Raw genomic sequence first — 45,782 nt, forward strand, 5'->3', positions numbered from 1 at the left:
CTGACGCGCGCCGATATCCGCCGCCGCCACGCCCGGAACCTCTGGCGCGAGCGAAAAGCCGGGGGCGAGGTGAAAGGCGATGAACCCCCCTATCCCCCAAAGGATGCCCCACCGGCCGTTGGCCATGCTCCCGCGCTCCTCGCCAAGGCTCATGGCCGCGACGAGCACCAGCGCATAGCCGGTGTAGATCAGCATGCTGAACACGATGCTCAATCCGTCCCGCACAGGATCGATGGCCGCCCAGCCGAGGTTCACCGGGGCAGGGTCGGACCCGAAATGGGACAAGGTTCCATTTTCGAACAGTTCGGCCTGCAAAAGAACCGGCTGCACAAACGCCAACTGCAGCAGACCCGCTATCAGGCCTGCCGCAGCGCCAGCGAACAACGCGCTGACGACAAATCTGGAAATCATATCAGTGGCAGGGGAAGCCGGTCGCGTGGCGCACGTCATGGGCCGCGTCGTGCAGCGCGGCGGCCTGTACGTGCCCGGTGAGCGTGATCAGCGTCACGCCCAGAACGGCAACGAAAGCCGCGGGAATGAAGCGCGTGCCGCTCACACCGAGGGTCTGGATCATGGTTGTCATATCGGTCTCCTTACCGTCACACCCGACGGCCAATTGCGTTTCTTCGCCTGGCAGGTCTCCTGGCTCGCGGGTCGTGGCCCCTGCCCGCCTTCCCCACCCTTCCGGGCAAGTGGCATCATTGGCATCGGCTCACCGCTTACAGTCGCGGGGGCGGCTCCGGCTTCCGGATCGATGGATCCCTTACCGAATTCCCTTTTCAGTTCCACGCAGATGCGCTTTTCGGAACACCAAGCTCGCTCAATTACGCATTTTGACCCATCTCTGGCAAGGTCTCTTTGCGACAATCCGCGCCCCGGGAGCGGAACGCAGATGGCAAAATCGCCCGTTGGCCGCCATAAGGGGCGGGCGGGCGAAGAGCTATCCGCGCTTTTTCGAGCCGGTGCAGGATGCCAACGAACCGAACGACACTTGCGATTCTCTACTCCCTGCTGGCGCTGGTCCTCTTTGACGGCATGGGGCTGATCATCAAGCGCCTGTCAGCGGACTACGGCGCGGCGGAACTGTCGGCCTATCGCAATCTCTGTGGCCTGATACCTGCGGCAATCGCGCTGTGGTCGTCGAAGGACTGGCACGCGAAGGGCCGTCAGCTTGGCATGCGGCAATGGCGGTTTGCCCTGATGCGGGGCGTCGTGCTGACCTTTGCGCAGTATTTCTTCTATCTTTCCCTCGGCTTGCTGAGCTTTGCGACCGCATCCACGATCACCTACGCCAGCGCGCCCTTCGCTGTCGCTTTGGCCGTGCCGCTGCTGCGTGAGCAGGTAGGCTGGATCCGCTGGGCCTCGGTGATCGTGGGATTCGTCGGGGTCGTGATGGTGGTGGGGCCGGGCCGCGACAGCTTTTCCCCCGCCGCCCTGCTGCCACTGGCCGCCGCGGCCTGTTACGCGCTGACAGGAGTTACCGCGCGGATGATGGACGACGAGGTGCCGACCGCGCTCATCAATCTCTATTCCTCAGGGGTGGCGGCATTGGGTTCGCTGCTACTCGCATTCGTCAGCACCGGGTTCAGTCCGCTGGCACAGCTCTCCGATCTGGGTTGGATCCTGGCGATGGGCACCTTCGGCGGGATCGCCGTTCTGCTTCTGATCGCGGCCTACCGGATGACGGAACAGAGCAACCTTGCCCCCTTCAGCTATTTCGGCATCCCGATCGCTTTCGTGCTGGGCTGGGCATTCTACGGCGAAACCCCTTGGGCAGAGTTGTTCCCGGGGGCGCTGCTGATTGCCGGGGGCGGCCTGCTGATCGTGTGGCGAGAGCGGCAGGCACGGCGTGCGGAACTAATGGCCCGCGGCGCACTTTCTTCAGACGACGACCTCTAGCGCGGGCTGGTCGCCCACGCCGAACACACGCTTGTAGCGCTCTATTTCCGCTTCGGGGCCCATCGCCTTGTTGGGGTTGTCCGATAGCTTGACCGTAGGCCGGCCATTCGCGCTGACCGCCTTGCACACAAGGCTGAAGGGCGCGAGCGCATCATCGGGCACCAGCCCACGGAAATCATTGGTCAACAGGGTGCCCCAGCCAAAAGATACCTTCACCCGTCCGGCGAATTTCGCGTGAAGCTCGTGTATCTTCGCCACGTCCAGACCGTCACTGAAGATCACGCGTTTCTCCGCCGGGTTCTCGCCGCGCGCCTTCCACCAGTCGATAGCTACATTCGCGGCCGTTTCGGGATCGCCGCTATCGACGCGGATGCCGGTCCAACCCGCCAGCCAGTCCGGTGCGTTGTCCAGAAACCCCTTGGTGCCGTAGGTGTCCGGCAGGATGATGCGCAGGTTACCCTCGTGTTCATCGTGCCAGTCCGACAGAACCGTATAAGGCGCGCGGGCCAGTTCGGCATCGCTTTCGGCCAGCGCGGCATAGACCATGGGCAATTCATGGGCATTGGTGCCGATTGCCTCCACCTCGCGGTGCATGGCGATCTTGCAGTTCGACGTGCCGGTGAAGGCACTGCCCAACCCTTCGCGCATGGCCTGCACGCACCAGTCCTGCCACAGGAAACTGTGCCTGCGGCGGGTGCCGAAATCGGCGATGGTCAGGCCTTCGATCTCGCGCAGGGCTTCGATCTTTTCCCACACCCGCGTCATCGCGCGGGCATAGAGCACCTGAAGCTCGAACTTGCCCATTCCGTCCAGAACCGACCGGCCCCGCAATTCCATCAGCACCGCAAGCGCCGGAATTTCCCACAGCATGACTTCGTGCCACTTGCCTTCGAAGGTCAGCTCGTATTGATCGCCGCGCCGCTCCAGATGATAGGGCGGCAGGCGCAGGCCCTCGAACCATTCCATGAAATCGGGCCGGAACATCTGCCGCTTGCCGTAAAAGGTATTCCCCCGCAGCCATGTCGATTCCCCCCGGCTGAGGGAGAGTGAGCGGATATGATCGAGCTGCTCGCGCAATTCGCCTTCGTCGATCAGTTTCGCCAGCGGGACATGCGTGGACCGGTTGATCAGGCTGAAAGTAACTTGCGTATCCGGCTTGTTGCGGAAGATCGACTGGCACATCAGCAGCTTGTAGAAATCGGTATCGATCAGCGAACGAACGATGGGGTCGATCTTCCACTTGTGATTCCAGACGCGCGTGGCGATGTCGACCATGGTTCAATCCCGAAAAAGCTGGTTATTTGTGGCGAGGTACCGGGCGAAGGGCAAGGGCCGCGCCCTCGGCCCGTCTGTTCAGGCCAGCACGACGCCCGCCTCACGCATGTGTGCCCTTGCCTGCGCCAGCGAACCGTCGAGGTCGATGGCCCGGCACAGATCCTCGCGCACTTCGACGTCGAAACCCAGCCGCGCCCCGTCCAGCGCGGAATAGGCGACACAGAAATCGGTCGCGAGACCGACCATCAGCAAACGGTCGATCCCGCGCGACCGCAGATATCCTTCGAGACCTGTGGGCGTTTCGTGATCGTTCTCGAAAAAGGCGGAATAGCTGTCGATGGCGGGGTTGTACCCTTTGCGCAGGATAAGATCGGCCCGCTCAGCCTGAAGCGTGCCGTGAAACTGCGCCCCAAGGCTGCCCTGAATGCAGTGATCCGGCCAGAGCACCTGCGGACCATAGGGCATTTCGATCACTTCATAGGGCGCGCGGCCCGGATGGCTTGACGCGAAGGAGGAATGGCCCGCCGGGTGCCAGTCCTGCGTGAGGATCACGGCATCCACTTCGGCCATCAGGCTGTTGATCCCCTGCACGATCGCTTCGCCGCCGGGCACTGCCAACGCGCCCTCGGGGCAGAAATCCTTCTGTACGTCGATCACGACCAATGCCTGCATTCCGTATCGTCCCTTGCGATGTTCGGCGGCAGCCTAGACGGAACAACCGCCGTATGTAAGGCCGGTTTTGGCCTGTGGCCTCTTGCGCGACCCCGGCACGGCGGCCTATCTGACCGGCCATGTATACCATCGCCGCCCTTTATCACTTCACCCGGTTCGACGATCCGGCCGCGCTGCGGCCCGACCTTCTGGCGCTGTGCGAAACCCAAGAGGTCAGAGGCACGCTTTTGCTGGCCCGCGAAGGGATCAACGGCACCATCGCCGGGCCCAGGGCGGGGATCGACGCGGTTCTGGCGCATCTGCGGGGCCTGCCCGGATGCGCTGATCTGGAGTGGAAGGAATCGACCGCCCGCAGCGCCCCCTTCGGCAAGCTCAAGGTGCGCCTGAAGCGGGAGATCGTCACGATGGGACAGCCCGATGTGGACCCGATGCAAGGCACGGGCCACTACGTCGCCCCGGCGGACTGGAACGCCCTGATCGGACAACCCGATGTTGTCGTGATCGACACCCGCAACGACTACGAGGTGGCCATCGGCACCTTCGACGGCGCCGTCGATCCCCGGACAGCCAGCTTCGGGGAATTTCCCGAATGGTGGGAAAAGAACCGGGATCGGTTCGCGGGCAAGAAGATTGCCATGTTCTGCACGGGGGGCATCCGCTGCGAAAAATCGACGAATTACCTTCTCGGCCAAGGGGTGGAGGAGGTCTTTCACCTCAAGGGCGGGATTTTGAAATACCTTGAGGACGTCCCACAGGAACAAAGCCGCTGGCAGGGTGACTGCTTCGTTTTCGACAACCGCGTCAGCGTCAGCCACGGGCTCGCAGAAGGGCCGCATATCCTCTGCCACGGGTGCCGGCGGCCCATCCTGCCCGAAGACCGGGAGCGCCCTGAATACGAGCCGGGCGTCTCCTGCCACCATTGCCATGCGGAAACCTCCGACGCGGACAAGGCGCGTTTCCGCGAACGGCAGCGCCAGTTGACCCTGCAGCGACAGCGGGCGGCAAAGGTCGATCCCGGACAACGCGAAGGGGGCGGGACTTAGCGGTCCGCCAGTGCGAAAGCTGCATAAGCCGGTGGCATGACGGCACGGCGGAACCTGCCGAGTTCGAACCGCGACAGCGGTGTTTTCATCGGCTGCGGATAGAGCCGGGAAGGCTTTCTGCCCTGAGCCAGTTCCGCGACGACAGCGCCCGAATAGCTGCCCATCGCCACCCCGTTTCCATGATAGCACAGCGAAGCAAACAGCCCCTCGCGCCCCGGAACCGGCCCAACGAAGGGCATCCGGTCGCGCGCGATGCAAACCATGCCGGACCAGCCATGGGGTGTTTCGACATGCTTCCAAGAGGGAAACATCGCTTCGAAATCCCGGCGCGCCCGTGCCAGCGCGCGTTTTTCGGAACGTGGGTTTGACAGCAGCCCGCCCCGCACGCCGAACAGCATCCGCCTGTCCGGCATCAGGCGAAAGTAATGCAGCAGACGGCGCGTGTCATAGCAGGCCTGTGCGCTGGTCCAGCCCTGCGCGTCCAGTTCCACCTGCGTCAGCGGGCGGGTGACGATGACGCTCGATTGCGTCGGCATGTAGCGCCCGCGCAGCCAGTCCGGCAGGTCCTCGGACGAATAGCCATTCGTCGCCACGATGACCCGCCCCGCCCGAACGCGTCCCTGCGGCGTATCCAGCGAAAATCCGGGGCGGTCGTCGTGTATGGCATGGGCTGGCGTGCCTTCGAAAAGGCGCGCCCCTGCGTCTTCCGCGGCCTTCGCCAGACCTGCGAGGTATTTGCGGGGATTGAGTGCGAAGCCCACCGGCGTGGTCAGCCCGCCATGAAAGCCCGCGTTCATACCCTCTTTGGGGAGGTCCGCGGCCTTGATCAGCCTTGGGGTAACGTCGTAATCCGCCTCGATCTCTTCCGCCTCGCGCTTCATCCCCTCGAAATCCGAAGGGCGATGGGCAAGGCGCGTTTCCCCCTCCGAATGGCGGTCGACGTCGATCCCCAGCTCCCGGATCAGATCCTGCACGAAACGAACCGAGGCCGCCTCCGTCGCGCGCCAATCCCGGCGGCCCTCTGCGCCGAAGCGGGCCTCCAATCCGGCGTTGTCCAGCATACCACCGCCGAGGCAACAGAAACCGCCGTTGCGGCCCGACGCGCCCCATCCGACCCGTTCCGCTTCGAGCACGGCAACCGACACGCCTTCTTTCGCAAGATGCATTGCCGCGGACAAGCCGGTGAACCCGGCCCCGATCACGGCGACGTCGCAAGTTAGATCACCCTGCAGCGTGGGGCGTTCCGGCAGGTCGCACGTCCGATCCCACCAGCAGTTTGCCCGGGGGGCGGCGCTATAGGCGAAACCGGAATAGATGCGCTTCATCCCGATGCCCGTTCCGCCGCCTGCGCCTCCTTCTGGGCGCGCAGGCTGGCCCGCTTGCTGATGAGCGATGCGGTGATCACCCCGGTGGCCACAATCGCGATCATGATGGTGGAGAGCGCGTTGATCTCGGGCGAAACGCCGAGCCGCACTGCGGAGAAGATCTTAATCGGCAGTGTCGTGGCCGAAGGTCCGGCGGTGAACGACGCGATCACGAGGTCATCGAGACTGAGGGTGAAAGCCAGCAGCCAGCCCGCGATGACGGCAGGCGCGATGATCGGCAGGGTCACGAGCCGGAAGGCATCCCACGCAGAACATCCCAGATCCAGCGCCGCTTCCTCCAGCGAGCGATCGAAGGAAACCAGCCGCGAGGATACGACGACAGAAACGTAGCACATGGAAAACGTCGTATGGGCCAGAACGATGGTCAGCACGCCCCTGTCCAGACCGATCCCGATAAAGAGCAGCAGCAGCGACAGGCCGGTAATGACCTCCGGCATGACGAGAGGGGCGTAGATCATTCCCGAGAACAACGTACGCCCCAGAAAGCGCCCCCCGCGTACCAGAACATAAGCTGCCATCGTTCCCAGCAATGTCGCCAAGGTGGAGGACATCAACGCCACCTTCAGCGTTACCCATGCGGCGCCGAGGAAGGCTTCGTTCTGGATCAATTCGCCGTACCACCGGGTGGAAAATCCCGCCCATACCGTTACCAGTTTGCTGGCGTTGAAGCTGTAGATCACGAGGATCAGCATCGGCAGGTACAGAAAGGCGAATCCGAGGGTCAGGGAGGTGACGTTGAACCATGAAAGACGTCTCATGCCTCGGCCTCCGCCTGTTTCTGCTGGTTGCGCTGGAACAGCACGATCGGCACGATGAGGATCAAGAGCAGGATCACCGCCACCGCAGAGGCCACCGGCCAGTCACGGTTGTTGAAGAACTCCTCCCACAGAACCTTGCCGATCATCAGCGTGCCCGAACCACCCAGCAGCGACGGGATCACGAATTCGCCCAAGGCCGGGATAAAGACGAGGAAGCAACCCGCAATGATTCCGTTGCGGCTGAGCGGCACGGTCACCAGCCAGAAGGCCTGCGTGCGCGAACAGCCCAGATCCTCCGCCGCTTCGATGAGCGATTCGTCCATCCGGTCGAGGGCGGCGTAGATGGGCAGGATCATAAAGGGCAGATAGGTATAGACGATCCCGATATAGACGGCGACATTGGTGTTCAGGATCGTCAGCGGCTCCCCAATCAGGCCAAGCCACATCAGGAACTGGTTCAGCAAACCTTCGCTGCTGAGAATCCCCATCCACGCGTAAACCCGGATGAGGAACGAGGTCCAGAAGGGCAGGATCACCAGCATCATCAGCGTCGGGCGCCATTCTTCGGGCGCGCGGGCCATCCCGTAGGCGATGGGATACCCGACCAGAAGCGTCATGAAGGTGGAGAGCGCTGCGATCTGCAGCGAACTAAGGTAGGCCTTCCAATACAGGTCGTCCGAGGCAAGGAAGACGAAATTCTCGAAATCGAGCTGGCTGATCAGCTCGGCAATTCCGTCCTTGAAGGTCGGGGTATAGGGCGGGATCGCCAGCGCGATATCCGACAGGGAAATCTTGAAGACGATCAGGAACGGGACGAGAAAGAGCAGCAGCAGCCAGAGATAGGGCACTGCGATCAGGAGGGCGCGACGCATCAGCATGTCCCGCTCCTTCCGGGTTGGATATCGAGGCGGCGCATCATTCGGCCAGCAGCACGCCTGCGGTGGCGCTCCAACTGATCCAGACCGGATCTTCCCATGTGATGTCCCGGCGGGCGATGCGACGTGTATTCGCGGTTTGCGCCTTGATGACCTGACCACCCGGCAGTCCGACATGATAGGTGCTGAGGTTGCCAAGATAGGCGATGTCCAGAACCTTCCCCTCCATCGCGTTGTCGGCATTGTCGGGGCGGTCGGTGCTGATCGCGATCTTTTCGGGCCGGATTGCCAGATGCGCCGTCTGCCCGTCGCTGAAGGGCGCGGAGGAGGTCGCGGTGACGGGGGCTACACCCTCGTGCCAGAGCACTTCGTACCGGTCTTCGCCGACCGGTTTCGCCCGCCCTTCGAGAATGTTCACATCACCGATGAAGTCGGCGACATAGACCGAATTGGGGTATTCGTAGATATTGGCCGGGGTCGCGACCTGTATGATCCGCCCCTCGTCCATGACGGCCACGCGGCTTGCAACTGTCATCGCCTCTTCCTGATCGTGGGTAACGATCACGAAGGTCGTGCCGGTGCTTTCCTGAATATCCATCAGCTCGAACTGGGTGTCCTGCCGCAATTTCTTGTCGAGCGCACCGAGCGGTTCGTCGAGCAGCAAAAGCTTGGGCGCCTTCGCAAGGCTGCGCGCCAGCGCCACGCGCTGCCGCTGCCCGCCGGAAATCTGATGCGGTTTGCGCTGGGCGAACTTTTCAAGCCGGGTAAGCTTCAGCATCTCGGCCACGCGGGCCTCTATCCGTTCCTTGTCCATCTTGTCGCGCTTGAGACCGAAGGCGATATTTTCCCGGACGCTCAGATGCGGGAAGAGCGCATAGGACTGGAACATCATGTTCACGGCCCGCTTGTTCGGCGGCACGGGCACGATGTTCTGGCCGGAAAGTTCGATGGTCCCGCGGGTCGGGTTTTCAAAACCCGCGAGCATGCGCATCATCGTCGTCTTGCCGCAGCCCGAGGGACCCAGCAGCGCGAAGAATTCCTGCGTGTAGATATCCAGCGACAGATCGTCGATGGCGACGAATTCACCGAATTTCTTGGTAACATTCTCAAACCGGATCAGCGGCTTTTCGTTCGGGTCGTCCCATGGAGCGAAGATGGTCTGGCTCAACGAAGAATTCCTTGCGTGACACTTGCGTGCTTCGTGAAAAAGGGGCGGGACCTTGCGGCCCCGCCCCCTGCGTATTGTCCCGATTCAGGTGCCCGACTTGACCTTGGTCCACATGCGGGTGACGACCCGCTGCAATTTGGGATCGTAGGGGCTGGTGGTGTAGAGGTTTTCCAGCGTCGCCTCGTCCGGGTAGATCGCCGGATCGCCGATCACGTCCTCTTCCAGGAATTCCTGGGACGCCTTGTTGCCGTTGGCGTAATAGACGTAGTTGGATGCCTTCGCCATGTTCTGCGCGTCCATGATGAAGTTCAGGAACTTGTGCGCGCCCTCGGGATTGGGGGCATCGACGGGGATCGCCATGTTGTCGAACCACATCAGGGCGCCTTCTTTCGGCGCGTAATATTCGATCTCTACCCCGTTGTCGGCTTCGGCGGCACGGTCGCGGGCCTGCAGGATGTCACCCGACCAGCCGAAGGCCACGCAGATGTCGCCGTTGGCCAGCGCGTTGATGTATTCCGAGCTGTGGAACTTCTGGACATAGGGCGCCACGGCGGCCAGGACGGGCTCCGCCTTTTCGATCGTGTCGACATCCTGGCTGTCGGGGTCCTCACCCAGATAGGCCAGAGCGGCGGGGATCATCTCGACCGGAGCGTCGAGGAAATGCACACCGCATTCCGACAGCTTTTCCATGTTGGCCGGATCGAAGATCAGGGACAGGGAACCAACGGGCGCATCCTCGCCCAGCACTTCCTTGACCTTGTTGATGTTCACACCGATGCCGGTGGTGCCCCACATGTAGTTGATGGCGTATTCGTTGTTCGGATCATATTTGCTGACCCGGTCTTCGATGACGTCCCAAAGGTTTTCCCGGTTCGGTAGCTTCGACTGGTCCAGCTTCTGGAAGGCACCGGCGCTGATCTGGCGCTGCAGGAACGTACCGGACGGCACCACGACGTCGTAACCGGACCCGCCGGCCAGCATCTTGGTTTCCAGAACCTCGTTGCTGTCAAATACATCGTAGACCAGATCGATGCCGGTTTCCTGCTCGAACTGGTCGAGCAGCGATTCGTCGATATAGTCGGACCAGTTGTAGACGCGCACCTCTTCGGCGACGGCCGTTGTTGCCATGAGCGTCGCAGCGGCGACACTGCTCATCAAACGGTAATTCATCTGTTACTCCCTTCATGTGGCCGGGTTGTCACCGGCTTTCGCCAATTTGATCAAGTTTTGCCTCTTGCGGCAAGATGATTTATGCTTTCACGCGTAATCCACCCGGTAAAGGATGTAGCATACGTGAAAAAATGGGCAGCACGATGAAGCAGGAACCGACCATGAAAATGCAGACCCTGCCTTCGGCCGAGGCGGCGAAGATGCCCGCCCATCAGCATGTCTACGAACGCCTGCGCCAGTTGATCCTGTTCGGAGATCTGGCGCCTGGTCAGGCTGTTACCATCCAAGGGCTGGTCGAGCGGCTGGATGCCGGGATGACCCCGGTACGCGAAGCTTTGCGCCGCCTGATTTCAGAAGGCGCGCTGACCCATCAGGGCAACCGCAGGGTCACGGTGCCCGTGCTGACCCCGCTGTGCATGGAAGAGCTGGGATTCATGCGCGAAGCGCTCGAACCGGAGCTTGCCCGGCGCGCGACGGGCTTGATCGAATCGCCCCAGATCAACGCTCTTACTGCCTGCGACGAGGCCTTGAACGCGGCAATCGACCGGGGCGACGTGAACGGCTACCTGACCCATAACTACCAGTTTCACAGCCTGATCAACGCTGCCGCAAACGCACCGATCATGGCCGCCACGGTTGACCAGCTCTGGCTCCGGTTCGGCCCTTCGCTGCGGGTGATTTGCGGTCGTTTCGGCACGAGCAACCTGCCCGACAAACATGCCGACCTTCTCGACGCCATCGCCCGCCGGGATGCCGACGGCGCCGCCCGCGCCATGGCAGAAGACGTGGCCCAGGGCATGCGGCAGATCGCGGCGGCATTCGAAAACTGATCTGCCAGTCGGTTATTCGATTTGACAGCGCGTAATTTGATCATATTCTGCAAGCCAAGCATTTACGCGCCCCAGACATAACCCGGAATACAAGGTGCCCCCCATGTCAGCCGTCACGAATCATCTGCCGACCTCCGAACTTCAGGCGCTGGACGCCGCACATCACATGCATCCCTTCACCACCAACGACGAACTGGCGGAAAAAGGCGCGCGCATCATCACTCGGGCCAAGGGCGTTTACCTGACCGACAGCGAAGGCCATCAGATCCTCGATGCGATGGCGGGCCTGTGGTGCGTCAACCTCGGCTACGGGCGGGAAGAGATGGGCCGCGTCGCGGCACGCCAGATGAACGAACTGCCGTTCTACAACACCTTCTTCCAGACAACCCACGTCCCCGCCATCGCTCTGGCAAAGGAACTTGCGGATCTGGCGCCGGATGACCTGAACCACGTCTTCTTTGCCGGGTCGGGGTCAGAGGCGAACGATACGAATATCCGGATGGTCCGCACCTATTGGGCTGAAAAGGGACAACCCGACAAGAGCCACATCATCAGCCGGAAGAACGCCTATCACGGCTCTTCCATGGGGTCCGGCAGCCTTGGCGGGATGGCGTTCATGCATGAACAGGGCGGCATGCCCATCCCCGGAATCCACCACATCAACCAACCCGACTGGTGGTCCGAAGGCGGAGATCAGAGCCCCGAAGACTTCGGCCTTGCCCGGGCGCAGGAACTGGAGGCGAAGATCCTCGAACTCGGCCCCGAAAAGGTCGCCGCCTTCATCGGGGAACCGGTGCAGGGTGCGGGCGGGGTCATCGTACCGCCCAAGACCTACTGGCCCGAAATCCAGCGCATCTGCGACAAGTACGACGTGCTTATCATCGCGGATGAGGTGATCTGCGGCTTCGGGCGCACCGGCAACTGGTTCGGCTCCCAGACCATGGGTATCAAGCCGCATATCATGACGATCGCGAAAGGGCTCAGCAGCGGCTACGCGCCCATCGGCGGCTCCATCGTCTGCGACGAGGTGGCCGAAGTGATCAACGCCTGCGAATTCAATCACGGCTACACCTATTCCGGTCACCCGGTCTGTGCCGCGGTGGCGCTGGAAAACCTGCGCATCATGCAGGAAGAGAACATCCTCGATCATATCAACAAGGTCGCGGCCCCCGCCCTGTCCCGTGCGCTGGACGGTCTGGCAGAGCATCCGCTGGTCGGCGGGGTCAACATTTCGGGGATGATGGCATCGCTGCCGCTGACCCCGGACAAGGAAACCCGCGCATCCTTTGCAGCAGACAAGGGCACCGTGGGCTACATCTGCCGGGAGCATTGCTTTGCCAACAATCTGGTGATGCGCCACGTCGGTGACCGGATGATCATTTCCCCGCCGCTCGTGATCACCCCCGAAGAGATCGACATTTTCGCAAAACGCGCAAAGGCGGCGCTGGACGCGACCTATACCGAGCTGCAGGAAAAGAGCTTGTTGAGCGCGGCGATACCCGAACACGACACCCCGTCACCCTTGGGCTGACGGGTTTCAGATCAACCGTTCGCCAAGGCGGTCGAGCATCCGCAGGCAGGCATCAAGCTGGTCGAGTTCGACATATTCGTCCGGCTTGTGCGCCTGCCGGATCGATCCCGGGCCGCAGACCACCACGTCGACGCCGTAGTTCTGGAACAGCCCCGCCTCGGTGCCGAAAGGCACCACATCCGCACCGTTGGCCCCCAATAGCCCGGCCACGAGGTCGCGCGCCGCGTTCAGCGGCACGGGCTGCAGCCCGGTGATTTCGCCCATGGTCTCGGTCGAAATGTCGGCATCGGGGCAGATGGCCCGCATGTGCGGCAGCAACTCTTCCTCGACATAGGCCTCCATCACCTGCCGGACATGGTGATAGTCCTCTGTCTGGACGGGGCGGAATTCCCAATCCACCTCGGCCCGACCGACAATAACGTTATGCGCATGCCCGCCCGCGATACGCCCGATGTTGAGCGTGGTTTGCGGCGGCTCGAACCGGCTGTCCGGCGGGGCGCGACCGCGCAGTTCCTCCCGCAGGCCTAGCAAACGCATGACGAAGCGCGCCGCGTATTCTGCGGCATTCACCCCCCTGTCGGGATCCGATCCGTGCCCCTCCAGCCCCGTGAAGCGGGTGGTATATTCGCAGCAGCCTTTGTGGCCTTCGATCACCCGCATTTCCGTGGGCTCCCCGACGATCGCGATATCAGGGCGCAGCCCGCGCTTGGCCAGTTCCGGGATCAGGGCCTGCGCCCCCAGACAACCGGTTTCCTCGTCATAGGTGAAGGCGAAGTGCACCGGGCGCTTCAGCGGCATTTCCGCGAACCGGCGCGCTTTTACCATGGCGGCGGCGATGAAACCCTTCATGTCGCAGGTCCCCCGCCCGAAGAGCCGCTCCCCCTCGCGGCGCAGCCGGAACGGATGGTCAGACCATTCCTGATCGGTCACCGGCACAACATCCGTATGCCCAGACAGCATCACACCGCCCGGCACATCCGGCCCGAGAGAGGCAAAGAGGTTCGCCTTTGCCCCGCCGTCGTCGATAAACAGGTGACACCGCGCGCCGAGAGCCGCCAGATCGTCGCGCAGCGATTCCGACATTTCCCGGTTACTGTCGGTGGAGACCGTGGGAAAGGCCACGAGCCGGTCAAGCTCGGCCACGGTATGTTCCAGATCGCTCACTTGACGAACATCCGGCGCGGACGGTTGCAGAGCGTCTCCACAGGGCCGCTTTCCCGGATGCGAATGCTTTCGGTGATTTCGATCCCCCAATCTTTCATCCAAAGGCCGGGCATGAAGTGGAAGGTCATATCGGGTTCCAGCACGGTTTCGTCCTCGGCGCGCAGTGAAATGGTCCGCTCGCCCCAATCCGGGGGGTAGCTGAGCCCGATGGGGTAGCCACAGCGCGCCCCGCGTTCGATCCCCGCCCGTTCCAACGGTGCGGCCAGTGCATTCGCCACATCGCAGGCACGGTTGCCTGCGCGCGCGGCCTCGAGCCCTGCTTCCAACCCCTCCACCAGTGCTGCCTCTGCCCTTTTGAGGTAATCCGGTGGCGTTCCCAGAAACAGCGTCCGGCAGAAGGGGGCGTGATATCGCCGGTAACAGCCGGAGATCTCGAAAAACGTCGCCTCGCCGGTGGCAAAGGGGCGGCCATCCCACGTCAGATGCGGCGCAGCGGCATCGGTCCCCGAGGGCAGCAGCGGCACGATGGCCGGATAGTCGCCCCATGCGCCGGGAACGCCGCGGATCGCGTCGCGATAGATCTCCGCCACCACCTCGTTCTTGGGCATCCCCGGCTCAACCCGTTCCAACAAACCATCCACGATCTTTTCGGAAATCGCCGCCGCCTTGCGCATATAATCCAGTTCCGGCGCGGATTTTATGGTGCGCTGGCGGTTCACAAGCGCCGTCGCATCCCGGATCTCCGCGCGGGGCAGTGATGCACAGAGGGTCCCATGCGCCTTGGCGGAGTAATAGTAATTGTCCATCTCCACCCCGATGCGCGCGCTTTCGAGGTCATGCGTCCGCAACGCCTCCGCGAGGGCCTGCATCGGGTGCCTTTCGGTGGACTGAACATAATTGTCGGCGTAGCCGCGGACCCGGTCGGCAGACATCCAGACCGTGCGTAACGCCCCGTTCGTATCCTGATTGCGGCCCCACCAGACAGGATCGTCATCCGGCAGAACGATGACCCCCTGATGCACGTAGAAGGACCAGCCGTCATAGCCGGTGATCCACGCCTGATTGCTGGGATCGGTGACGAAAAGCGCGTCCAGCCCCGCTGCCTCCATCGCATGTCGTACCAGAGTAAGCCGGCGGTCATATTCCGCGCGTTCGAACGGCAAATCGATGGCTGGCATATCGCACGATTCCCTGTGGTCCGGGAAAACGGTGAAACAGCGCTAAGCTCCATGCAAGTTATTTATTGGGCAGGTCAATCGACTGATTCCACCCTCTACGCCGCAAAATGGCCTGCAAATGACGCTTCCAGACCCAAAACTCGGTAAATCGGTTGCAAACTCGGGCTGGTATGGTTTTACATCGCTGCAACAAGCGCGGAAAACCGCCAAGTCCAATGGGGAGCCAGTTTTGGCCGACACACAGAAAAACGGCGCGTTCGTCGAATTCGATCGCGTTCAGAAAAGCTATGACGGCGAAACTCTTGTCGTGAAAGATCTCAACCTCAGCATGCCGAAGGGAGAGTTCCTGACGATGCTGGGGCCGTCCGGTTCGGGCAAGACGACCTGCCTGATGATGCTGGCCGGTTTCGAAACCGCCACCCACGGAGACATCCGGCTGGACGGCGTTTCGATCAACAACATCCCGCCGCACAAGCGCGGCATCGGCATGGTGTTCCAGAACTACGCCCTGTTTCCGCACATGACCGTGGCGGAAAACCTCTCGTTTCCGCTTGAGGTCCGCAGGATCAGCAAGTCGGAGCGCAAGGAAAAGGTGAACCGTGCGCTCAGCATGGTGCAGATGCAGGATTTCGCCGGTCGTCGCCCCACCCAGCTTTCGGGTGGCCAGCAGCAGCGGATCGCGCTCGCACGGGCGCTGGTGTTCGAACCCGAACTCGTGCTGATGGACGAACCGCTCGGCGCGCTGGACAAACAGCTGCGCGAGACGCTGCAGTTCGAGATCACGAACCTCGCCCATGAGTTGGGTATTACCGTGGTTTACGTGACCCATGACCAGACAGAAGCGCTGACGATGTCCGACCGGGTCGCCGTTTTCGACGATGGCCGCATCCAGCAGCTTGCCCCGCCGGACAAGCTCTATGAAGAGCCGGAAAACAGCTTCGTGGCCCAGTTCATCGGCGAGAACAATACGCTGGATGGCGTGGTGCAGGAAATTTCGGACGGCATCTGCGTCGTGAAACTGGACAGCGGCGAGGTGATCGACGCGAAGCCGGTGAACGTCAGCAAGGTGGGGGAGCGCACGCGCGTTTCCATCCGGCCCGAGCGGGTGGAGATCAACCCGCAGCTTGGCGAGAACGCGCATACGCTCAAGGCCGAGGTTCTGGAATTCATCTACATGGGCGACGTCTTCCGCACACGCCTGCGCGTCGCGGGCGTGGACGATTTCGTCGTCAAGACGCGGAACCGGGCGGATCAGGTTCGTCTGGAACCCGGCAGCCATGTGCAGATCGGCTGGCTGCCCGAAGATTGCCGCGCGTTGGACGCCTGACGCGCGCGCGACCCGTCGCTGCCCGCCCCAGGGCGTGGAGGCGATCGAGAGAGAGGCTGTGATCAAGCCCGATGTCACACCTTCAACACCCAAACGGGCGAAAAATGGGAGACTACCGAATGAAATTGACCAAGACACTACTGGCCACGTCGGCCCTGACCATCGCCGCGGGCATGGTGCACGCCGATGCACATATGGCCGATGAAATGACAATCGTCAGCTGGGGCGGAGCCTACTCCAACTCCCAGCAGAAGGCCTATCACGACCCCTACATGGAAAAGACCGGCGTCAAGATCATCAACGATGAATCTTCCGCCGAAGCGGTTTCCAAGCTGCGCGCCATGAAAGAAGCGGGCAACGTGACATGGGACGTCGTCGACGTTGTTGCATCCGACGCCCTGCGTCTGTGCGATGAAGGTCTGGCGATGGAAATCGACCCGGACGAAATGCTCGCCGAAGGTGACGACGGCTCCAGCGCGAGCGATGACTTCGGCGACCTGCTCGTCGGTGACTGCTTCATCCCGCAGATCGTCTATTCGACAACCGTGGGCTACCGCACCGACCTTGTCGGCGACACACCGCCCACAGACATCTGCGCGATCTTCGACACGGAAACATATCCGGGCAAGCGCGCGCTGGAAAAGCGCCCGATCGGCAACATGGAATGGGCCCTGCTCTGCGATGGCGTCGACAAGGAAGAAATCTATGACGTGCTGGAGACCGAAGAAGGTCAGCAGCAGGCACTCGACAAGCTGGCAACCATCAAGGACGACGTGATCTGGTGGTCCGCCGGTGCCGACACGCCCCAGCTTCTGGCTGACGGCGAAGTCATCATGGGCTCCACCTACAACGGTCGTCTGTTCAGCCTGATCGAAGAGCAGGATCAGCCCGTCGCGATGATGTGGGACGCGCAGGTCTTCGACCTTGACGGCTGGATCATCCCGACCGGCCTGTCCGAAGAGCGTCAGGCCCGTGCGCTCGACTACGTCCGTTTCGCGACAGACACCCAGCGTCTGGCGGATCAGGCGAAGTACATCTCCTACGGTCCGGCACGGAAATCCTCCGCACCGCTGGTGGGCAAGCACGCCGAACTGGGCATCGAGATGGCACCCCACATGCCGACCGATCCGGAAAACGCCAAGAACACGTTCCTCTACAACTACGAGTTCTGGGCTGACTACCGTGATGACATCGACGCCAAGTTCCAGGCTTGGCTGGCGCAATAAGCGCTTCGATACCGGAAGGGGCCACGCGGCCCCTTCCCCTTTCATCGGTTGATCCGATGACCCTATAGACAGCCCCACCCGCGAGGCCGCCATGACCGACGTCACCGACGCTACCACCGCAAAAAGCGCCCCTACCCCCGACGACGGCATTCGCATTGCCGACGCGGAAGCCTCGGGCCCGGTTCTTGCCGCCGATGGAACGCCGCTCAAGCGGTCCCTCAGCCGGGCACTGCGGATGCAGAAGCTTCGCGCCCTTGCCCTGATCGCCCCCCTTCTCATTTTCGTGCTGATCACGTTCATCGCACCGATCGCGGACATGCTGTTCCGCTCGGTCGAAAACGATGTCGTCGCCGAAACCCTGCCCCGCACAACGCCGATGCTCGCCGAATGGGATGCCGATAGCGGCACCCCACCCGATCCCGCCGTTTTCAAGGCACTTTATCAGGACATTTTCTTTGCCGCCGAACGCAAGCAGCACACGGTGCTGGGCGGACGGCTCAACTACGAGATGACCGGCATGTCGTCTCTTTTCCGCAAGTCCGGGCGCAAGGTCGAGGACATGGGAGAGGTCTATCAGGACCAGTTCGAGGACCTGAACGAATTCTGGGAAGAGGGTGAGAACTGGAATGCCCTCATGGGGTCGGACGAGTGGAACGCCGAAATGGCGGCCTGGGACCCCAAGGGGGACGCGCGTCAGCCCCGGTTCGAACTTCGCGACGGTATCGAAGAACTGCTCCCCCAGACCTCGGAGACCTTCAGCGCCTATGCGAAATTCATCCAGACCGTGGATGAAGACAACTTGGCCAAGGAAGACCCCTGGGCCATTGTCTATTCCGCGCTCTATGACGACCTGACAGGCCCCGCCGCCGCCAGGTTGAACGACTACTCAGGCCCCGCCGCAGAGGAACTGCGCGCAGCCGCCGCCGCGGTCGACACCTTCGAAACGGTGGATTACGTCGCCGCGTTTCAGGACATCGACAAGGACTGGACCGATCCGGAGGTCTGGCAAACGATCAAAACCTATTCACCGCGTTTCACGAACGGATACTTCCTGAACGCGATCGACATGCAGAAATCGCCCGACGGGCCAGAGATGCGGCCCGAGAACCAGCAGATCTATATCAAACTGTTCTGGCGTACGCTGGTGATGTCGCTAACAATCACGGCCTCCTGCATCCTGCTGGGCTATCCCGTGGCGTGGATCCTCGCCAACCTGCCCGCTCGCACCGCGAACCTGCTCATGATCCTCGTTTTGCTGCCTTTCTGGACCTCTCTGCTGGTACGGACGAGCGCGTGGAAGGTGATGTTGCAACAACAGGGTGTCATCAACGACACGCTGGTCTGGCTGGGGCTGGTGGACACGATGGACCGGCTGGTGCTGATCAACAATCAGACCGGCACGATCATCGCGATGACCCATATCCTGTTGCCGTTCATGATCCTGCCGCTCTATTCGGTGATGCAGACAATCCCGCCCAGCTACCTGCGCGCCGCCAAATCGCTTGGCGCCACGAACTGGACGGCTTTCTGGCGGGTCTATTTCCCGCAGTCGGTTCCGGGCATCGGTGCGGGGTCGATCCTCGTCTTCATCCTTGCGATCGGTTACTACATCACGCCCGAAATCGTCGGCGGCACATCCGGTATCTTCATCTCGAACCGGATCGCCTATCACATCTCGCAATCGCTGAACTGGGGGCTCGCTGCCGCACTGGGGACGATCCTGCTGGCCGCGGTGCTGCTGCTCTACTACGCCTACGACAAGATCGTCGGTATCGACAACGTCAAGCTGGGGGGCTGAGATCATGGCCGTTCTGACACCTGTTTCACGCACCCCCGCAAGCTTCTACGCCTCCGTTGTGGCGGCCTTCGGCGCCTTCGCCGGGCTGCTGGTCGGCACCGCTCAGGGCAGCGGCCTGATCGGCCTGATTCTTGGCGCCGTCGTTATGGGAGCCGCCGCCTACCTGATGGCCGAGGTTCTGGGGAAGGAGAAGACGTCCCGCTATGGGCTCGCGCTGCTCATGGCGCTTGGCGGCTTCTTCATCGGGGGCCTCGTCGCGGCGGTTATTGGCGCGCTGTTCGGGCTGTTCTTCGGCTGGCTGACCTTCTGGCTCTACGAAGGGCGATACAGGGCAAAGGTCGCCCCTTATCTCACCCCCGGCCAGGTCCTGTGGCATTATACCTTCCGGGTGATCTGCGGCGCGATCTTCATCTTTCTGATCACGCCGATCCTCGTGGTCATGCCGTTGAGCTTCAACGCCGAGGATTTCTTTACCTTCACGCCGGAAATGCTGCGCTTCGATCCGGACGGGTATTCGCTGAAGCATTACCGCGATTTCTTCACCAACTCCGACTGGCAGAACGCGGTGCAGAACTCGATCCGCATCGCGCCGGTCGCCACCCTGCTTTCCGTGGGCTTCGGCACGCTTGCCGCCATCGGGCTGAGCCAGCCGCATGTTCCGTTCCGGCGCGCGATCATGGCGATCCTGATCTCCCCGATGATCGTGCCGCTGATCATCTCCGCTGCGGGCATGTATTTCTTCTACAGCCGCATCGGCCTGCAGGGCACCTATCTGGGCGTTGTCCTTGCCCATGCGGCCTTGGGCATCCCCTTCGTCATCATCACCGTGACGGCGACGCTGGTCGGGTTCGACAATTCGCTTACGCGCGCGGCGGCCAACATGGGGGCCAATCCGGTCACGACGTTCTTCCGGGTGCAGATGCCGCTCATTTTGCCCGGCGTGATCTCGGGCGGGCTCTTCGCCTTCATCACCTCTTTCGACGAGGTGGTCGTGGTGCTCTTCGTCGGCTCGGCCGGGCAGAAAACGCTGCCGTGGCAGATGTTCACCGGGCTGCGCGAACAGATCAGCCCGACCATTCTGGCGGTGGCGACGATCCTCGTGTTCATCTCAATATGTCTGCTGACGGTGGTGGAACTGCTGCGCCGCCGGTCGGAGCGTCTGCGGGGCATGTCGCCGGGCTGATCCAGCCCGGCGCCGGCCATTTCGGGCGCTCAGCCTTCGCGCAGACGTTCCAGCAGGCGAAGTGATGCGTAGCCATCCGGCACAAGCCCCCGCGCCTTCTGGAACGCGCGAACGGCGTTGATGGTCAGCGGCCCGACCTTGGCGTCGATCTTCTGGGTGTCGAACCCAAGCGCCGTCAGCCTTGTCTGCAGCTCGATCCGCTCATCATAGGTCAGCGCCCGGTCGCCCCGAGGCCAATCCGCGACGATGGGGCCCTTGCCCCCGATCCGGTCAGCCAGATGGCCCACGCCGATCACATAGGCGTCTGCGCTGTTGTACCGCTCGATCACCGCGAAGTTCGGAAAGATCATGAAGGCCGCGCCCTGCGCGCCCCCCGGCAGCAGGATCGAGGCTTCGGCATGATCCGGGATCGACCCGCCCGCCTGCGGCTTCACACCGCGCTCCGCCCAAACGGATGGGAGCATGGTGATGTCCCGGCTGGCTTGCATGTAATCGAAATCGTCGGGCAATGAGACCTCGACGCCCCATGGCTGCCCCGCCGTCCATCCGAAGTGTTTGAGATAGGCCGCCGTCGAGGCGAGGGCATCCGCGGGATCATCCCCCCAGATGTCACGCTTGCCGTCGCCGGTGAAATCGACCGCATGCGCGAGGTAGGAAGAGGGCATGAACTGTGTGTGGCCCATGGCCCCGGCCCAACTGCCTGTCATTTCCTCCGGCGTCGTATCGCCGTCCTGCAGGATGTTCAGCACACCCAGCAACTCGCCTTCGAAAAAGGCACTGCGCCGGGCGTCATAGGCCAGCGTCGCCAGCGAGGAGAGCACATGGTCGGTGCCGCGAAAAGTGCCATAGGCGCTTTCGAGGCCCCAGATCGCGGTGACGATTTCCTTCTCAACCCCGAACTTTTCTTCTATCCGGCTGAGCGTATCACGTTGGCCGGCAAGCGCCGCCTTACCGTTCGCGATGCGTAGGTCGGAGGTGGCGGTTTCAAGATAATCCCAGATGGTCTTGGTGAATTCCGACTGGTTGCGATCCCGGCGGATGACCTCCGGATCGTAGCGAACCTTCCGCATCGCGTCATCGAACACATCCTCGCGGATACCGGCCTGAAGGGCACGCGGGCGGAAGGCTTCGATCCAGGCGCGCAGCCCCGCGTCGGAGCCTGTTTCAGCAACCGCCTCTTCCGCAAGTTCGGGCGCGCTGATCACCGCGGCTTCGGGGGGCTTCGCGTCCTTTGCATTGGGCCGAAGGGAGGCTTCGGGGTCTGTCTGCGCCATGGCCCCTGTACTGCACCCCAGCGCAAACATCGCCGCCACGCTGATTCTGCTTTTGAACACTCGCATCACTCACTCCGACAACTTCGTCGGGGTGACCATACCCGTAGCCCCGAACCGGGCAAGGGGCCTACCGGCGCGTCTGCGGACCTTCGCCCATGCCCTCAGCGGCGAGAGCGTGTGACCTTCCGCTTTACCTTGTCCTTCTTGCGCTTGGCCTTGGTAGCCTTGCGCCGGGGATTGCGGGCAGTCTTCCGTGACGGATCGGCGCGGGCGACCTCTTCGCCCTCCACCGCCAGCAATTCCAGCGCGATCCCGCCCGTCACAGGAACGGCTTCGGCCAATCGCACGGTGACACGCTGCCCGATGCCCAAGGTCATGCCGGTATCGGCCCCCATGAGCGTTCCAGCTTCGGCATCGTAATGAAAATACTCGCGCCCGATGGCCCGCATGGGCAGCAGGCCGTCGGCCCCGGTCTCATCCAGTTTGACGAAAGCGCCGAACCGGGCCACCCCGCTGATACGACCGGTCAGTTCGGCCCCAACCCGGTCTGACAGGAAGGCGGCGAGGTATCTGTCCGTCGTGTCGCGTTCGGCCATCATCGAACGGCGCTCGGTGTCCGAGATGTGCTGCCCCGTCCGTTCGAGGTTCTCGATATCCTCCATGCTCAGCCCGTCCTTGCCCCAGCCGTGGGCCGTGATCAGCGCACGGTGCACCAGAAGGTCGGCATAGCGACGGATTGGCGACGTGAAATGCGCATAGGACCGCAGGGCCAGACCAAAATGACCGATATGCTGGGGCGCGTAATAGGCCTGCGTCATCGACCGCAGGGTAGACAGGTTGATAAGTTCCGCATCCTCGGACCCCGCCGCCGCGTCCAGCAAGCGGTTGAGATGCGCCGTCTGCAGGACCTGCCCTTTTGCCAGCGTGTAGCCCGCGGCCTGAACGGTTTCGCGCAGGCTTTCCAACTTCTCGGGGGATGGCTCCTCATGAATGCGGAAGAGTAGGGGCGTGTCTTTTTTCAACAGTGTTTCCGCCGCGGCGACGTTCGCCAGCACCATGAACTCCTCGATCAGCTTATGTGCATCGAGCCGGTCCCTGAAGGCGACGGATTCCACCTTGCCCTCGTCCGACAGGATGATCTTCCGCTCCGGCAGATCGAGGTCGAGCGGCTGACGCCGCTCCCGGGCCCGTCGAAGCGCCTCATAGGCGGCATAGAGCGGTTTGAGGATATCCTCCAGCAAGGGGCCGGTGCGGTCGTTGGGGTTGCCGTCGATCGCATCCTGCACCTCTTCGTAATGCAGCGAAGCGGGGGAGCGCATGAGGCCGCGGTGAAAGTCATGGCGCAGCTTTTCGCCCTCGGCATCCAGCACCATACGCACGGCGATGCAGGCGCGCGGCACACCTTCGTGCAGGCTGCACAGGTCGCCCGACAGCCGGTCCGGCAGCATCGGCACGACGCGATCGGGGAAATAGGTGGAATTTCCGCGTTTGCGCGCCTCCCGGTCCAGGGCCGAACCGGGGGTCACATAGGCGGCCACATCCGCGATGGCGACCCAGAGAACATGTCCGCCTTCGTTGTCGGGGTCATCGTCGGCGTGCGCGAAGCAGGCATCGTCATGATCGCGCGCATCGCTCGGGTCGATGGTGATGAGCGGCAGGTCCCGCAGATCCTCCCTCCCCTTCAACCCGACAGGTTTCACACGATCCGCCTCCGCCATCACCTCGTCGGGGAAATGATCGGGTATCCCATGCTGGTGGATCGCGATGAGAGACACGGCCTTCGGCGCGGAGGGATCCCCCAGCCGTTCCACGATACGTGCCCGCTGCAGGCCGAGACGGTTCTTGGGTCCGGCCTGTTCGGCCTCCACCAACTCGCCGTCCTTCGCACCACCGCTCGCATCCGCAGCCACCTGCCATTCACGGTCCGCACCCTTGTCGATGGGCAGAATGCGCCCCCCTTCGGCGGATTTTCGGAAGATGCCCAACACGCTTTTCGGGTTGGTGCCGATCCGGCGGATCAGGCGCGCCTCGTAATGATGGTCATCGCCCTTCACCAGCGTCAGCCGGGCCAGTATCCGGTCCCCTTCGCCCAAGGCGGGATCGGAGGCGCGGGGGATTACCAGTACAACGGGCTCCTGCCCTTCGCCCTGCCACTCCATCGGCTTGGCAAAAAGATCGCCGTTCTTGTCCGGCCCGGTAACGAGCAGCACGGAAACGGGCGGCAGGCGATCCGGATCCCGGTAGCTGCGTTTGCGTTTCTCCAGATGCCCTTCGGCTTCGAGTTCTTTCAACACGCGCTTGAGGTCGATACGCGCGGCCCCCTTGATGCCGAAAGCCTTGGCGATGTCGCGCTTGGCGGTCAGGGTGGGATTGTTCTCGACCCAGTCGAGGATTTCGGATTTGGAGGGTAGCTTGCTCATCCCCGTGAGGTAGCACGCACCCCCCGCGCCGTCATGGCAAATCGTCGACGGTGTCCACGTCGCGCAGGGTGGCCACCAACCCGATGCGCTTTCCGGGAAGCTTGGCCCGCGTATCGGCAAGGGCATGGCGGGTGGACCATCGCACGCCGTCGAAGACACGGGGCGGCAGGGTAGGCCCCCGCTTTGCGCCGATCAGCCAGAACCCCCCGTCGGGTGCCGGGCCGAAAACCATGTCATTGTGCCCCAGCGCGGCGAATGCCTCCGCGATGCGCTGCCGGTCGATGCCCGGCACATCCGCGCCGATCAGGCAGACGGGCCCCGGCGGTGCCTGCCGCAGCATCCGCACCATCCGGCGGCCCAGATCCCCCCGCCCCTGCGCCCAGCGCGGCAGGTCCGTTGGCCACACCCGGCTTTCCAGACCTTCCACATCGGGCGCTACGGCCAGAACAACCTGCCAGCGCGGGTCCACAACCCTCCGCAAGAGCCGCCGCGTCTGGTGCCGGAACCACCACGCCGCCGCCGTCATGCCGATCTCCCGCCCCAGCCGGGTCTTGACCCGCCCGGGGCGAGGCACCTTGAGCATGACGATCAATGTGGGCTTCACAGGGTCGCTTCCATGTCGCGGTGGGGAATACCTGCATCGTCATAGACCGGGCCGAAGGCGGTAAAGCCGAGGCGTTCGTAGAACCCCAGGGCATGGGTCTGCGCGCCCAGCACTGCACGCGACACACCGGGTTCCGCCTGTGCAACGGTGAGCGCGGCGCGGATCAGCGCGGCCCCCGCACCTGTACCGCGCCACGGCTGACGCACGCAGACGCGCCCGATCTTTGCGACATCGCCCTTTGTCGTGATCCGGGCGGTACCGACAGGCTTACCTTCGGCGAAGGCCAGCAGGTGAATGGAAACGGGATCCAGTTCGTCGATCTCCTCCGCTTCGGAAACGCCTTGCTCGTCGATGAAAACCCCCCGCCTCAGGGCGCGGCAAAGGCCGATGTCCTGCGTTGTCGTCACAATGAAGGTCATGCGAAGTAATCGCGTAGGATACGTTCGTAGATGCTGGAAAGCTGGCGAATGTGATCGACCTTCACGTGTTCGTCCACCTGATGCATCGACTGGCCCACAAGTCCGAATTCGACAACGGGGCAATGGTGCTGGACGAACCGCGCGTCCGACGTGCCACCGCTGGTGGACAGCACCGGCGTAACGCCGGTTTCCGCCGTTACGGCGGCGGATACGAGGTCAGACAGCGGCCCCGGCGGCGTTATGAAGCTTTCGCCGGAAACCTTGACCTCCATCTCGACCCGAACCCCGAAGGTTTGCTCCACCGCGTCGGCTTCTTCACGCAGCCATTCGGTCAGGCTCTGACCACTGTGCAGGTCGTTGAAACGAATGTTGAGCGTCGCACGCGTCTGCGCCGGGATCACGTTCGTTGCGGGGTTTCCGGTATCCACCGTGACGACCGCAAGGGTGGAGGGATCGAAATGCGCGCTCCCCTCATCGAGGGTGTGAGACGCCAGCCGGTCCAGCAGGCGCACCATCGGCGGCAAGGGGTTGAGCGCCCGATGCGGATAGGCCGCGTGCCCTTGCCGCCCGATCACGCGCAGATGCGCATTGAGCGAACCGCGCCGACCGATTTTCATCATCTCACCCATGGTTTCAGGGCAGGTCGGTTCCCCCACGAGGCAGACATCCATGCGTTCCCCGGCCTCCGACATATGATCGAGCAATGCGGTCGTGCCATCCAGCGCATCGCCCTCCTCGTCCCCCGTGATCGCGAGGATGACGGCTCCGTCCGGCGGGTTTTCACGCAACATGTTGACCGCCGCCGCGGCAAAGGCCGCCACACCGGATTTCATGTCCGTGGTGCCGCGCCCGTACATTACGCCGTCGACGACCTCCGCTCCGAATGGCGCGTGGGACCAGTCCGCTTCCGCGCCGATGGGAACGACGTCGGTATGGCCGTTGAAACCGAAGGTCCTGTCGGCCCCACGCGCGCCCCAGCGGGCGAAAAGATTGCGGATTCCGCCGCGGTCAACCCGGACACATTCGAACCCCGCGTCTTCCAACAGCTTTTCCAGCACATCAAGCGCACCGGCATCTTCCGGCGTCACGGAAGGGCAACGGACAAGCTGGGCGGTCAGTTCTACAGGATCGATCCGGGACATCGCGGCTCCTTATCGGGCCGGGGCCCGGTTGTAATTGTGGCGAAAAAAGCGCGCCTGTCAGTCGGTTGCAAGCAAAATAGCTTAACAGAACGACCATCCCCGTGTTACGAACATGGCAATAATATGACCCGAGGCAGGGCATTCAGCAGTATCGGCACCTGAAACCAGGGCCATCCGTATATCAACGGGCGACAAGAGTGCGGATTCAATCCGCGCCATGCTGGATTGTGCTGTTTCGGCCAGGGGACAGGCATGCGCATGGTCAAGGCATCGAAACTACCCATCAACACCGTCCGCGAGGGCACGACTGCCGACGACATGGCGCAGACGATCTTCGGCAATGGCGCCGTCGTAACCGGAGCGACCTATTACGGCGACGTGGATAGCGCAGGCACTTATTCGCGCGGCGACGACAAATCCCCGAATGTGACGCCGTCTGACACCGGCGTCATCCTCTCCACGGGTAACGCGGAAAGCTTCACCAATAACAAGGGCGAAGCGAACCAGCGGGCCGACACCAGCGAGAACACCACCGGGATCGACAATTTCGGCCCCTTCAATCAGGAGGCGGGCACCAATACCTACGATGCCGCCGTACTGGACGTGGATTTCATCCCCGGCAGCTCGGTGATGACGATGCAGTTCGTGTTCTCCTCCGAGGAATATCCCGAGTACGAGAACTCCGTCTTTCAGGATTTCGTCGGCGTCTGGATCAACGGAGAGCTCGTTCCGCTCGAGGTGGGGGACGGGGACACCGATCCGGGCAACATCAACACGACCAACAACGTGAACATGTACGTCAACAACCAGAATGACGACTACAACACGGAGATGGACGGATTTACCGTCACCATGACGCTCACGATGTACGTGAATCCCGACGTGGTAAACTCCATGCGGATCGCCATCGCCGACGTTGCCGACAGCGCCTACGATTCGAACCTGCTGATCGCCGCCAATTCCGTGCAGACTGAACTGATCGCGATGACGGATGAGGTGACGGTTTCACCTACCGGCAGCGCCGTGGTGGATGTTCTGGCGAACGACATCAACAACGGCGGCGGTACGATCACGATCACCCATATCAACGGGCAGTCGGTCACCGCCGGTTCCATCGTGACCCTGCCTACCGGGCAGCAGATCACCGTGAATCCCGACGGAACGCTGGACGTGCTGGGCGACGGGGACACCGAGAATTTCAATTTCACCTACACCACCACTAACGGCAATGACACCGATGTAGGCTATGTCAACGCCTCCTCCGTACCCTGTTTCGTGGCCGGAACGCTCATCGCCACGCCCGAGGGGGAGCGCCCTGCCGAAACGCTGCGCCCGGGAGACTTGGTGTTGACGCAGGACGAAGGCGCGCAGCCCCTGCGCTGGATCGGGACGCGGACGGTCCCGGCGGAGGGGGAGTTTGCCCCGATCTACATCAGGGCGAATACCTTCGGCACGCACCGGGATCTGCTGGTGTCTCCGCTTCACCGGGTCCTGATACGCGATAGCCTCGCGGCACTGCTGTTCGGCGAAGACGAAGTGCTGATTGCCGCGCGCGATCTGGTCAACGATCGATCCGTCCTGCGCAAGCCGGGCGGCGATGTCACCTATGTCCATCTGATGTTCGACCGCCATCAGGTCGTCTTTTCCGAAGGCCTCGCTACCGAAAGCTTCCTGCCCGGTCCCCAGACCGCCCGCAGTTTCGAGAGCGAGATCGTGGCAGAACTCTCGGCCCTTTTTCCGGAACTCGATCCGCATACAGGCGGCGGCTATTCTCCCGCCGCGCGCAGGACGCTGCGCCGGTTCGAAGCGGACCTGTTCCGCGCGACGCAGGCGGCCTGACATGACCTGGATCGCCATTGCCGACCACAGCGAACGCCGCCTGTCCCTGCGCGGTCTGGGGGAGGACAAATGCGAACGGCCCCTGCTCGACGACCGGCCCGAAACGCTGCTTAACCATGGCACCCTGCTGATGGAAACGCGCCCTTCGCCCGATGGCCGCCCGCAGGTTCTTTTCGGTTACAAGAACCCCTACCCCCATCTGCGCAGCCTGACGTTTCAGGCGGTGCCGGGCGGTGGGATTTCCATGGTTCAGGTACACGGAGAGGCGATTTCCCACGCCGCGATCTCCTATCAGAACCGGGGGCGCACCGACGTTCTGCGGATCATCTATTCGTGGGACATCGAAGCGGGCTGGGCGCGGCTGACGCTGGAACGGCCCGAAGATGAACATGTGGTCACCGTACCCGTGGCCAATCCCCATCCCCTCACGCTTGAGGATATCCGCGACCTGATGCTGGGACGGCGAAACCACACCTTCGCGCCCGACATGATCTTTGCCGCGCTGTCGAACCGGATCGAACCCATCGGCCCTGCTCCGACATTGCACCCCGAAACGCCGCTGGCGACCCCCTGGGGCTACAGGCCCGTGTCGCAGCTTCGGCGCGGTGACACGGTGCTGACCCAAGGCGGCGATGTTGTCCCGGTCCTCCACCGGGTGAACCGGACGGTCCCGGCCCGCGGCAGTTTCCGCCCGCTTCGGCTGCGTGCGCCCTACTTCGGGCTCCAGCAGGATGTCGTGGTGGCGCCCGACCAGCGCCTGCGCATCGATGGGCCCGAGGTCGAATACCTTTTCAACGAAGAGGCCGTTCTGGTGCCGGCACGGCATCTCATGAACGGTTTCGCCGCGCTGGAAGAACCTGTCGGTCCGGTCACGACCTATACGCAGCTCGTTCTGCCGGGTCATGATACCGTTCTTGCCGGGGGCACGGCACTGGAGAGCCTCTATATCGGTCGGATCAGGCGGAATGCCCAGCGCCTCGCCAGCAGCGTGCTGCACGATGCGGACCGCAGCAGCCTGCCGGAACACGGGCGCCCGGGGCATCAGGTGCTGAAATGGTACGAGGCGATACACCTCGCCCGGCGCCGCGCGGCCTGAGCCCGTTCAGTCGAAGAACGGCGTTACCTGCGCCACGATGACCGAATTCTCGTCCAGCGCCCGCTGCATGAGCGCGCGTTCCTCTTCGTCGATCTCATGCCCTTCGGCTTCGCGCTCCCCCAGTGTCCCGTAACCCGTGACATCGAGCGGGTTCACGTCCGCCTGCTTGAGGATCGCAACGGTTTCGCGCACAGCTTCGGCTTCGTCCACACCGGAGGCAAAACACATGAGCGCCGCCCCCGTCGCCCTGTCGGGCAGACCGTCGCCATCCTTGCGGCCGATTTCGACCAGCAGGGTATAGACCTGCTGCCGCGAGGGTTTCTTCTGCTTTTTCGTATCGGTCATGAAAAGGGCCACCATCCGCAACAGATGGCAGCCCTAGCGTTTTCAGCCGGTCTTGGAAAGGGTCAGGTCCTGCCCCTGACCAGCCGGGTGAGCCAGATGAGCAGGCAGGCACCGATGACGGCAACGATCAACTGACCGATCCATCCCCCGAGCGTGCCGCCGGTGATCAGCGTGAGCAAGAAGTTTGCCACGACCGCGCCAAGGATGCCGAGAACGATATTCATGATCAGCCCCATGTCTGATTTCATGATCTTCTCTGCGATCCAGCCGGCGATGCCGCCAACGATGATGGCTGCGAACCAACCCAAACCTGTCATGACAAATTCTCCCTTCGATATGTCGCACGGATAACCCGATGCGTTACCGAATGTTCCGCCATGCCACCGAAACGGTCAACAAATTTCCGCTTTGCGTCAATCGCGCAGCAATTCGTTGATCGAGGTCTTCGACCGCGTCCGTTCGTCCACCCGCTTCACGATGACCGCGCAATAGAGGTTCACGCCGTTCTTGCTGGGCATCGTTCCCGCGACGACGACGGAACCCGCAGGCACTTCGCCATACATGACTTCGCCTGTCTCACGATCCAGGATCTTGGTGGACTGGCCGATGAAAACGCCCATCCCCAGCACCGATCCCTCGCGCACGATGCAGCCTTCCACCACTTCGGAGCGGGCCCCGATAAAGCAGTTGTCTTCGATGATCGTGGGGCCAGCCTGCATCGGCTCCAGCACGCCGCCAATGCCCACGCCGCCCGACAGGTGCACGTTCTTGCCGATCTGCGCGCAGGAGCCGACGGTGGCCCAGGTATCCACCATCGTGCCGCTGTCCACATAGGCCCCGATGTTGACGAAGGAGGGCATCAGCACGACGTTGGGCGCGATATAGGCCGACCGGCGCACCACGCAGTTGGGTACGGCGCGAAAGCCCGCGTTCTTCCATTCGTCAGGGCCCCAGCCCTTGAACTTGCTGTCGACCTTGTCCCACCAGCCGCTGCCCTGCGGGCCGCCTTCCTGATGCTCCATGTCCTTGATGCGGAATCCCAGCAGCACGGCTTTCTTCGCCCATTGGTTCACGTGCCAGGTGCCGTCCTCGCCCCGTTCCGCCACGCGCAATTCGCCCGCATCCAGCGCGTTGAGCGTTTCCTCGATCGCGTCGCGCGCTTCGCCACGACTGGAGGAGGTAATCTTGTCGCGGGTGTCCCAAGCGGATTCGATGGCGGCTTCGAGGTGATCGTTGGACATGAGAGGTCTCCGGAATACTGTGTCCCCCGCGTCATACGCCTGCAGAGGCCGCCGCGCAATCGTTGCACCCCCGCGACGCGATTCATCGGGCAGATCGACATGGCCAATCCCGGTGATCCGTTGCATGCTGATCCGACGCGCGCTACCTGCGCGGGGGACAGCCGACCGGAGAAACCGCATGAAAGAAGCCGCCCGCCACCCTTTGCGTGACGCGCATTCGGACCGCACGAAAGCCCAGCAGGCACCCGACACGCCGCAGACCCGTGCCCCCGCCTACAGACTTGCCTTCCTCGACGATGATTTCCTCTGCCGGGACGAAATGCGCCCGGTGCGCCTGCAGCTCGAACTGCAGAAGCCCGAGATGATCCTCGATGCCCATGGCGTGACCTCCACCATCGTGCTGTTCGGAGGCGCCCGAATTCCCGAACCGTCGCAAAAGCATCTGGCGCGCACCCAGACGCTTGCCGACCTGTCAGCCTTTTACGACGAAACCCGGGAATTCGCGCGGCTGATGACCGAGAAATCGGCAGACAGCGGATACCGCGAAAACGTCATCGTCACGGGCGGTGGCCCCGGCGTGATGGAGGCGGGCAATCGCGGCGCGCTCGATGCCGGGGGCCGGTCCGTCGGGCTGAATATCGTTCTGCCGTTCGAACAGGCCCCGAACGAATATGTCACCCCGGAACTGTGCTTCAATTTCCATTACTTCGCGATCCGCAAGATGCACTTCCTCATGCGGGCAAAGGCGATTTGCGTCTTCCCGGGCGGTTTCGGCACGATGGACGAACTGTTCGAGGCCCTGACCCTGATTCAGACGGGGCGTATGCAGCGGGTGCCGTTTTTGCTGTTCGGTCGTGCCTTCTGGGAAAAGATCATCAACTGGGACGCTCTGGCGGATGCCGGCACGATATCTGCCGAAGATCTGGAGCTGTTCCGCTTCGTCGAAACGGCGACCGAGGCGATGGAGCTGATCGAGAACTGGCCCATGCCCACCACCCAGCGGGATCATGTCCCCGGAAGGAACGTCGGTGATGGAGAGTGAAGGCATGATCACCATGATCCTCATCGCCGCGGTCGTATTCACCACCGTGGGATGGTTTCACTTTGCGGTCCTGTCCCGGACCGTCCCGCCGGTGATCGACAGCAACATGTCCCGGGCGGCCCAACATACGAGCCTTGTTGCCTTGATCGGAACGCTGCACGCGTTCGAGGCATTCATCTATGCCCTGGTCTTCCGGTGGAGCCAGAGCTTGGGTCTCGGTGGTTTCAAACCGGATGAACCCCTGTCACTTATGGACGTGTATTACTTTTCGCTGGTCAACTACACGACGCTCGGCCTCGGGGACATATACCCGTCCGGGCACCTGAGGTTCCTCGCTGGCATGGAATCCCTGGGCGGGTTCCTGCTGCTGAGCTGCTCGGCGTCCTACCTTTTCTCGGTCGCGCAGTCACACGTCAAGAAGGGGGATTAGGCCTGCGCCGGCAGAACACCCACTTCGACATGATGCGGCAAGGTTTCCACGATCTGGCCGTGATCCGTTTCCTTGATGCAGTAGCCATAGCCCGCCAGACGATGTTTCCATTCGCGGGGGGAAAGCGAGACGCTGCGTTCACGCAGAACCAGATCGATGATGCTGGCGGTGATATAGGGGTCTTGGTTAAAGACGACGGACATTGTTCATTCCTCCGATTGAACTTCCAGTGGAAACAATCAACCGTAGGAATGTGGCAGAAATTCACCCGAAACCGGGCGGCAGCAAGATCTTGTCGTGGCGCGCTTGGGGCAGCTGTCCACTGACCCTGAACCTCAGGCCCCGCTTCAGCCCTGCTGCGTCATGCCTGCTTCCGCCTCTATCTGACGCCGGGATTTCCTTGCGCGTTCGGTAGCTGACTTGAGCTGACCGCAGGCCGCCATGATGTCCTCCCCCCGCGGGGTGCGGATGGGTGAGGCATAGCCGGCCTTGTAGATGATGTCCGCGAAGGCCCGGATGCGGTTGTTGGAGGACCGCTTGTAAGGCGCCCCGGGCCATTCGTTGAACGGGATCAGGTTGATCTTGGCCGGGATACCCTCGATCAGCTTGACCAAGCGGCGCGCGTCTTCGTCGCTGTCGTTCACGCCGTCCAGCATCACGTATTCGAAAGTGATCCGTTCGGAATTGCTGACCTTGGGATAGGCCCGCAGCGCATCGAGAAGTTCGGCGATATTCCATCGCTTGTTGATCGGCACCAGCTTGTCGCGCACCTCATCCGTCGTGGCATGGAAGGACACCGCCAACTGGCAGCCGATTTCCTGCGCAGTCTTGGCGATTTCCGGCACGACGCCAGAGGTCGAAAGGGTGATGCGGCGGCGTGAAAGCTGGATGCCTTCGGCGTCCATGGCGATTTTCATCGCGTCGCGCACATTCTCGAAATTATAAAGCGGCTCGCCCATGCCCATCAGCACGATGTTGCTCAGCAGCCGGGTTTCGTCCTTGGGCGCGCCGATTTCCGGCCATTCACCCAGATCGTCCCGCGCGACCATCACCTGGCCGATGATCTCTGCCGCGGTGAGGTTACGAACCAGCTTTTGCGTGCCGGTATGGCAAAAGGAACAGGTCAGGGTGCACCCCACCTGAGAAGACACACAAAGCGTGCCCCGGCCTTCTTCGGGGATATAGACAACCTCCACCTCGTGGCCGCCCGCAATCCGGACAAGGTACTTCCGGGTGCCGTCATTGCTGACCTGACGGGTGACGACTTCGGGCACCTCGATCACAAATTTTTCAGCCAGTTCGGCCCGGTAGCCCTTGGCGAGGTTCGTCATCAAGGCGAAGTCGCGCACCCCCCACTGATAAATCCACTGCCAGATCTGGCCGACCCGCATCTTCGCCTGTTTCTCGGGCGTTCCATGGGCGATCAGGGTGTCGCGCATCTTTTCGCGGGTCATGCCGACAAGGTTGACCGGCCCGTCGGGAAGTTTCCGCGGGATTGTATGCACATCCTGTGTGATCGGCGCTGCCGCCTGTCCGATTTCGGCCATTGGAGATTCTCCGACGCTTGGGGATGGGCCTCTATATAGGGATTTTCCCGAGGATCAAAAGAAAACAGCCCCGCAGAGGCGGGGCTGTCGGATCAGAATGTGCAGGGTGGTCAGCTGCCGCAGCGCTTGGCGGCATCCTCCACCGCAGCGGTAAAGCCAAGCAGGGAGAACGTATCCTTCGTCTGCGTACCCCGCCCGGACATCCCTGTCAGGACCGCATCGGCACCGCGCTTCATGGCGGTGATGATCTTGTTGTCGTCTTCCGTGGTGGCCGGCCACGCCCATTCACCTTCGGTGAAAAGCTCGAACGTGGTACCGGAAATATCCATGTTTACCGTGGAACCGGAGGCAAAAGGATACCCGCCGGTAAAGGCGACCTGTCCCTTGGCCCCGGCGGAAGGACGGTAGAATACCATCAAAAGCGTCTGGCCCCGGTTCACCGCGACCACACGTCCGTCCTTGGAATTAACGGTTTCCTTCGGGGTCGACACGCCCCAGCATTCCGTCGGATTGTCCTCGACGAAGACGCTCCAGTCGGTTTTGGCCGCTACGCGGTTCGTGCTCTGCTCCTGCGCAAAGGCACTGCCCGCAACCATCGCGGCACCGATCACCGCCGCCCCAACCGTTTTCATAAATTGCATTCGTACAGCCTCCAGCCGTCCTTGACCTCAATCTCATACCCACGGGAACCGGCGGGCAGGCCTTTGGCGGCTTGCTCTCTTGCAAGTGCTCCCGTTCTTCTCGACAACATGCATACTAACGCCAAACACGCGACCGGCGAAACCCTGATTGGCAGGAATTCGCCCAGACGGAGGACGAGAGCATGACCCAAGCCGCAGAATTTGCAGAAGTCTGGCGGGGGCCCATCCTCGAAAGCGTCCATCACGGCCACGCGGTCATCTGCGACGACACCGGCGAAATCGTCGAAGCATGGGGCGATCCATCCCGCGTAGTGCTGCCGCGTTCGTCGGCCAAGATGATACAGGCCCTGCCGCTGCTCGAATCGGGCGCGGCGGATGCGCGCAAGCTGAACAGCGCGCAGCTCGCCCTTGCATGCGCTTCCCACCAGGGTGCGGCGATCCATACCCAAAGGGTGGGCGACTGGCTGAAGGATCTGGGGCTGAAGGATGCGGATTTTCGCTGCGGCCCGCATATGCCCTATTCACGGGAAGCGGAGGTGGAGCTTATCCGCGCGGGTGAATCGCCCTGTCAGATCCACAACAATTGCTCAGGCAAACATGCGGGCTTCCTGACCCTGAACGCCCATCTTAACGGCGGGGCCGACTACGTGGAGCCGGAGCACCCGGTTCAGCGCGCCTGCCTCGACGCCTTTGAGCGGGTGACACAGGAAACCTCCCCCGGATACGGCATCGACGGCTGCTCGGCGCCGAACTTCGCCAGCACCCTGCACGGGATGGGCCGCGCCATGGCGCATTTCGCCGCCGCGCCCGAAGGCTCGCCCGAAGAACGCCTGCACCGCGCCATGCGCGAACATCCCGAACTGGTCGCAGGCGAAGGCCGCGCCTGCACCGAGCTGATGCGTGCCATGGACGGGCGGGTCGCGCTGAAAACCGGCGCCGAAGGCTTCTTCATCGCCATTCTGCCCCACCGCAAACTCGGCATCGCGCTCAAGGCGGCGGACGGCGCTACACGCGCTGCCGAATGCGCCATCGCGGCGCTGCTTGTCCGGCTCGGGGAGTTGGACGCCAATCATCCCGCGGCGGTCAAACGGCTGCGGCCCGCCATACTGAACGCCCGCGGGATTGAGACCGGATCCATCAGACCAGCAGCCGCGCTGACCTGATTCCGCTTCCAAATGGTTTTAAATCCCGGGGGGCCCGGGGGGCTGGCCCCCCGGGGGTGGCGCCAAAATCACCCGGCGAAATCAGCCACCCCGTACCCCTGCAGGTAAAGCAACGCGGTCAGATCGCCGAAGTTGATCCGCAGGTCGCACTCAGCCGCCACAACCGGCTTGGCGTGCAGCGCCACTCCCATCCCGGCGCGGTGCAACATGCCCAGATCATTGGCCCCATCCCCCACGGCGAGCACGTCGCTTGCATCGAACCCCAGCCGCGCCGTGATCTCCTCCAGCGCATCGACCTTGGCCTGCCGACCGAGGATCGGGATGCCGACGTCGCCGGAGAGCACGCCATCCTCCGCCAGAAGCGTATTCGCGCGATTTTCATGGAAGCCCAGTGCCTCTGCCACCGGCCCGGTGAAGGCGGTGAACCCGCCTGAGACAAGCGCGGTGTGCGCCCCGTTCTCCCGCATGGTCGCGATCAGCTGACGTCCTCCCGGCATATGCGTGATCCGGGATGCCAGCACCTCACCGACGATGCTTTCCTTCAGACCTTTCAAAAGCCCCACCCGCTCGCGCAGCGCCGCCTCGAAATCCAACTCGCCGTTCATCGCGCGCGCGGTGATCTCCTTCACGCGGTCGCCCACGCCTGCCGCATCCGCCAATTCGTCGATGCATTCCTGCTGGATCATCGTACTGTCCATATCCGCAAGCAGCATGCGCTTGCGCCGCCCCTCCTGCGGAACGATCCCAAGATCGACGCCCATCCGCTGGCACTCCTCCCAGACCTGCCAGCGGTTGCCTGGCATCGCGGCAAGCGAGAACTCAGCCGCCTCGTCCGGGGCCAGCCAGAGAGCATCGCCACCACCCCACGCGTTGCGCAGGGAGTCCACCAGCGCAGGGTCGAGATTTGCCTTTTCCGGATCGGTAAGAAGGACAGCGGTGAACATGGCGAAGTTTCCGATGCGCGTCAGGAATGTCGCAAAAAGCGACTCGAGCGGCGTTCTAGCCACGTTTTTCCACTTGTGCCAGCCCGGGCCGCGCCGTAATTCCGGCGGTGGGACACCCTTCCCCAACGAAGGGCGCTTATCTGAAAGGGTAGCATTATGGCTATTGCACAACCGGCTTCACAGCCGGACTCCGTTCGTCCGACCACAAAACCGGCGAACCCGCGTTTCTCCTCCGGCCCCTGCGCCAAACCCCCCGTTTTCGATCTGACCCGGCTCGCGGATGCACCGCTTGGGCGCAGCCACCGCGCGGCGGTCGGCAAGGCGAAGCTGCTCGAGGCAATCGAGACGACGCGCGAGGTTCTCGGCGTTCCCGCAGATTATCGCATCGGCATCGTGCCGGGCTCCGACACGGGCGCTTTTGAGATGGCGATGTGGACGATGCTGGGCGAACGCCCTGCCCAAATGGTCGCTTGGGAATCCTTTGGTGCGGGCTGGGTGACGGATGCGGTCAAACAGCTCAAGATCGACGCGACGACCCATACCGCCGACTACGGCGAGATCGTGGATATGGCGGCGCTTAACTACGATAACGACGTCTGCTTTACGTGGAACGGCACGACCTCCGGCGTGCGCGTACCGTCGGGCGATGTCATTCCCTCAAATCGCGCGGGCCTGACGTTCTGTGATGCGACATCGGCGGCTTTTGCCCAGGATCTGCCTTGGGACAAGCTGGATGTAACGACCTTCTCCTGGCAGAAAGTGCTGGGCGGCGAAGCGGCGCATGGCATGCTGATCCTGTCGCCCCGCGCTGTCGAAAGGCTGGAAAGCTACACCCCCGCCTGGCCCCTGCCCAAGATTTTCCGGCTGACGAAAGGCGGCAAGTTGATAGAGGGCATCTTCAAGGGCGAAACGATCAACACGCCCTCCATGCTCTGTGTCGAAGACTATCTTCAGGCGCTCGACTGGGCAAAATCGGTCGGTGGCCTGAAAGGTCTGATCGGACGGGCCGATGCCAATGCGCAGGCCATCGCAAGGTTTGTAGAAGATCACGACTGGATCGAATTCCTCGCTAGCGAGCCAGCGATCCGGTCGAACACCTCGGTCTGCCTCAAGTTCAACGACGGGCGCATCGCCGACGGTGCCTCCTTCGCCAAGGCCGTCGCCAAGCGGCTGGAGTCCGAAGGCGTGGCGCTGGATATCGGTGCCTATCGCGATGCTCCTCCGGGTCTGCGGATCTGGTGCGGCGGCACGGTCGAGACCTCGGATATCGAGGCGCTTCTGCCATGGCTCGCCTGGGCTTTCGAAGCCGAGATCGCGGCACAGGCCAAGGCGGCCTGAGGCTTCCACAATTCCCCATTTCAGGCGCGGCAGCCCAAGGCTGCCGCCCCGTTCCCCAATACATCAAAGGACCGCCCCATGGCACCCAAGGTACTCATTTCGGACAAACTCAGCGACGCCGCTGTGCAGATTTTCAAGGATCGCGGCGTCGAGGTCGATTTCCAGCCCGACCTCGGGAAGGACAAGGACAAGCTGGCGGAGGTCATCGGCAACTACGACGGCCTTGCCATCCGCTCCGCCACGAAGGTGACGGAAAAGATCCTCGCGCAGGCTGACAAGCTCAAGGTCATCGGCCGGGCAGGGATCGGCACCGACAACATCGATAAGGACGCCGCCTCCAAAAAAGGGGTGATCGTCATGAACACGCCCTTCGGCAACATGATCACCACCGCCGAACATGCCATCGCCATGATGTTCGCCGTCGCTCGCCAGATCCCGGAGGCCAGTTCCTCTACCCATGCCGGTAAATGGGAAAAGTCCAAGTTCATGGGCGTGGAACTGACGGGCAAGACCCTCGGCGTGATCGGGGCAGGCAATATCGGTGGCATCGTCTGCGACCGGGCCCGCGGACTGAAAATGAAAGTCGTGGCCTACGATCCCTTCCTCGGCGAGGAAAAGGCCCAGAAAATGGGCGTGGAAAAGGTAGAACTGGACGAACTGCTGTCGCGGGCCGACTTCATCACCCTCCATGTGCCCTATACGGAGCAGACGGCGAATATCCTGAGCCGCGAGAACCTCGCCAAGACCAAGCCGGGCGTGCGCATCATCAACTGCGCCCGCGGCGGGCTCGTGGACGAAGAGGCACTGGCCGAACTGCTGAAGTCCGGACACGTCGCCGGGGCCGCTTTTGACGTCTTTGCCGAGGAGCCCGCGAAGGAGAACCCCCTTTTCGGATTGCCCAATGTCGTTTGCACCCCGCACCTCGGCGCCGCCACGACCGAGGCACAGGAAAACGTCGCCCTTCAGGTGGCCGAACAGATGTCCGACTATCTGCTGACCGGCGCCGTGACCAACGCGCTCAACATGCCCTCCGTCACCGCCGAGGAAGCGGCCGTGATGGGGCCTTGGGTCAAACTGGCGGGCCATCTCGGTGCCTTTATCGGGCAGATGACCGATGAACCGATCAAGGCCATCAACATTCTTTATGACGGTACGGTTTCGACCATGAATACCGACGCGCTCAACTGCAGCGTGGTGGCAGGCATCATCAAGCGCGCGAACCCGGACGTGAACATGGTGAGCGCGCCCGTGGTGGCCCGTGAAAAGGGCATCCAGATCAGTACGACCAATCAGGACAAATCCGGCGTTTTCGACGGCTACATCAAGGTCACCGTCGTGACGGACAAACGCGAACGCTCCATCGCCGGCACGGTCTTCTCTGACGGCAAGCCGCGGTTCATCCAGATCAAGGGCATCAACATCGAGGCCGAGGTGGGGGCGCATATGCTCTACACCACGAACGAGGACGTTCCCGGCATCATCGGCGTTCTGGGCAACACCATGGGCGGAAATGGCGTGAACATCGCCAACTTCACCCTCGGTCGCGCCGCCGCCAAGGGCGAAGCGATCGCACTTCTCTACGTGGACGAAGAAGTGCCCGCCCCTGTCATCAAGAAACTGCGCGACACGGGGATGTTCACCCAGATCAAGCCGCTGCAGTTCGACGTGGCCTGAACCTAGAGGGCGGGCAACCTCTGCCCGCCCTGCCTCTCCGGAAGGATGCGTGCATGCCCCAACCCATCTATGCAATCGGCGACATTCACGGCCAGTTGGATGAATTGGAGCGTGTCCTTTCCCTGATCGATGCCGATGGCGGCCCCGATGCCGCCATCGTCTTTGTCGGCGACTACGTGGACAGGGGGCCTGAAAGCCGCGGGGTGATCGACCTGCTGACCAAGGCGCAGGACGCGGGGCGGCCCTGGACCATGCTCAAGGGAAACCACGACAGGTATTTCCAACGTTTCCTGACAAACGGAGCGTTGCACGATCCCGCGACCCGTGCGGATCTTCTGTGGCTCAATCCGCGGCTCGGCGGCGACAAGACGCTGTTATCCTACGGGATCGACATCGAAGCTTCTGCCGAAACCGCGGAACTGGCAGCGCAAGCGCGTGCCGAAGTACCCCAAAGGCATGTGGCGTTTCTGGAGGGTCTGCCTTCGCTTCATGTTACGGATGAGTTGATATTCGTGCATGCGGGCATTCGTCCGGGCGTACCGCTGGACGATCAGACAGAGGATGATCTCGTCTGGATCCGCGATCCCTTTCTCACCGATACCCGGGATCACGGGAAACTGGTTGTACATGGCCATACCGCGCTGGATCAGCCCCAACACCACGGCAACCGTGTCAATCTGGATGCCGGGGCGGGGTATTTTCGCCCTCTCCACGCGGCGGTATTCGAAGGTCGGGACTGCTGGCGGCTGACCGACGCGGGGCGCGTGGCCCTTCTGCCGACGCTCTAGGAGCCTGCAGTCGCATCCAAAGCATCGCGGATGCGGGGCGCAAAGCCCCCGAAGCTGGGTGCGTGCAACAACAGAACCCCCTGCGCGGCAATCTCTTCCATCGCGCGCAGGCTTTCAGCGTCAGGGCCCGGCCCGGGTTCGCGCAGAACGACGGCCCTGATACGCCCGGGATGGCGCAGAACCGCGTCGCGGTAGACGAAAGCATCGTGTTGCCCGGTATCCCCCACCAGTACATACGGCAGCGTAGGGTTTGCCGCCAAAAGCACATCGATGCTGTCGCCCTTGTGATCGCCATGCGTTCCGGTGATGAACTTGGTTTCGCTCATTCCCAGATCGCGCAGGAACTTCGGCCCGGGCACCAGACCGGCCCGCTCGAAAATGCGGCGCAGGAAGTAATGCAGGTTCCAGGGGGATGAGCTGACATAATAAACTGGGTTGCGCCCGCCCTCAGACAGGGTTTCCATGAAAGGCGGGGCATCTTCGAATACCTTGCGGGTCATCGCGTTCCCCGTCAGCGAGGTCCAGAGGTTCCGGGCGATCGAATAGGCCCCCGTCTGCATCATCGTGTCGTCGATATCCGAAATAACAGCGAATTCCGCGTCATCCCGCGCGATCAGAACCGGGCATACCGTGACGCCTTCCTGACCTCTGATGCTCACATCGACATTGACCCAACCCTCCCGCGCGTCGCGCGGCAGGAGCAAGGTAAAATATCCTTCCTGCCCGGAAATGGCCGTCACGCCCCGCGCGGCCACCTCCACATCCGCCACTTCATCCGTCAAAAACAGTGACACCATCTGGCGAAAGTTCAGCCAGAGCGATTGGGACGGATCGGGGCGATGCCTCCGCAAGGAGCCGAGGACGCGGCCCCTCACCACCAGATGTTCGGGATCCGCGTAGCCGATATAGGGCGCGATCACCTTCTTCCGGATCCGTCGCGCGCGCCAGCTATCCCAGGTTCGCTCGCTCCATAAAGCGATGCGATGAATCGCCGCCATGATCCTGCCTTTACTCACTACATACGCCCCCGTATGGCACTTCACCCTTTCGAGAAATACTCCGGGGGAGGCGGGCTTGCAAAGCCCGGCGGGGGCTGGCCCCCATCAAGCCTTCGTCCAATCCAGAACCACCTTGCCGGAACTGCCCGATTTCATAGCGGCGAACCCCGCTTCAAAATCATCGACCGGAAAGCGATGCGTGATGATCTTGGACACATCGAGCCCGTTTTCCAGCATCGCGATCATCTTGTACCATGTCTCAAAGATCTCCCGGCCATAGACACCCTTGATGGTGAGCGCCTTGAAAACGATGCGGCTCCAATCGACGGGCGATTTGCCGGGGGGTATGCCCAGCATCGCGATCCGCCCGCCCATGGTCATGGCTTCGACCATCTGGTCCAGCGCGTGCTGGTTGCCCGACATTTCCAGACCGACGTCAAATCCCTGCTTCATCTTCAGCCGGGGGATCACCTCCCCCAGCTCTTCCTCCGCCACGTTGACGGGAACGACATCTGGCACCACCTGCGCCGCCAAGGCCAGACGATCAGGATTGAGGTCGGTGATCACCACATGCCGCGCGCCGACGTGTCGCGCCACCGCCGCCGCCATGATCCCGATGGGCCCAGCGCCGGTAATCAACACGTCTTCCCCCACCAGATCGAAGCTGAGCGCCGTATGCACGGCGTTCCCCAACGGGTCGAGGATGGCGCCTATATCGTCGCTTATTTCGTCAGGCAGGGGCACGACATTGAAGGCGGGCAAGCGCAGGTATTGCGCAAAAGCGCCCTGCTCGTTCACCCCGATCCCCCGGGTCGCCGGGTCGAGGTGGAATTTCCCGGCACGGCTCTGCCGGGAATTCTTGCCGATCAGATGCCCTTCGCCGGAGCAGCGCTGGCCAATCTCCAGACCTTCGACATTGCGCCCCAGTTCCACGATCTCCCCGGCGAACTCATGCCCGGTGATCAGCGGGACGGGGACGGTTTTCGCCGCCCATTCATCCCAGTTCCAGATATGGATATCGGTGCCGCAGATGCCGGTTTTGTTGATGCGGATCAAAACGTCGTCCGGTCCGATTTCGGGCACCGGTGCATGGGTCATCCACAACCCTTCCCGGGGATGGAGCTTTGAGAGCGCCTTCATCTCATTCGTCGTCATTGGATCACCCCGCAGGCCTTGCCGGCCGTTTCGAAAGCGTCGAGCGCGCGGTCAAGTTCTTCCCGGCTCAAAGCTGCGTTCATCTGCGTTCGGATCCGCGCCTGTCCCCGGGGCACCACCGGAAAGAAGAAACCGCTCACATAGACGCCCTCTTCGAAGAGGCGCGCCGCCATGTCCTGCGCCAGCCGCGCCTCCCCCAGCATGACCGGGACGATCGGATGCTCCCCCGGCAGCAGATCGAAGCCGAGACGTTCCAGACCCGCCCGCCAATAAGCTGTGTTCTCGAACAGCTGCTCGCGCAACGCGTCGCCATTCATGACCAGATCGATGGCCCGCAAGCCTGCCGCCACGATGGAGGGCGGCAAGGAGTTGGAGAAAAGATAGGGCCGGGCCCGCTGACGCAGCAGGTCGATCACCGGCTGCGGCCCCGCGATATACCCACCGATGGCACCGCCCAGCGCCTTGCCCAACGTCCCGGTCAGGATGTCCACATCGACGCCGTGATGCGCCGGGGTGCCCGCGCCCTTGGGGCCCATGAAACCTGTCGCATGGCAATCGTCCACCATGACGAGGGCCTCGTATTTTTCGGCCAGCGCCGTGATTTCCGGCAGGTTGGCCAAATAACCGTCCATGCTGAAAACACCGTCCGTCGCGATCATGATGAACCGCGCGCCTTCGTCACGCGCCAGTTTCAACTGCCCTTCAAGATCGGCCATGTCGTTATTCGCGTAACGATAGCGCTTCGCCTTGCACAGACGAATACCGTCGATGATCGAGGCGTGGTTCAACGCGTCAGACACGATGGCGTCCTCGGGCCCGAACAACGGCTCGAACAGGCCCCCGTTCGCATCGAAACAGGCCGCGAAAAGGATCGAATCGTCCTTGCCGAGGAAGTTCGCCAGTTTCTGCTCCAGTTCGCGGTGAATATCCTGCGTACCGCAGATGAAACGGACAGAGGCCATGCCGAAGCCTTTGGGGTCCATCGCGTCGCGCGCCGCTTCGATCAGATCGGGATGGTCCGCCAGCCCCAGATAGTTGTTTGCGCAAAGATTAATGACTTCGCGCCCCCCTACCGTGATCTGCCCCCCCTGCGGAGAGGTGATCAGACGTTCCCGCTTCATCATCCCGTCCGCGTCGATCCCGGACAGTGTTTCGGAAATATGGTCGAGATAGGCGCGGTTCATGGCAAAGCTCCTTCAGCTGGGTTGCTTCTATCATAACGGAATTGCCTCCGAAATACCGGATTCCGTGATGGCGGAGATTTCGGGCGCCCTTTCAGGCGTCCTGCACGACAAGAAACGCCCGTAAGGCTCCTTTCACCGCGCGAATCGCATGCGGTACGTCGGCGGCGTAGCGCGCCGTGTCGCCCGGCCCCAGAAGGTTCGCCTCCGTTCCGCTGGTGACTTCGGCGTGACCATCGATGACGCTGAAGTATTCGCGTGCGCCGCGGGTGTGCGGCGCGCTGACCAAGCCCCCGCCCGCTTCGATCAGAAGCTCGTAAACCTCATGCCGGCCCGCTTCCTCGGGGGGTGAAAGGATGCGGATTTTGCAGCCATTCCCGAGGTTTGCAATCGTGGGCACCGCCCCGCTGCGCAGCACTTCCATCGTGGGCACCGCCGCTTCGCTGTCGAGCAGACCGGCAAAATCCACCTGCAGGGCACGCGTCAGGTTCCACAGGGTTGCGATCGTCGGGCTGCTTTCGCCCCGCTCGATCTGGCTCACCATTGACCGGGAAACCCCTGAAAGTTTCGCGACAGCATCGAGACTCAGCCCCTGCGCCTGCCGGGCCTGTTTCAACCGGGCTGGCAGTTGGGTGAGAATGGCGTCTGAATTTTCCGTCATGGCGGAGGAATGTCGCATGGCGCGCGCCCCTGTCAAGTATCACGGCGCGAGGCCGCTGGAATCATCCGCAACCCTGTGCATAGAGTGACGCCGATCCCAACAAGGCAGGACAACATGGCACAGGAAATCGTAATTCTCGACGGCGCGCGGACCGCAATCGGCACCTTTGGCGGCGCGCTTGCGAATACTCCGGCGATCGAACTCGGCACCGTCGCGGCAAAGGCCGCGATGAAACGCGCCGGGGTGGAGCCGGGGCAGATCGGCCATGTCGCTTTCGGCAATGTCATCAACACCGAACCCCGGGACATGTATCTGAGCCGGGTGACAGCCATGCAGGCGGGCGTGCCGGAAAGTGTTCCCGCGATGAACGTGAATCGGCTCTGCGGTTCAGGGGTGCAGGCCATCGTTTCCGTCGTGCAATCGTTGATGCTGGGGGACGCTGAATTCGGCCTCGCCGGTGGGGCGGAAAGCATGTCGCGTGCGCCCTATATCCTGCCCGATGCGCGGTGGGGCCAGAAAATGGGTGATGTCCGCAGCCTCGATATGCTGCTGGGCACGCTGAACTGCCCCTTCGGCTCCGGCCATATGGGGGTGACGGCGGAGAATGTCGCGGCGGAGCATCAGGTCAGCCGGGAGGAAATGGACGACTTCGCCCTGCGCAGCCAGAAACGCGCCAGCGCCGCGATCGAGGAGGGCCGGTTCAAGGAACAGATCGTTCCCGTAGAGGTGCGCGTCAAACGCGATATGGTCGCTTTCGACACCGATGAACATCCCAAGGCCACATCCAGAGAAGCGTTGGCTGGGCTGAAGCCGGTCTTCAAGAAAGACGGCTGCGTGACGGCGGGCAATGCGAGCGGTATCAACGATGGCGCTGCCGCCGTGGTACTGGCAACCGCCGAGGCCGCGCAGAAGGCGGGCCTGACGCCGCGCGCAAAGATCCTCGGCTATGCCCATGCGGGCGTGCGCCCGGAGGTCATGGGCATCGGGCCGGTACCGGCGGTGGAGAACCTGCTCGCCCGTACGGGGCTGAAGCCGGAGGACTTCGACGTCATCGAAAGCAACGAAGCCTTCGCAAGCCAAGCCCTCGCCGTGACGAAGAACCTCGGCCTCGATCCCGAGCGGGTGAACCCGAACGGCGGGGCCATAGCACTTGGTCATCCGGTGGGGGCGACCGGTGCCATTATTACCGTCAAGGCGCTCTACGAACTGGAGCGCATTGGCGGCAAGCGCGCGCTGATTACCATGTGCATCGGGGGTGGTCAGGGTATCGCCCTGGCGATCGAGCGCCTTTCCTGAGCGGGTAAGCGTCTTTCCATACCGTGCGCCCTGCGGGGGGGGCACGGGGGGCCGGTCTCCGG

At 62.6% G+C, this 45,782-nt stretch carries 44 protein-coding genes and 1 riboswitch; of the genes, 17 read left to right on the forward strand and 27 right to left on the reverse strand.

Features of this window, described 5'->3' with window-relative positions; all coding sequences use genetic code 11:
* Together A3728_RS02415 and A3728_RS22150 are read right to left on the reverse strand one after the other, a co-directional pair.
* A partial coding sequence (locus tag A3728_RS02415) for a CbtA family protein (protein WP_201722289.1) occupies window positions 1-411 on the reverse strand: 411 nt, incomplete at its 3' end.
* Window position 412: 1 nt separating this feature from the next.
* On the reverse strand, window positions 413-583 hold the full coding sequence (locus A3728_RS22150; RefSeq protein ID WP_082851087.1) for a CbtB domain-containing protein: 171 nt from the start codon (window positions 581-583) through the stop codon (window positions 413-415).
* Between the two features lie 32 nt (window positions 584-615).
* Window positions 616-830, reverse strand: a riboswitch (cobalamin riboswitch).
* Between the two features lie 139 nt (window positions 831-969).
* Between A3728_RS22150 and A3728_RS02420 the strand changes: the two genes are divergently transcribed.
* Entirely contained in the window at window positions 970-1,899 is a 930-nt protein-coding gene (locus tag A3728_RS02420) for a DMT family transporter (protein WP_067919930.1), read from the forward strand.
* On the opposite strand, the gene pncB is transcribed toward A3728_RS02420, so the two are convergent.
* A complete protein-coding gene (gene pncB / locus A3728_RS02425) occupies window positions 1,882-3,174 on the reverse strand; it encodes a nicotinate phosphoribosyltransferase (protein WP_067919931.1) in 1,293 nt (430 codons plus the stop codon). The genes A3728_RS02420 and pncB overlap by 18 nt on opposite strands.
* Window positions 3,175-3,252: 78 nt before the next feature.
* Window positions 3,253-3,846 carry a bifunctional nicotinamidase/pyrazinamidase gene (gene pncA, locus A3728_RS02430; protein WP_067919933.1) on the reverse strand — a complete coding sequence of 198 codons (594 nt, stop codon included), beginning with the start codon at window positions 3,844-3,846 and terminating at the stop codon, window positions 3,253-3,255.
* Window positions 3,847-3,965: 119 nt separating this feature from the next.
* On the opposite strand from pncA, the gene trhO reads away from it, so the two are divergent.
* Window positions 3,966-4,889: an oxygen-dependent tRNA uridine(34) hydroxylase TrhO gene (gene trhO, locus A3728_RS02435; protein WP_067919935.1), complete on the forward strand. Its 924-nt coding sequence runs from the start codon at window positions 3,966-3,968 to the stop codon at window positions 4,887-4,889.
* Here trhO and A3728_RS02440 read toward each other — a convergent pair.
* The 5 genes from A3728_RS02440 to A3728_RS02460 all read right to left on the reverse strand — a co-directional run bounded on the left by A3728_RS02440 (window position 4,886) and on the right by A3728_RS02460 (window position 10,245).
* Entirely contained in the window at window positions 4,886-6,214 is a 1,329-nt protein-coding gene (locus A3728_RS02440) for an NAD(P)/FAD-dependent oxidoreductase (protein ID WP_067919937.1), read from the reverse strand. The two genes, trhO and A3728_RS02440, sit on opposite strands and share 4 nt — an antisense overlap.
* Window positions 6,211-7,032: an ABC transporter permease gene (locus A3728_RS02445; RefSeq protein WP_067919940.1), complete on the reverse strand. Its 822-nt coding sequence runs from the start codon at window positions 7,030-7,032 to the stop codon at window positions 6,211-6,213. Before A3728_RS02445 ends, A3728_RS02440 begins: the two co-directional genes overlap by 4 nt.
* Window positions 7,029-7,904 carry an ABC transporter permease subunit gene (locus tag A3728_RS02450; RefSeq protein ID WP_067919996.1) on the reverse strand — a complete coding sequence of 292 codons (876 nt, stop codon included), beginning with the start codon at window positions 7,902-7,904 and terminating at the stop codon, window positions 7,029-7,031. The genes A3728_RS02445 and A3728_RS02450 overlap by 4 nt, the downstream gene beginning before the upstream one ends.
* Before the next feature lie 43 nt (window positions 7,905-7,947).
* Complete coding sequence (locus A3728_RS02455) at window positions 7,948-9,075, reverse strand: ABC transporter ATP-binding protein (protein ID WP_067919942.1); 1,128 nt, start codon at window positions 9,073-9,075, stop codon at window positions 7,948-7,950.
* A gap of 84 nt (window positions 9,076-9,159) precedes the next feature.
* Window positions 9,160-10,245, reverse strand: coding sequence for a polyamine ABC transporter substrate-binding protein (locus A3728_RS02460; protein ID WP_067919944.1), 1,086 nt, complete (start codon window positions 10,243-10,245; stop codon window positions 9,160-9,162).
* A gap of 161 nt (window positions 10,246-10,406) precedes the next feature.
* On the opposite strand from A3728_RS02460, the gene A3728_RS02465 reads away from it, so the two are divergent.
* Together A3728_RS02465 and A3728_RS02470 are read left to right on the forward strand one after the other, a co-directional pair.
* On the forward strand, window positions 10,407-11,075 hold the full coding sequence (locus A3728_RS02465; RefSeq protein WP_150120613.1) for a GntR family transcriptional regulator: 669 nt from the start codon (window positions 10,407-10,409) through the stop codon (window positions 11,073-11,075).
* Window positions 11,076-11,178: 103 nt separating this feature from the next.
* Window positions 11,179-12,606, forward strand: a complete 1,428-nt coding sequence (locus A3728_RS02470; RefSeq protein ID WP_067919946.1) for an aspartate aminotransferase family protein — start codon at window positions 11,179-11,181, stop codon at window positions 12,604-12,606.
* Window positions 12,607-12,612: 6 nt separating this feature from the next.
* Here A3728_RS02470 and argE read toward each other — a convergent pair whose 3' ends face one another.
* Both argE and A3728_RS02480 read right to left on the reverse strand, forming a co-directional pair.
* The gene (argE, locus tag A3728_RS02475) at window positions 12,613-13,770 is read right to left on the reverse strand and encodes an acetylornithine deacetylase (protein ID WP_067919948.1); all 1,158 of its coding nucleotides are present in this window, start codon (window positions 13,768-13,770) and stop codon (window positions 12,613-12,615) included.
* The gene (locus A3728_RS02480; RefSeq protein WP_067919950.1) at window positions 13,767-14,948 is read right to left on the reverse strand and encodes a M24 family metallopeptidase; all 1,182 of its coding nucleotides are present in this window, start codon (window positions 14,946-14,948) and stop codon (window positions 13,767-13,769) included. The genes argE and A3728_RS02480 overlap by 4 nt, the downstream gene beginning before the upstream one ends.
* Before the next feature lie 229 nt (window positions 14,949-15,177).
* Here A3728_RS02480 and A3728_RS02485 point away from each other — a divergent pair, with 229 nt between their 5' ends.
* From A3728_RS02485 to A3728_RS02500, 4 genes are all read left to right on the forward strand, one after another.
* On the forward strand, window positions 15,178-16,275 hold the full coding sequence (locus A3728_RS02485) for an ABC transporter ATP-binding protein (protein ID WP_067919951.1): 1,098 nt from the start codon (window positions 15,178-15,180) through the stop codon (window positions 16,273-16,275).
* Window positions 16,276-16,394: 119 nt separating this feature from the next.
* Window positions 16,395-17,501: an extracellular solute-binding protein gene (locus A3728_RS02490; protein ID WP_067919953.1), complete on the forward strand. Its 1,107-nt coding sequence runs from the start codon at window positions 16,395-16,397 to the stop codon at window positions 17,499-17,501.
* 91 nt (window positions 17,502-17,592) lie between these two features.
* Window positions 17,593-19,299, forward strand: a complete 1,707-nt coding sequence (locus tag A3728_RS02495) for an ABC transporter permease (protein WP_201722115.1) — start codon at window positions 17,593-17,595, stop codon at window positions 19,297-19,299.
* A 4-nt stretch (window positions 19,300-19,303) separates the two neighbouring features.
* On the forward strand, window positions 19,304-20,482 hold the full coding sequence (locus A3728_RS02500) for an ABC transporter permease (protein ID WP_067919955.1): 1,179 nt from the start codon (window positions 19,304-19,306) through the stop codon (window positions 20,480-20,482).
* Window positions 20,483-20,511: 29 nt separating this feature from the next.
* On the opposite strand, the gene A3728_RS02505 is transcribed toward A3728_RS02500, so the two are convergent.
* The 5 genes from A3728_RS02505 to dapE all read right to left on the reverse strand — a co-directional run bounded on the left by A3728_RS02505 (window position 20,512) and on the right by dapE (window position 26,341).
* Entirely contained in the window at window positions 20,512-21,786 is a 1,275-nt protein-coding gene (locus A3728_RS02505) for a lytic murein transglycosylase (RefSeq protein ID WP_082850897.1), read from the reverse strand.
* A gap of 131 nt (window positions 21,787-21,917) precedes the next feature.
* The gene (gene rnr, locus A3728_RS02515; protein ID WP_067919959.1) at window positions 21,918-24,176 is read right to left on the reverse strand and encodes a ribonuclease R; all 2,259 of its coding nucleotides are present in this window, start codon (window positions 24,174-24,176) and stop codon (window positions 21,918-21,920) included.
* A 31-nt stretch (window positions 24,177-24,207) separates the two neighbouring features.
* Window positions 24,208-24,780 (reverse strand): TIGR04282 family arsenosugar biosynthesis glycosyltransferase, encoded by a 573-nt coding sequence (locus A3728_RS02520; RefSeq protein ID WP_150120614.1) that lies wholly within the window; start codon window positions 24,778-24,780, stop codon window positions 24,208-24,210.
* Window positions 24,777-25,199: a GNAT family N-acetyltransferase gene (locus A3728_RS02525; protein ID WP_067919962.1), complete on the reverse strand. Its 423-nt coding sequence runs from the start codon at window positions 25,197-25,199 to the stop codon at window positions 24,777-24,779. Before A3728_RS02525 ends, A3728_RS02520 begins: the two co-directional genes overlap by 4 nt.
* The gene (dapE, locus tag A3728_RS02530; protein ID WP_067919963.1) at window positions 25,196-26,341 is read right to left on the reverse strand and encodes a succinyl-diaminopimelate desuccinylase; all 1,146 of its coding nucleotides are present in this window, start codon (window positions 26,339-26,341) and stop codon (window positions 25,196-25,198) included. The genes A3728_RS02525 and dapE overlap by 4 nt, the downstream gene beginning before the upstream one ends.
* A gap of 258 nt (window positions 26,342-26,599) precedes the next feature.
* Here dapE and A3728_RS02535 point away from each other — a divergent pair, with 258 nt between their 5' ends.
* Window positions 26,600-28,180 (forward strand): Hint domain-containing protein, encoded by a 1,581-nt coding sequence (locus tag A3728_RS02535; RefSeq protein ID WP_067920006.1) that lies wholly within the window; start codon window positions 26,600-26,602, stop codon window positions 28,178-28,180.
* Window position 28,181: 1 nt separating this feature from the next.
* Window positions 28,182-29,276, forward strand: a complete 1,095-nt coding sequence (locus tag A3728_RS02540) for a Hint domain-containing protein (RefSeq protein WP_067919965.1) — start codon at window positions 28,182-28,184, stop codon at window positions 29,274-29,276.
* Window positions 29,277-29,282: 6 nt separating this feature from the next.
* Here the strand turns inward: A3728_RS02540 and A3728_RS02545 are convergent, their stop codons facing one another.
* From A3728_RS02545 to dapD, 3 genes are all read right to left on the reverse strand, one after another.
* Window positions 29,283-29,621, reverse strand: a complete 339-nt coding sequence (locus A3728_RS02545) for a hypothetical protein (protein WP_201722114.1) — start codon at window positions 29,619-29,621, stop codon at window positions 29,283-29,285.
* 62 nt (window positions 29,622-29,683) lie between these two features.
* Complete coding sequence (locus A3728_RS02550) at window positions 29,684-29,938, reverse strand: GlsB/YeaQ/YmgE family stress response membrane protein (RefSeq protein WP_067919969.1); 255 nt, start codon at window positions 29,936-29,938, stop codon at window positions 29,684-29,686.
* Window positions 29,939-30,034: 96 nt separating this feature from the next.
* The gene (dapD, locus tag A3728_RS02555) at window positions 30,035-30,862 is read right to left on the reverse strand and encodes a 2,3,4,5-tetrahydropyridine-2,6-dicarboxylate N-succinyltransferase (RefSeq protein ID WP_067919971.1); all 828 of its coding nucleotides are present in this window, start codon (window positions 30,860-30,862) and stop codon (window positions 30,035-30,037) included.
* 178 nt (window positions 30,863-31,040) lie between these two features.
* On the opposite strand from dapD, the gene A3728_RS02560 reads away from it, so the two are divergent.
* A complete protein-coding gene (locus A3728_RS02560) occupies window positions 31,041-31,904 on the forward strand; it encodes a TIGR00730 family Rossman fold protein (RefSeq protein ID WP_067919973.1) in 864 nt (287 codons plus the stop codon).
* A complete protein-coding gene (locus A3728_RS02565) occupies window positions 31,894-32,334 on the forward strand; it encodes a potassium channel family protein (RefSeq protein ID WP_236628191.1) in 441 nt (146 codons plus the stop codon). The genes A3728_RS02560 and A3728_RS02565 overlap by 11 nt, the downstream gene beginning before the upstream one ends.
* Here A3728_RS02565 and A3728_RS02570 read toward each other — a convergent pair.
* The 3 genes from A3728_RS02570 to A3728_RS02580 form a co-directional block, all read right to left on the reverse strand.
* Window positions 32,331-32,537, reverse strand: coding sequence for a hypothetical protein (locus tag A3728_RS02570; protein WP_067919976.1), 207 nt, complete (start codon window positions 32,535-32,537; stop codon window positions 32,331-32,333). The genes A3728_RS02565 and A3728_RS02570 overlap by 4 nt on opposite strands.
* A 144-nt stretch (window positions 32,538-32,681) precedes the next feature.
* On the reverse strand, window positions 32,682-33,881 hold the full coding sequence (gene rlmN, locus A3728_RS02575) for a 23S rRNA (adenine(2503)-C(2))-methyltransferase RlmN (RefSeq protein ID WP_067919977.1): 1,200 nt from the start codon (window positions 33,879-33,881) through the stop codon (window positions 32,682-32,684).
* 110 nt (window positions 33,882-33,991) lie between these two features.
* Window positions 33,992-34,513, reverse strand: coding sequence for an invasion associated locus B family protein (locus A3728_RS02580; protein ID WP_443069027.1), 522 nt, complete (start codon window positions 34,511-34,513; stop codon window positions 33,992-33,994).
* 191 nt (window positions 34,514-34,704) lie between these two features.
* Between A3728_RS02580 and A3728_RS02585 the strand changes: the two genes are divergently transcribed.
* The gene (locus tag A3728_RS02585) at window positions 34,705-35,685 is read left to right on the forward strand and encodes an asparaginase (protein ID WP_067919981.1); all 981 of its coding nucleotides are present in this window, start codon (window positions 34,705-34,707) and stop codon (window positions 35,683-35,685) included.
* Between the two features lie 68 nt (window positions 35,686-35,753).
* On the opposite strand, the gene serB is transcribed toward A3728_RS02585, so the two are convergent.
* Window positions 35,754-36,629, reverse strand: a complete 876-nt coding sequence (gene serB, locus A3728_RS02590; RefSeq protein WP_067920010.1) for a phosphoserine phosphatase SerB — start codon at window positions 36,627-36,629, stop codon at window positions 35,754-35,756.
* Window positions 36,630-36,785: 156 nt separating this feature from the next.
* Here serB and A3728_RS02595 point away from each other — a divergent pair, with 156 nt between their 5' ends.
* The 3 genes from A3728_RS02595 (at window position 36,786) to A3728_RS02605 (ending at window position 40,429) form a co-directional block, all read left to right on the forward strand.
* Window positions 36,786-37,967, forward strand: a complete 1,182-nt coding sequence (locus A3728_RS02595) for a phosphoserine transaminase (RefSeq protein ID WP_067919983.1) — start codon at window positions 36,786-36,788, stop codon at window positions 37,965-37,967.
* Between the two features lie 78 nt (window positions 37,968-38,045).
* Window positions 38,046-39,641: a phosphoglycerate dehydrogenase gene (gene serA / locus A3728_RS02600; RefSeq protein ID WP_067919985.1), complete on the forward strand. Its 1,596-nt coding sequence runs from the start codon at window positions 38,046-38,048 to the stop codon at window positions 39,639-39,641.
* Between the two features lie 53 nt (window positions 39,642-39,694).
* On the forward strand, window positions 39,695-40,429 hold the full coding sequence (locus A3728_RS02605) for a metallophosphoesterase family protein (protein WP_067919987.1): 735 nt from the start codon (window positions 39,695-39,697) through the stop codon (window positions 40,427-40,429).
* Here the strand turns inward: A3728_RS02605 and A3728_RS02610 are convergent.
* The 4 genes from A3728_RS02610 to A3728_RS02625 form a co-directional block, all read right to left on the reverse strand.
* Window positions 40,426-41,427: a phosphatase domain-containing protein gene (locus A3728_RS02610; protein WP_067919989.1), complete on the reverse strand. Its 1,002-nt coding sequence runs from the start codon at window positions 41,425-41,427 to the stop codon at window positions 40,426-40,428. The two genes, A3728_RS02605 and A3728_RS02610, sit on opposite strands and share 4 nt — an antisense overlap.
* Before the next feature lie 105 nt (window positions 41,428-41,532).
* Entirely contained in the window at window positions 41,533-42,567 is a 1,035-nt protein-coding gene (gene tdh, locus A3728_RS02615) for an L-threonine 3-dehydrogenase (protein ID WP_067920012.1), read from the reverse strand.
* An 11-nt stretch (window positions 42,568-42,578) separates the two neighbouring features.
* Complete coding sequence (locus tag A3728_RS02620; protein ID WP_067919991.1) at window positions 42,579-43,766, reverse strand: glycine C-acetyltransferase; 1,188 nt, start codon at window positions 43,764-43,766, stop codon at window positions 42,579-42,581.
* A 91-nt stretch (window positions 43,767-43,857) separates the two neighbouring features.
* On the reverse strand, window positions 43,858-44,424 hold the full coding sequence (locus A3728_RS02625; protein WP_067920014.1) for a helix-turn-helix domain-containing protein: 567 nt from the start codon (window positions 44,422-44,424) through the stop codon (window positions 43,858-43,860).
* Window positions 44,425-44,538: 114 nt separating this feature from the next.
* Between A3728_RS02625 and A3728_RS02630 the strand changes: the two genes are divergently transcribed.
* The gene (locus tag A3728_RS02630; RefSeq protein ID WP_067919994.1) at window positions 44,539-45,720 is read left to right on the forward strand and encodes an acetyl-CoA C-acyltransferase family protein; all 1,182 of its coding nucleotides are present in this window, start codon (window positions 44,539-44,541) and stop codon (window positions 45,718-45,720) included.
* The last annotated feature ends 62 nt before the right edge of the window (window positions 45,721-45,782 follow it).

Source organism: Sulfitobacter sp. HI0040 (genome assembly GCF_001634885.1).
GTDB lineage: Bacteria > Pseudomonadota > Alphaproteobacteria > Rhodobacterales > Rhodobacteraceae > Sulfitobacter.

What these genes read in the sequence shown, in the direction of transcription:
- A3728_RS22150 (WP_082851087.1), bottom strand. Translation starts at nt 583, where the DNA reads ATGACAACCATGATCCAGACCCTCGGTGTGAGCGGCACGCGCTTCATT.
- A3728_RS02420 (WP_067919930.1), top strand. Translation starts at nt 970, where the DNA reads ATGCCAACGAACCGAACGACACTTGCGATTCTCTACTCCCTGCTGGCG.
- pncB (WP_067919931.1), bottom strand. Translation starts at nt 3,174, where the DNA reads ATGGTCGACATCGCCACGCGCGTCTGGAATCACAAGTGGAAGATCGAC.
- pncA (WP_067919933.1), bottom strand. Translation starts at nt 3,846, where the DNA reads ATGCAGGCATTGGTCGTGATCGACGTACAGAAGGATTTCTGCCCCGAG.
- trhO (WP_067919935.1), top strand. Translation starts at nt 3,966, where the DNA reads ATGTATACCATCGCCGCCCTTTATCACTTCACCCGGTTCGACGATCCG.
- A3728_RS02440 (WP_067919937.1), bottom strand. Translation starts at nt 6,214, where the DNA reads ATGAAGCGCATCTATTCCGGTTTCGCCTATAGCGCCGCCCCCCGGGCA.
- A3728_RS02445 (WP_067919940.1), bottom strand. Translation starts at nt 7,032, where the DNA reads ATGAGACGTCTTTCATGGTTCAACGTCACCTCCCTGACCCTCGGATTC.
- A3728_RS02450 (WP_067919996.1), bottom strand. Translation starts at nt 7,904, where the DNA reads ATGCGTCGCGCCCTCCTGATCGCAGTGCCCTATCTCTGGCTGCTGCTG.
- A3728_RS02460 (WP_067919944.1), bottom strand. Translation starts at nt 10,245, where the DNA reads ATGAATTACCGTTTGATGAGCAGTGTCGCCGCTGCGACGCTCATGGCA.
- A3728_RS02465 (WP_150120613.1), top strand. Translation starts at nt 10,407, where the DNA reads ATGAAAATGCAGACCCTGCCTTCGGCCGAGGCGGCGAAGATGCCCGCC.
- A3728_RS02470 (WP_067919946.1), top strand. Translation starts at nt 11,179, where the DNA reads ATGTCAGCCGTCACGAATCATCTGCCGACCTCCGAACTTCAGGCGCTG.
- A3728_RS02480 (WP_067919950.1), bottom strand. Translation starts at nt 14,948, where the DNA reads ATGCCAGCCATCGATTTGCCGTTCGAACGCGCGGAATATGACCGCCGG.
- A3728_RS02490 (WP_067919953.1), top strand. Translation starts at nt 16,395, where the DNA reads ATGAAATTGACCAAGACACTACTGGCCACGTCGGCCCTGACCATCGCC.
- A3728_RS02495 (WP_201722115.1), top strand. Translation starts at nt 17,593, where the DNA reads ATGACCGACGTCACCGACGCTACCACCGCAAAAAGCGCCCCTACCCCC.
- A3728_RS02500 (WP_067919955.1), top strand. Translation starts at nt 19,304, where the DNA reads ATGGCCGTTCTGACACCTGTTTCACGCACCCCCGCAAGCTTCTACGCC.
- A3728_RS02505 (WP_082850897.1), bottom strand. Translation starts at nt 21,786, where the DNA reads ATGTTTGCGCTGGGGTGCAGTACAGGGGCCATGGCGCAGACAGACCCC.
- rnr (WP_067919959.1), bottom strand. Translation starts at nt 24,176, where the DNA reads ATGAGCAAGCTACCCTCCAAATCCGAAATCCTCGACTGGGTCGAGAAC.
- A3728_RS02525 (WP_067919962.1), bottom strand. Translation starts at nt 25,199, where the DNA reads ATGACCTTCATTGTGACGACAACGCAGGACATCGGCCTTTGCCGCGCC.
- dapE (WP_067919963.1), bottom strand. Translation starts at nt 26,341, where the DNA reads ATGTCCCGGATCGATCCTGTAGAACTGACCGCCCAGCTTGTCCGTTGC.
- A3728_RS02535 (WP_067920006.1), top strand. Translation starts at nt 26,600, where the DNA reads ATGGTCAAGGCATCGAAACTACCCATCAACACCGTCCGCGAGGGCACG.
- A3728_RS02540 (WP_067919965.1), top strand. Translation starts at nt 28,182, where the DNA reads ATGACCTGGATCGCCATTGCCGACCACAGCGAACGCCGCCTGTCCCTG.
- A3728_RS02545 (WP_201722114.1), bottom strand. Translation starts at nt 29,621, where the DNA reads ATGACCGATACGAAAAAGCAGAAGAAACCCTCGCGGCAGCAGGTCTAT.
- A3728_RS02550 (WP_067919969.1), bottom strand. Translation starts at nt 29,938, where the DNA reads ATGACAGGTTTGGGTTGGTTCGCAGCCATCATCGTTGGCGGCATCGCC.
- dapD (WP_067919971.1), bottom strand. Translation starts at nt 30,862, where the DNA reads ATGTCCAACGATCACCTCGAAGCCGCCATCGAATCCGCTTGGGACACC.
- A3728_RS02560 (WP_067919973.1), top strand. Translation starts at nt 31,041, where the DNA reads ATGAAAGAAGCCGCCCGCCACCCTTTGCGTGACGCGCATTCGGACCGC.
- A3728_RS02565 (WP_236628191.1), top strand. Translation starts at nt 31,894, where the DNA reads ATGGAGAGTGAAGGCATGATCACCATGATCCTCATCGCCGCGGTCGTA.
- A3728_RS02570 (WP_067919976.1), bottom strand. Translation starts at nt 32,537, where the DNA reads ATGTCCGTCGTCTTTAACCAAGACCCCTATATCACCGCCAGCATCATC.
- rlmN (WP_067919977.1), bottom strand. Translation starts at nt 33,881, where the DNA reads ATGGCCGAAATCGGACAGGCGGCAGCGCCGATCACACAGGATGTGCAT.
- A3728_RS02580 (WP_443069027.1), bottom strand. Translation starts at nt 34,513, where the DNA reads ATGAAAACGGTTGGGGCGGCGGTGATCGGTGCCGCGATGGTTGCGGGC.
- A3728_RS02585 (WP_067919981.1), top strand. Translation starts at nt 34,705, where the DNA reads ATGACCCAAGCCGCAGAATTTGCAGAAGTCTGGCGGGGGCCCATCCTC.
- serB (WP_067920010.1), bottom strand. Translation starts at nt 36,629, where the DNA reads ATGTTCACCGCTGTCCTTCTTACCGATCCGGAAAAGGCAAATCTCGAC.
- A3728_RS02595 (WP_067919983.1), top strand. Translation starts at nt 36,786, where the DNA reads ATGGCTATTGCACAACCGGCTTCACAGCCGGACTCCGTTCGTCCGACC.
- serA (WP_067919985.1), top strand. Translation starts at nt 38,046, where the DNA reads ATGGCACCCAAGGTACTCATTTCGGACAAACTCAGCGACGCCGCTGTG.
- A3728_RS02605 (WP_067919987.1), top strand. Translation starts at nt 39,695, where the DNA reads ATGCCCCAACCCATCTATGCAATCGGCGACATTCACGGCCAGTTGGAT.
- A3728_RS02610 (WP_067919989.1), bottom strand. Translation starts at nt 41,427, where the DNA reads ATGGCGGCGATTCATCGCATCGCTTTATGGAGCGAGCGAACCTGGGAT.
- tdh (WP_067920012.1), bottom strand. Translation starts at nt 42,567, where the DNA reads ATGAAGGCGCTCTCAAAGCTCCATCCCCGGGAAGGGTTGTGGATGACC.
- A3728_RS02620 (WP_067919991.1), bottom strand. Translation starts at nt 43,766, where the DNA reads ATGAACCGCGCCTATCTCGACCATATTTCCGAAACACTGTCCGGGATC.
- A3728_RS02625 (WP_067920014.1), bottom strand. Translation starts at nt 44,424, where the DNA reads ATGACGGAAAATTCAGACGCCATTCTCACCCAACTGCCAGCCCGGTTG.
- A3728_RS02630 (WP_067919994.1), top strand. Translation starts at nt 44,539, where the DNA reads ATGGCACAGGAAATCGTAATTCTCGACGGCGCGCGGACCGCAATCGGC.